The sequence below is a fragment of the Pyxidicoccus caerfyrddinensis genome (assembly GCF_010894405.1).
GTDB classification, from domain to species: domain Bacteria; phylum Myxococcota; class Myxococcia; order Myxococcales; family Myxococcaceae; genus Myxococcus; species Myxococcus caerfyrddinensis.
Genome location: NZ_JAAIYA010000012.1, coordinates 11,444 through 69,114 on the forward strand (window position 1 = coordinate 11,444; position 57,671 = coordinate 69,114).

A 57,671-nucleotide genomic window follows, 5' to 3' on the forward strand; every position below is an offset into this window, starting at 1 on the left:
CGCTCCCCACCGCGGTGCCCGAGGGCTATGTCTACATCCCTCGGGGCTGCTTCCTCCTGGGCAGCGCCGAGCCGGAGGACGTGCGGAGATTCACATACAGCCCGCCGATTCATCGCTCCTGCCTCAACGAGGGCTATCTGATTGGCCGGAGGGAGGTGACGTTCGGCGACTGGCTGACCTACCTGGACGACCTGCCCCCGGACGCGCCCGCGAGGAAGATCCTCGAGCAGCCGCGCTTCGTCGACGGTGGGGCCGTCTCACTCAGGAAGCACCCAGATGACGGGTGGCTCTTCTCCTTCCATCACTCGGACGAGGAGTCCCGCACGGCGAAGGTGGGCGAGGATTTCGTGTACACAGGACGGACGCGGAGGAACACCGCCGACTGGAGGAGGTTTCCCCTGTCCGGCGTCTCGGCCCAGGACCTGGACGGCTACTTCTACTGGCTCGACCGGACGAAGCGTCTGCCTGGAGCGCGTCTGTGCGGCCAGTATGAGTGGGAGTACGCGGCCCGGGGCGCGGATGGCCGGCGATACCCCCATGGCAACCAATTGCGGCCCGACGACGCCAACGTCGATGCGACGTACGGCCGGCAGCCCACGGCCTACGGGCCCGACATGGTCGGCTCCTACCCCGACTCGGTGAGTCCCTTCGGCCTGGAAGACATGGCCGGCAACGCCTACGAGCTCACGCGCGCCGCGACGCCGGAGTTCGGGCGCGTCGTCCTCCGGGGAGGCGGCTGGTACTACGACGTCTTCCTCGCGGCCAGCGGGGACCTGTCAGCCGGTGACCCGACGGCACGCGATGCCAGGAATGGCGTGCGGGTCTGTGCTTCGTTCTCGCCACGGTAGGGGCCTGCATCGCCCGGGGCCTTCTGTGCTCGCCTGACTGCCTCGCGGTCCGTTGTCTTCTTCTCCGCATGGGAGCTGGACGCGAGCAGGCCGTGGCCCTTCCCGGCATTGACAGCAGTTGGCGCCTACGCCGCACGGGCGAATTCCGTGCATGATTCTCCCCGTCCCTGGCTCTCTACGGTTGCGGGCCATCTGTCCGGCCCGGTGCGCCCACCGGAGAGAAAGCGATGAAGAAGTCCCTGCTCGTCTGTCTGTTCCTTCAGCTTCCCGCAGCGGCCTGGGCCACCGCTCCCGCCTCCAAGCCGGCGGCCTCCAGGCCCGCGCGCGTGGTGTCCGACGCCAGTCGCTATGCGAGCCGGTGTGAGTCCCAGTTCGCCCACCGCATCGAAATACCCCAGGGGACGATGCGGCGGTCGGGCGGCGTGAGGAGGCCCCAGGGGACGATGCTGTGGGGCACCGAGCGGGACGGGAACACCGAGAAGGTGGCCCCGGAGCGCAGCAGCGCGCTCGTCTCCGTGAACCTCTCGCCTCTGCGGCAGGCGGTGGACGGCGTGAAGGCCCTGCGGGTCGAGGACGGGCACCTGGTGGCCTTTCCCACCCCAGGAGGGGCGGGGACCCGCGGCGTCGTCGGCACCGTGCTCGAGGGCACCTCCAGCGACGGCAAGTCCGTGGAGGTGGCCATCTGCGGCGCCGAGTCCTCGCGCGAGGACCCTGGCATGGTCTTCTACCGCATCGAGGCCTGGAACACGGTGGCCCAGGAGTGGGAGAACCCCTGCGTCGCGGATCGCAGCGTGCCCGACCCCCGCGCCCTCGCAGTGAGCGGTGTCTGGGACGTCAGCGGTGCCCACCAGGAGGCCCCGGGCAAGCTCACCTTCGCCTGTGAGAACGGTGCCATCAGCAAGTGCATCACCTGGGGCTACAAGCCCTGGGCCCGACTCGACGGGAGGCCGGTGCCGGTGGTCGACCTCCACCAGGCCTGCACCCGCATGGCGCGCGCGGACTATTGCGGCAACGGCCAGAGCCACACGCACCAGAATACCTTCATCAGCCTCTACGACCGGTTCGGCATCCTCGCGCGGCGGGAGTGGGACCCGAAGGAGGCCTCATTCGAGGCGGCGTGGGCGCCCGACGGGGCCACCTGCCTGGCTCGCACCCGTGACGGCCGCGCGTTGGAGACTGTCCTCCAGGAGTGCCCCAACCGGTTCCAGACCGGCGCCGCGGTCGAGCTGGGCTCGGGGGAGCGCTGCACGGTGCTACGCGCGGACGTGAGTCCGGGGACGGCGCTGTTGCGCAACGTGATATTTGCAGACCTGAACCGCTAGCCGTCCGTGGGAAGGGGCACCACGCTCTTCTCCGCCAGAAGCTGGCTGATGTTCAGGTCCAGAGTTGGCTGCCGATGAACGCCAGGAAGCTCTTGAAGCCCAGGGTGGAGAGGCCCAGCCGCTCCTGCAGGCGGCTCCGGGTCTCCTCATAGACGTGCTGCCGTGCACTCTTCAGCCAGCGAGAGACGGTCGATTGATTGACGCGAAAGAGCGAGCCCAGCTCATACGTCGTGAGCTGATTGGCGAAATGGAGGCGAAGCAGGTGACGGTCATGGGGCGACAGCGTGGAGGCGGCTTCGCGCACGGCCTGCCGGAACGCTTCGTGATGGCGTCGCTTCATCACATCCAGCTCCGGGTCGATTCCCTGTCCCGGCAGCACCTGGAGCAGCTCTTCCGAGCTGTCATCCGGCGCGGGCTTCTCGGAGGCCCGCAGCTTGCTGGCGATGCGCCCGGCGGTGACGAGCACCCAGCTGAGCAGCGCGCCCTTCCCCGTGTAGTCCCCAATCCTGGGAGCGCTCTCGGGCGTGGCGACCAGGAGCTTGACGCGCGTTATCTGGCACACGTCGTCAATCATCGCGTCGGGTTGTCTGAGACTCCGCAGCTTCACTGGCAGCCGGGCCAGGTAGTTCCGCTCGAAAGCCTCATGGGCGGAGGCCATGCCCTGAAGGCACGCACACGTGAGGTAGAGCTCCGCCAGGGACAGACTGGCGACGAGCGGCCCGATGGGGCCGACGGGGTTGATGGGGGGCAGCCGCTCCGCGAGATGGATGACGAACCGACTGACGGGGAGCGTCACGGTGGGCCACTGCGCGCGAGCCTCCTCCCAGGCGCGGACCAGCAGCGCGTCGAGTGCCGCGGCTTCCTTCGCCGTGGGGGGCGCGAAGCGCACCTGGGTATGCGAGAGAAACGTCTCGACCAGCTCGGGCACCTGTTCCATGGGTAGGCCCATACTACGAGGCTCCTCCCACGCTTCAATGTCTGCCATTGAATGGCAACTATTCCGTCACTGACGTGAACACTCCCCACCCCATGCGGCCGACCACCTCCAGCTGTCTGACGGACGAGGCCCTGGTGGACCTCATCGAGGGTCGGTTGTCGGACGAGGACCTGGCGCGGGTCCACCGGCACGCTGCCGGGTGCAACGACTGCCGGACCCTCCTGGCCACCTTCACGCCTGGAATCCAACGCTCGGTGGAAGCAGCCGCGGAGGTCACCGAGTCAGCTGACACCTCACCGGAGCCGGGGCTGTCCTGGACGCCCCCCGGCGCGTTCGACGAGTTCCGCCTCGAAGGGCCCATCGGCCGTGGCGGCATGGGCGTCGTCTTCCTGGCGCACGACACCTCGTTGGACCGGCGCGTGGCGGTGAAGTTCATGGCCGCGAGCCATCCGGAGGCCTGGGTCCGGGAGAACTTCGCGTCCGAGGCCCGGGCCCTCGCGCGCGTGCAACACGCCAACATCGTCAATGTCTTCAGCGTCGGTGAGGTGAGCGGCCGCCCGTACATCGTCTCCGAGTACGTCGTCGGCCAGAGCCTCGCGGAACTGCCCCTGCCGGTGCCGTGGCGCCGGGTGCTCACCCTGGGCGTCGGCCTGGCCCGGGGACTCGCGGCGGCGCATCGCCAGGGCGTGCTCCACCGCGACCTCAAGCCCTCCAACGCCCTGGTCACCCGGGAAGGGGAGGTGAAGCTGCTCGACTTCGGCCTGGCCGAGCGCCTCGATGCGGGAGCGGCCCCGACGCCCGGCTCGCGTTTCGTTGCCGGCACGGTGCCCTACATGGCGCCCGAGCTGCTCGCGGGGGCTCCGGCGATGCCACGGAGCGATATCTACGCCCTGGGCCTCATCCTCCACGAACTGTGCACGGGCGAGGTCCCCCGTCGCGCGCCTGCCGGGTCGGAGGCACCTCCTCGGGCCGTGCTCGGGCCGGAGGTCGACCCGGACTTCGCCGCGCTCATCACCCGGTGCCTCGCGGCCAATCCTCTCGAGCGCTTCGTCTCGGCCGAGGCCCTCTGCGAGGCCCTGGAGCGGCTCGAGCGCCTGTGCGCACCGGAGCCGCTGGTCGCCGGCAATCCCTACCGTGGCCTGGAGCCCTTCGAGGCCGAGCACCGCTCGCTCTTCTTCGGGCGCGAGGCCGACATCCGCGCCGTGCTCGAGCGCCTCCGCTCCCGGCCCCTGGTCCTGGTGGCCGGAGACTCCGGGGCCGGCAAGTCGTCGCTGTGCCGCGCGGGCGTGCTGCCCCGTGTGGCCGCGGGCGCGCTGGACGACAGCCGTGAACAGGCCCCCCTCACGCTGTGGCCCGGTCACCGCCCGCTCGAGGCCTTGGCCGCCGCGCTCGCGCCGGTGCTGGGCCAGAAGGAGGGGGAGCTCGTCACCGCGCTGGCGGACAGGCCGGCCTGGCTCGGGCAGAGGCTGCGCGAGGCGCACTCGCGCGGGCGGGGGCTGCTGCTCTTCATCGACCAGCTCGAGGAGCTCCTCACCCTCTCCGAGCCGGGCCAGGCGGCGCACTTCGCCCGCCTCCTCGGGGAGCTGGCCCTGCCGTCGGCGGGAGTCCACGTGCTGCTGGCGGCGCGCGGCGACTTCCTGACGCGCCTGTGCGCGCTGCCCGGCCTGGGCGACGAGGCCGAGCGGGGGCTCTACATCCTCCGCCCCCTGTCGGCGGAAGGCGTGCGCGAGGCCATCGTCGGCCCCGCGCGCAGCCGGGGCGTGGTCTTCGAGTCCGGTGAGCTCCTCCAGACGCTGGTCGACTCCACGGCGCACGGCGTGGGCAGCCTGCCGCTCCTCCAGTTCGCGCTCGCGGAGCTGTGGGAGCGGCGCAACCCGGCGGAGGGCCGCATCACCCGCGAGGCGCTCGACGCGATGGGTGGGGTGGCCGGAGCGCTGTCCCGGCATGCGGATGGGGTGCTGGCGCGACTGAGTCCGGCGGAGCTCGCGGCGGCGCGGCGCCTGCTGCTCCAGTTGGTGACGGCGGAGGGCACGCGTATCGAGCGGGGCGAGGATGAGCTCGCCGAGGCCGCGGATGGTGCCTCCCGCGCCGCCCTTCGCGCGCTCGTCGAGGGCCGTTTGCTGCACACGCGCACCGTGGGAGGCCAGCCGCGCTGGGAGATTGCCCACGAGTCGCTCATCCAGAGCTGGGGCACGCTCCGCGACTGGCTGGATGACGACATCGGCCAGCGCGTGCTGCGCAAGCGGGTCGAGGTGGCCAGTGCCGAGTGGGAGCGCCTGCTGCGTGCCCGTGAGGCCCTGTGGGGACAGCGGCAGCTCGATGAGGCGCGCCTGCTCGACCTCTCGATCCTGGGCCCGCGCGAGCGGGCCTTCCTTCTCGCGTCCCGCCGCGCCGTGACACGCGAGCGCTGGGGGCGCCGGCTCGCGGTGCTCGTCTTCGCGCTCGCCGTCTTCGCCTCTGGCGGTCAGCGCTTGCTGGCGTACCTCGTGGACGCACGATTGATCGCCAAGGAGCTTGGCAGGGCGCGAGAGGCACTCGCCGCGGGTCGCGACCTCGCTCAGCGGGCCAGCGTGCGCCGCGAGGAGGCGCTGTCGCTATTCGATGGCCGGGAGCCACCACTCGCGGGCATGGAGACCCTGCCGGGCTCCAGGCGCCGCAGGAAGGCCGCCGAGCAGAAATGGACCGAGGCGCTCGCCCAGCGTGACGAATCCCATGAGGCCTACAGCCGCGCCAGCCGGACTCTCGAGAGTGCCCTCGAGCACGATCGCCGCCGCGTGGAAACGCGCCGGCTCATCGCGGAGGTCATCTATGAACGCGTTCTCCTCGCCGAGCGCTTTCACCAGCGCCGCGAGCGTGACGAGTGGGTGCGGCGCCTGAAGCAGGAGGTGGATGCCTCCAAGGAGGGCGCGGAGTGGCTGCAACGGCTCCAGGCGCCTGCCGAGCTCGAGCTGGTGACCACCCCTCCTGGTGCTCAGGTCGAACTCACGCGCTACATCGAGGTGGAGGGGACGCTTCGACGTGAGCCCGTTCCAGAGGCCGGCTCCGTGGGCCCGACACCCATCGCCCGCCTCCTCCTTCCCGAGGGCTCCTATGTGCTCCGCGTCACGCATCCAGGCCGTGTTCCGGTGGAGCAGCCCTTGCTCCTCACGCACGGTGCCCGCGAGACGGTCCACCTCGCGCTCCCCACCGCGGTGCCCGAGGGCTATGTCTACATCCCTCGGGGCTGCTTCCTCCTGGGCAGCGCCGAGCCGGAGGACGTGCGGAGATTCACATACAGCCCGCCGATTCATCGCTCCTGCCTCAACGAGGGCTATCTGATTGGCCTGAGGGAGGCGACGTTCGGCGACTGGCTGGCCTACCTGGACGACCGGCCCCCGGACGCGCCCGCGAGGAAGATCCTCGAGCAGCCGCGCTTCGTCGACGGTGCGGCGGTCACGCTTCGGAATCATCCTGGCGCCGGGTGGATCTTCTCCCTCTATCATTCGAGCGAGGCATTCCGCTCGGCAAGCGTGGGCGAGGATTTTGTCTACACGGGGCGGACCCGGAGAAACACCGCCGACTGGAGGCGGTTTCCCCTGTCCGGCGTCTCGGCCCAGGACCTGGAGGGCTACTTCTACTGGCTCGACCGGACGAAGCGTCTGCCTGGAGCGCGCCTGTGCGGCCAGCACGAGTGGGAGTACGCGGCCCGCGGCGCGGATGGCCGCCGATACCCGCATGGCGACCAACTGCGGCCCGACGATGCCAACGTCGATGAGACGTACGAGCGGCAGCCCACGGCCTCCGGGCCCGACATGGTTGGCTCCCACCCCGCCTCGGTGAGTCCCTTCGGCCTGGAGGACATGGCCGGCAACGCCTACGAGTTCACGCGCGCCGCGACGCCGGAGTTCGGGCGCGTCGTCCTCCGGGGAGGCGCCTGGTACTACGACGCCTTCCTCGCGGCCAGCGCGGACCTCTCCCCCGGTGACCCCGCGGCGCGCGACGCCAGGATTGGCGTGCGGGTCTGTGCTTCGTTCTCTCCACGGTAGGTGCCTGGAGAGTCCTGGCGGCGCGCCTCGCACTCCAACTCCTTCGGGGTGACTCGACGCTACGGCTGCACGGTGACGCGCACGGTGAGCGGCACTCCACCGAGTCCCTGGGCATTGGCCTCGCTGAAGGGCGTTGCGGTCAGCACGTGCGTGCCGACGCTCACCGCCGTGGCGAAGCTGTAGGGCGCCTGATTGTCGACGAAGGTGTTGCTGTCGAGCTGGAGGCGCACGCTTCCCACCTGGCCCTCGTACGTCCAGGCCGCGATGGCCAGGTTCGTCGTTCCCAAATCACTCAGGTCCAGGACCGAGCCGTTGTACACCTTGGCGAGCTCCTTGCCTGTGGCCGCGTTCACCACCGTGAAGCCGTCCACCGCGCTCACGACGTTGGGCAGGACCGGGGTGTTGGCGTTGACGGTGAGCGTGTTGCCTCCGAAGGTCCGCACCTGGAAGCCGGCGAAGGGCTCGTTGTAGTAGCGCGACAGGTCCTGCAGCGTGCGCAGCGCGAGGAGCTCTCCCAGGCGGACGCCGTGGTCATGGTCGGTGCGCCAGTGCACTCCCGCGAAGAGCCGCCCCACGCCAACATTGCTGGCCAGCTTGTCCAGCTCGTCGAAGGCGTAGAGCGTGGGCCCGGTGTAGGGCACCAGCGCCGTGCCGTCCTCGCTCGGGACGACCGGGTTGGGGATGGGAATGTCCTTGTAGAACGCCTTGAGCATCGTCACCCCCGCCCCGATGTACGTGGAGTGGCCGGAGGCATAGGCGGGGTGGACCGGGCTCCCCTCGGGGAAGGCCTGGTTCAGCAGGTAGGTGCCGCCAGCGCCTCCGTTGAGCGTGTTGTTCCGGGCCAATACGAGCGGCAGCACCGGTGAATTGAGCAGCTCCGAGGGAACCGGATAGGTGCGCGCCCCCGTCACCGTGTTGTGCACCCGGCCCGCGTACTCCTCCGGACGCAGGCGGCGGTGGATGAGCCACTTCTGGAACCACTGGGCGCGCAGCGCCGGGTTCACGATGCGGCTCACCAGGTCCAGCCCATCGCCATTGCCCAGCGTGGCGAAGGCGTCCTGGTTGCGATAGTTCCGGTAGGGATTCAGCTCGTCGAAGACGAGCGGCGAGGACTTCGGATCCGCGTCCACATCTCCGAGTTGTACGAGCAGCAGCGCGGCGTTGAGGCTGGCCTGGATGGGCTGGTCCAGGTGCACCCACTCGGCGAGGTCTCTGCCGTTGCGGATGTAGCGCCGAACCGGGTCATGGACGGCGGGCTGGCTGGGGAGCGCGCCATTCTGGATGCGCAGCCACTCGTCGAACCGGAAGACGCGGTCATCACCGGGCACCCGCGTCAGGTTCCGCTGAGGAATCACCTGGGCGCCGTAGGGCACGTCCAGCAGCAGGAACTGGGAGACGAAGGGCCCCTTCGCGCTGCCTGGCACCTCTGCCCGGAAGAGCGACTGGCCCGTCACCACGCCGCCTTCTCTCGCCCCGCGGTACTCGCGCAGTTGATTGAGGCGCTGGAGCGCCTGGGTGATGAGCGTGGGAGGATTGGAGGTGTAGTCCTGGAAGGGGACATCCCGGACGAGGGACATCCAATACAGTTCGTCCAGCTCGCCGGAGACCTCGTCGCTGGTGAAGAGTGGCGCGGGCCGCAGGGCAAGCGCGTGCGGGTCCGGGCCCACGGGCAGGTACGAGAAGCCCGCCAGGGGATTGACGAGCTTGCGCTCACCGCCGAGCAGGAGCGCTTCCAGGTCCGCGGCGGGGTTGGCGCCCAGCAAGGCGTTGAGCAGCGCGTCGTAGTCGGCCGTGTTGACGTCGCCCAGGGCGTCGTGCCGCAATCCCTTGCTGTAGCTGGCGAAACGCGAGGGGTAGCGCTCCTCATCGTTGTTGTCCGGGTTCTCGGGCACGCCGCGGGCGTGCTCGGCTTCCGCGGCATCGACGCGAATCGCCCGGGCGATGTCGGCGCGCAGGCCATTCGCAATCTGCGCGTGCGCGCTCGTGGCGAGCAGGACGAGCCAGGAAACCAGGGGGAGGGCACTTCTCATCAGGAGCTCCTCTGCGGGCAGGGGCGACCGGAGCGGGACGGAGGAAGGGCGTTCGTCTGCCTCCGGCGCCTGTGGCGGCGGGGAGATGCCTCCACTGCCCCGAAGGCGCACGTACCTGCCGCACATCGAGCAATGCCAGATGTCTGAAAGGTCCTGTTCGGCGCGCGAAGTGATGGCCAGCGTGCGAGGAAACTGCCCTCGGGGACATGCCTGTGTCTGTTTGGAGACGCTCTTCGCCCTGGAGCGCGCCCAGGGAGTTCCCGGGTGCAAGGGCTCGCTTCGCCGGCCTGGCTGCCTCGCGGTCCGTTGTCTTCTTCTTCGCGGCAGTCCCACCTTCACGGGCAGGTTTCGCTGGAGGAGGACGGACATGAGGGCAGGCATCCGGATGGGGCTGTGCTTCGCGCTGCTCGCGGGAGGGAGCGCGCTCGCCCAGGAGGGCTCCTTGTCGAGCGAGCCGTACGTGGAGTGGAGGGGCCCCTATTTCCTGCTGGGGCTCGGCGCGGAGGGCTACACCGGGGAGCTCGCCGCCAACCTCAATCCGGGCCTCTCCTACGAAGCCATCATCGGCTTCCGCCCCTCGAACATCCTCGGCTTCGAGTTGGGCTACAGCGGTGGCGTCAATGATGTCGATTCGTCGGGCGATGGCATCGGCGGCCCGGACATCGTGCGCAACGGTGCCCAGACGGCGCTCACCGTGGGCCTCACCCCCAATTCGCGGCTCCAGCCCTACGTGCTGGCCGGCATCGGCGTGGAGCGCTACTCCGTCCGCAGCGGTGTCTCCGTCCGGTACTTCGACGACACGGGCGGCTACGTCCCCGTCGGAGCGGGCCTGCGCTACCGGCTCACCCCGGGTCTCACCGCCGAGGTCCGGGCCAGCTACAGCGCCCTCTTCGGCCAGGACTTTGCCCCCATCACCGACGAGGACGTGCTCGACGGGCGCTATCAGGGCCTGCTGCAGTTCGGCGGCAGCTACTGAGTCAGCGACCGGGCGACGGATGCGCGTGCGCCGAGGCCCGGTGTTCCTTATCCGCCTTCTTGAGCAGCTCCAGCAGGGCGCGCAGGTGCGGCTCCTCCACGGGCTCGAGGAGCTGCACCGAGTGTCGCCGCCCGCCGTCCTCGATGGTGACGGTGTAGCGCGTCTGGTCCGCGGCCCCCCGGGCCGCCGTGCCCACGGTGGCGGGCTGCTCGAAGAAGCGCGCGTCGCTCACGCCGCGCTGGATGGCCTCCGCCGTCTCCGGGGGAAGCTCCCCTGTTTCCATTGACCTCGGCCTGGCGAGGCCCGGGAAGAAGGCGACGCCTCCCTCCCGCTTGAGCTCGATTCGCATCGCTCGCTCCGAATGCGCTAGTGCGCCGGCGGCCGCTGCGGGGGCTGCTTGGGCAGCTGCGCGCCGGGGCCCCAGACGGGCTCGCCCGCCCGCTCGCGGGAGACGCGGAGGCCCACCTGGCTCCAGGCGTCGCGGACCGCCTTCTCCTCGTCCTGCCCGGTGCCGTAGAGCCGGCCGGCCGCCATCACCGTGAGCCGCGCGAAGGAGAGGAAGGACGAATTGGAACGGAGCCGCGGGTCTCTCAGCGCCTCGTACCAGATGTGGCCGGCCCGCTCCCACGCGTAGCCTCCCAGCTGGGTGGCCGCGATGCAGAAGGCCCGGTTGGGGATGCCGGAGTTGATGTGCACGCCTCCGTTGTCCTCCCACGTGCTCACGAAGTCCCGCATGTGGCCCGGCTGCGGGTCCTTGCCCAGCACGTCGTCGTCGTACGCCGTGCCGGGATCCTTCATGGAGCGCAGGGACACGCCCTCGACGTTGTCCGTGAAGAGCCCCGCGCCGATGAGCCAGTCGGCCTGCTCCGCCGTCTGGTTCAGCAGGCGCTGCTTCACCAGCGAGCCGAAGACATCGGAGAGCGACTCATTGAGCGCACCCGACTGGAGGAAGTAGGCGAGGGGGCCCTCGTGCTCGGTGACTCCGTGCGCCAGCTCGTGGCCGATGACGTCCACGGCGATGGTGAAGCGGTTGAAGAGGTCTCCATCTCCATCGCCAAACACCATGCGCTCGCCGTCCCAGAAGGCGTTGTCGTAGTTCTCGTCATAGTGGACGTGGGCGATGAGCTGCATCCCGTTGCCGTCGATGGAGTTGCGGCCGAAGACTTCCCCGTAGAGGTCATACGTCGCGCCCAGGCCCGTATAGGCTTCGTCGACCGCCGGGTCTCCGGTGTCGCCCTGTCCCTCGGTCCGCACCACCGTTCCCGGGAGGGCCTGCGTATTCTTCACGTCATAGATGGTCCGCTGCTTCTGGCTCTCGACGACCATCGGTCCGGGAATGAGCCTGCGCGTGGCCTGCGGCATGCCGCTTCGCACCAGCCGCATGGCCCGGAACGTGGTGTCGACGGCGATCGTCCGCAGGGCGTACGCACGCTGCTGGGCCGAACCGTTCTGGGCAATCTCACGGGCCAGGTAGGGGGGAAGGATGCAGTGAAGGGAATGTCGGTGTCCGGGGCTGTGTCGCATCTCAGGGCGCTCCTTCTGGAGTGTTCACAGGAGGAGGAGGGTGATGGCGGCCGTTGTGACGCGGCTAGGGGCCGCGCCTGCTCCGCTGCTCTCCGAGAAGCTGACTAGCGGGCCTCGGGCTCCCTGGCCGACGGCGGGCGCACCACGACCTCGTCGATGATGCCGTACTGCCGGGCCTCCTCGGCGCTCATGTAGTAGTCGCGGTCGGTGTCCTTCTCGATGCGCTCGAGGGCGTGGCCGGTGTGCTTCTGGGTGATTTCGTTGAGGCGCTGCTTGAGGCGCAGCATCTCCCGCACCTGGATTTCCAGGTCCGTGGCCTGACCCTTCGCCCCGCCGTGGGGCTGGTGCATCATGATGCGCGCATTGGGCAGGGCGTAGCGCCGGCCCTTGGCTCCCGCCAGGAGCAGCATCGCGCCGAAGCTGGCGGCCTGCCCCACGCAGATGGTGGACACCGGCGCGCGCACGTACTGCATGGTGTCGTAGATGGCGAGCCCCGCGGTGACGCTGCCTCCCGGCGAGTTGATGTAGAGGCTGATGGGCTTCTCCGGGTCCTCGCTCTCCAGGAAGAGCAATTGGGCGACGATGATGTTGGCCACATCGTCGTTCACCTCCGTGCCCATCATGATGATGCGGTCCTTGAGCAGCCGGCTGTACAAGTCGTACGTCCGCTCACCGCGGTGCGTCTGCTCGACGACGTAGGGGATGTTCATCGCACGGCCTCCATGTACGTGGCATGCACCCGGCGCACGGCCCGGAGCGAAGGTCTCCTGAAGACGGGACGCGCGCCCACCCGCGTGCGCGCACGGCGAGGCAGGCCCTCTCCACCCAGGCGCGAGGCGAGCGAGTCGAGCACCGGGCCGCCAGCGCCGGTGGCCACGGCGCACACCGGAGCGCGCCAGTGTGTGAGGACGAGCCGGACCTTCTCGCCCTGGGGCGTCAGCTCGAAGGTGACCTCCGAGTGAGGCGTCCCCGCATCGCTCCAGGTGAAGGCCAGCACGCGGGGCGGCTCACACCGCGTCACCACGCCCTGCACGGTGCGCTCCGTGGGGCGCTGCTCCGCGCCTTCCGTGCGGAGCGGCTGGAGCTCGACGCGGCCTCCCTCGCGCAGCTCGATGCGGGAGACGGCGAGCCACTCGGCCAGCAACTCCGGCTCGGTCAGGTAGCGCCAGACGAGCTCCAGTGAGCCCGGGAGCAGTCGCTCGAGACGCGTGCGGCGCGCCTCGGGAGGAGGGGCGGAGGGGTTCAAGGGCGTCTCCGTTTCTTCGTTTCGGGGTGCGCTGCCAGTCGCCGCTCGAGCACGTCGAGCCGCTCGTTCCAGAAGCCGCGGATGCGGTCGACCCAGCCCTCGAGCTCATCGAGGCCCGCGGCGTCCAGCGCGTAGATGCGGCGCTGGGCCTCGGCGCGGACCTGGACCAGGCGCGCCTCCTTCAGCACCTTCAGGTGCTGGGAGATGGCGGGGGCGCTGATGTCGAAGCTCGCCCCCAGCTCACCGGCCGAGCGCTCACCCCCGGCGAGCAGTTCCACGATGCGCCGACGCGTGGGGTCGGAGAGGGCAGTGAAGGCGTCCACGCTCCGTATTTAAGTCCGGAGCTAATTAAGCGCAATCTTAAATTGCGGCCGGCGCCTGCTCAGCCCACCGCGAGCGCGTGGGGGACGGTGGGTTCGAGGGCGGCCGCGAGGCGGAGCGCGGCGTCGCCGACCTCGGGCCTCCAGGCGATGCGCCAGGGCCTGCGCAGCGGGCCGGACGCGAGCCGCTTCGCGACCAGGTCCCCCTTGCCGAGGTGCGGGCCGGCAATCCACTCGGAGAGCACGGCGACGCCCATGCCCGCGCGGGCCACGTCGAGGATGGCCTCCGTGAGCGGCAGCCGCTCGAAGCGCAGTCTCGGCCGCTCGCGGCCGAACGCGCGGGTCATGAACCAGTGCACCTCCGCGGGGGGCGTCTGTCCCGTCAGCAGGGTGCTCTCGCGCAGGTCGTCCCGGGTGAGCGTCTTGCGCGACGCCAGCGGGTGCGACGACGACATGACGAAGATGACCTCGTCGGAGAAGGCCTGCCGCACCTCGAGCCCGGTGCGCGGCACGGTGGCGGAGGTGATGAGGGCGACGTCGATGTCTCCCGCCACGAGCGCGTCGACCGGGGACTGCGTGTGCTCCACCGACAAAGCGAGCTGGAGCCCCGGCAGGCTCTGGCGCAGCTTCACGAGCGCGGAAGGCAGCCAGTGGTACGCGGTGTAGCACTCGCAGACGATGCGCAGGCGGACGGGCGGGGCCACCGGTGTGCGCACGCGGTGCTCCAGGTCCCCCCATTCGACGAGCAGGCGCTTCGCTCCGGAGACGAGCTGCTCTCCCGCGGCGGTGAGCACGAGCCCGCGAGGCGTGCGGTCGAAGAGGCGCACTCCCAGCTTGTCCTCCGCCGACAGGAGCGCGCGGCTCACCGCGGGCTGCGTGAGGTGCAGTACGGTGGCCGCCTGCGCGGTGGTGCCGGCGGACGCCAGGGCGAGCACGACGCGCAAATCTCGGATGTCCAGGCGGGGGTTCGGGGGAGGGCCGATGTCATCCATGCATCGAGCCTATGCCAACTATGCGTTGGATGCATCGGCTCGAAGTGCGCACTGTTGCGTCCGTTCCCACGCGGGGAACGAGACCCGATACCCCGGAGTCACACCATGCAGCTCTATTTCTCGCCCCTGTCCTGCTCGCTGGCGACCCGCATCTCCTTCTACGACGCCGGTGCGGAGGCGACGTACATCGAGGTCGACCCGAAGACGAAGCGCACCTCCGAGGGAGGAGACTTCCGCGAGGTCAACCCGCTCGGCCTCGTCCCGACGCTCCGCACCGATGATGGCGACATCCTCACGGAGAACGCCGCCATCCTGCAGCACGTGGCCGAGGTCCTCCCCCGGGCGAAGCTCGCGCCGACGGACAGCAAGGGTCGCTCGCGGCTGCAGCAGTGGCTGTGCTTCATCGGGACCGAGCTGCACAAGGCCCTCTTCATGCCGCTCCTCGACGCGAAGGCTCCCGATGCCGCGAAGGCCTACGCGCTGGAGAAGGGCGCCTCGCGCCTGGCCTACCTGGAGGCGCACCTGACGGGACGCGAGTTCCTCCTGGACGGCTTCAGCGTCGCCGACGCGTACCTGTTCACGGTGCTGAACTGGTGCCAGGTGACGCCCATCGACCTGAAGAAGTACCCCGCCATCAGCGCCTACGCCACGCGCCTGCGCGAGCGGCCGAGCATCGCCAAGGCCTTCGCGGAAGAGGCGAAGCTCTACGCGGAGGAACTGAAGCGTCACAAGGCCAGCGCGTGAGCGTGGGGTAGCCCTCACCGGGCGGCGGAGGGCGACGGGCTCCGGGCCTCCAGCCACCGCTCGATGGCATCGAGCTCCCGGGGGCGTCCTCGCGGGAGGCCCCGGTAGTAGTCCCTGGCGTCGCCCGCGAGGCGGAGCGCCCGCTCCAGCTCTCGCGGCTCGCTCGCGAGCGCCCGGGCGAGCGCGAAGCGGGCATCCGCCAGATTGGCACCCGCCGCCTCCCGCGGCTCCCGCTCGAAGATGGCCACCGCGCGCTCCAGGGGCGCGCGGGCCCTTCGCGGCGCGCCCATTCCCACGAAGTCGACGCCCAGCCCCAGCAGGTCGATGGCCACCTGGACGCTGTCGGGCCCCAGTACCTGTTCGCGGATGGCCCGGGCGCGCTCGTGGTGCTCCGCCGCCTCCGGGTAGCGCCCCAGCTTCGCGAGCGCGCGTCCCATGCCGGAGAGGGACGAGGCGACTTTCGTGTCCTTCGGGCCCAGCTGCTTCTCGCGGATGCGGGCCGCGCGCTCGAAGGACTGGAGGGACTCCTCCGCGCGGCCCAGCTCGAGCAGGAAGCCGCCGAGGTTGTGGAAGGTGCTCGCCGTCGTCAGGTGCTCCTCGCCGAGGACGCGCTGGAAGATGGCCAGGGCGCGCCTGCCGTGCTCCAGCGCGCCCGCGGCGTCTCCCGCCTGCACCTGGTGCACTGCGATGGAGTCGAGGACGACGGCCAGGTTGGGGTGCTCCGGGCCATATGTCCGGGCGTAGATGGACTCCGCCTCCAGCAGGAAGGGAAGGCCCTCCTCGTGGCGCCCGAGCAGCCCGAGCGTCTGGCCCACGCCGAGCAGCGCGGTGGCGAGCTCCGGCTCCTCCGCCGTGAAGGTCTTCCGCGCCATCGTGAGCGCGCGGTGGCTCTCCTCCAGGGCCTCGGCCAGCCGGCCCCGGGCGCGGTGGAGGCTGACGAGGTTGCGCGAGAGCATGGCCTCGATGCGCGCGTCCCCGCCCAGGCGCTCGAGTGCCGCCGCCGCGTGGCGCGGTGTCTCCTCGTCCGGGTCCAGCTCCGCGCCCACGAAGCTGAGCAGCCGCACCAGCGCGGCCCAGGACTCCGCCGCCTGCCGGTCATGCCGGCTGGACTCCGCGGCCTGGATGGCCCGGTGCAATGTCCGGATGGCTTCGCGGTACTGCCGCGCCTGGCCCTGCGCCTCCGCGAGGAGGTCGAGGACCTCGGCCTCCAGCGGACCGTGGCCCACCTCGTGGGCCTCGCGGGCCACCGTGCTCGCGAGCTCCAGCGCGGGCATCACCTGTCCGGCATTGAGCTTCGCGCGCACCGCCGCGCGCCCGGTGCGGATGCCCTCCATCCGCCGCCGCGTCGGCTCATCCACGGGCGGCGGCTCCGGCGCGGCGAGCGTCGCGAGGTCCGCGCACGGGGCCAGGCTCTCCAGCCCATGGGCCGCGCGCGCCGCGTTCTGGATGACCTGCGCGTCCGCGCCCGCCAGCGTGTCCACGACGGCCGACAAGTCCTTGAGGCGCTGGTCCAGGCAGATGACGCGCCTGTCGAGCAGTCGCTCCGGCTGCAGTCCCGTCACCCGCGTGGCGACACAGGCCTCATGGCTCGCGGCCACCCAGTCGCGCGAGTAGCCATCCAGCGTGCGCTCCACCTCGCGCCAGGCGCTCGGCGCGAAGGGGAGGGGGCTCGCCGCGAAGACGGTCCGCACGGTGCTCTTCCGGGGCGCATCCCATACCCCGGCAAGGGACTGCGCACTGCCCTCGCACGGGTCTCCCGACGTGGACCGATGGAGCGCCGCGCCTCCGGCGACGAGGACCAGCCCCGCCGCCGCGGCCACGCCCACCCTGCGCCACGTCGCGCCCGGTGCGCGGCCCAGTTGCCGGAGCAGCGCGTCCATGGAGGCGTGGCGCAGCTCCGGCGACGTCGAGAGCCCCTGGAGGAGGGCCTTGTGCACCCAGGCCGGCACGCCCGCCTCTCGCGTGGGGCGCGCTCCGCTCGTGGCGTCGGGCGGGGACGGACGCCGGCCATACAGCGCTTCATGCAGCGCGACGCAGTAGCTGTACTGGTCGCTGCGGGCATCGGGTGTCGCTCCGCGCGTCTGCTCGGGCGCCATGTAGGCCGGCGTGCCCAGCACCTGGTCCGAGCGTGTGAGCGACCCGGCCCGCAGGCCGCTCGGGCGGGGCTCGGACGTGGGCTCCTGGGAGTCCTCCAGTCCCTGGACGATGCGCGCGAGGCCGAAGTCGGTGATGCGGACGCGCCCGTCCCGGCCCACCAGGACGTTGTCGGGCTTGAAGTCCCGGTGGACGAGCCCCTGCGCGTGCGCCGCGGCCAGCCCGCGCCCCGCCTGGAGGAACAGCTCCAACAGCGCGCGCCAGTCCCGGGGGCCCTCCTGACGGCGCATGTGCTCGCGAAGCGTGGTGCCGTCCACGAGCTCCATGGCGAGGAACACGTGCTCCCCGAAGCGGCCCACGTCGTGAATCGTAATCACGTTGGGGTGGACGACGCGCGCGGTGGCCTGTGCCTCCCGCAGCAGCCGCGCCTGGGCCTCTTCCTGCCGGGCGGGGCGCACCGCATCGATGCGAATCAGCTTCAGCGCGACACGGCGGTCCAGCTCGGGGTCATACGCCGCGTGGACGACGCCCATTCCTCCCGCGCCCAGCCGCTCGAGCACCACATAGCGTCCCAGCAGGGCCCCTCGGTGGAGCCATGGGCGCACTGGAGGTGAAGGGTTTTCCGCCTCTTCGGTGCCGGTGCTCCGCGAGTCCTCGTCGTCCTGGGCACGCGCGGCTTCCGCGAGGAGCGCTCGACAGACGGCGCAGGAATCCAGATGCTGCTCCACCGTCACGGCCTCTCCGGCGCCCAGCTCGCCCCGTGCGAAGGCGAAGAGTTGTCGGGTGTCGAGGCAGTCCATGACGAGGGAACGATAGCCGACGCGGGTGGTCATGACGATGAACGACACGGACCCTCAGGAAGACCTGGCGCTCGCCCGAGCGTGTGCCCGGGGCGACGCGGCGGCGCTCACCTCGTTCGAGTCACGCTTCATTCCTCCGCTCAAGAAGTCCCTGCTGCTGAGGGGCCTGGACGTCACCACCACGGACGAGGCTCTCCAGCTCCTGCGAGTGAAGCTCTTCGTTCCCGAGGGAGCGCGGCCGCCCCGGATTCTGGACTACGCCGGGCAGGGCACACTGCTGGCGTGGCTTCGCGTGGCGGCCCTGCGCACGGCGCTCAACATGTTGCGTGAGCGGAAGGGTGCGGTGGGCCTGGACGACTCCCAGCTGGAGGAGGCCGCCGCGCCCATCGACGAGGCCGACCGGCGCTACATCAAGGACCGCTACCGGAAGGACTTCACCGAGGTGTTCCAGGAGGCGCTGAAGGCGCTGCCGTCGCGAGACAGGACGCTGCTGCGGCTGCACCTGGTGGAGGGGCTGGGAACGGCGCAGATTGCCCGCGCCTACCGCGTCGACCGCTCCACTGTGAAGCGCTGGCTCGCGCAGTCACGTGAGTGGTTGCGCACCGAGGTCCGTGTACGGCTCGCGGCCCGCATTGGCGTGGACACGCCCGCGCTCGGCAGCCTGCTGCGGGAGCTCCAGAGCCAGCTGGACCTGAGCATCCGCACCGCCATGCGAGACCCGACGCCGCTCTGAGGCACGGCGAAAACACACGGATATCAAGGGCTTATGCAGGGGTGCGCGGAATCCACTGATTCTCGTGCGCCACCTGGCGCGCGTGCGTGTCCTGGAAACGAGGCAGCTCTTTTCTCGTTCCTTCCAGTCCACGGCTTGAGTGGATGGGATTGTATTGTCTTTGTTTCGTGTGTCTGTGAAATGTGTCGGCGATTGAGAGTCATTGCGCAACTCGAAATCCCGGCTGTCGACAATACACATCGAACACTCCCCCCGGAGCCCCGCCATGCGACCCATTGGAGACGCCCCCAGGATTCCCATCAAGAAGGCCGAGCCGAAGCCGCCCGCGCCGAAGAAGAAGGAGCCGAAGAAGGACCTCATCGACCGCGTGGCGGAGAAGAACGACGGCAACGGCCTGCGCGCCAACGGCGTGAAGAGCGTGGCCGACCTCGGGATGATTGCGAAGGGCGGCCGCGATGTGCGGACCGAGAAGCTGCAGTTCGGCCCGTGGAACATCTCGAAGAATGCGCACCGGACCGTCACCGCGCGCAACACCCCCTTCACGCGGACGGCGTCGGGCCTGGGCGGTGCGCTCGGCGTCGCGCAGCTCCCGTTCGCCGGCGCGTCGATGGTGAGCGACATCCGCGCGGGCTTCCGGCAGGGCTGGAACCGCGAGCGCGCGGAGAAGGCGCTGGGGTCGACGGCCAGCTTCGCGTCCGTGGGTCTCAACACCGCGAAGGGCTTCGCCGAGCTGCGCGACGCCCGGAAGAACGTGAAGGCCGTGACGAAGGGCTTCCGCGACGCCATCGACGGGCAGGCGGCCCGGCCGGGGCGGCTGCACCCGAACCCGGACACCGCGGCGCACTACCGGGCCGACATCCAGCGGAAGGCGGGCACCACCGCGAAGCAGATGGCCCAGAAGTACCTGCGGGCGGGCGGTGACGTGTCGGTGCGGGACCTGAAGCACGTCGCCGACACGAAGATGAAGAAGGCCGTGGCCAACGGCGCTTCGAAGGCGATGGCGTCCCAGGGCCTGAAGGCCGCGAAGGTTGCCGGCAAGGCTGGAGGCCGCTTCGTCCCCGGGCTCAACGTCGCTATCGCCGCGGCGGACGGTGCGGCGTTCTACTCGACGCTGCGTGATCCGAAGGCGTCGGTGGGCAAGAAGGTCACCGCGGGCATCACCGCGGCTGGCTCGGCGCTGGCGGCGACGAACATCCCCATCGTCTCGCAGGTGGGCGGAGCCGTCTCCACCGTGTCGAGCATCGTGGGGGCCGTCGGTCCGGAGAAGATTGGCCACGCGGTGAAGGACGGCGCGAAGAAGGCGCTCGGCAAGCTCAAGTTCTGGTGAGGTCCCATGTCGATGCAGCCTGGCTCCCCTGAGGGTGGAGCGGAGTCGTCCCTGGGAGAGCTCCAGGGGCTGATGTTGTTGAAGCGCTCCGCGGGCGCGCTGGCGCTGGATGGCGCCGGCGCGGTCCGGCTCCCTTCCGTCCAGGCTCCTTCGCTGGAGGGGCTCTCGGTGGCGGTGCCCGCGCGGGCGCCCGTCACGGAGGAGGACATCCTGGAGCGCTTCGATGCGCTGTGCCACGAGCGAGCACCGCGCCGGGAGCGCGCGCCCGGAGAGGAGGTCGCGGCGGGAGACGAGGTGCTGCTGGACGTGGTGGGCTATGCCAATGGCAGGCTCATTCCGTTCTCGGTCCGCGCGGACTGGTGGGCCGACGTGACGCCCGAGCCGCTCCTCCCCGGCTTCTTCGAGGCGATGGTCGGGGCCGTGGTGGGGCTCTCCCTCGGGGTGGAGCTGGTGCTTCCGGAGACCTACGCGGTCGCCTCGCTGCGTGGGGCCACCGCGCGGTTCATCGTCGACATCCGCGCGGCGCGCGAGGTGACGCCGTTGCAGGCCGGGCCCGAGGAGCTGGTGCGCCTGTTGGACTCGGGCGACACGCTCGATGACGTCCTGCGGAACCTCGCGGAGGAGCTGGTGGAGGAGCGCGAGGTGGCGGCGCGGCGGGAGCTCCAGGAGCGGGTGCTCGATGCGCTGGTGGAGCGGACGGACGTGGAGGTGCCCCAGGGCCTCATCGACGAGGAAATCCGCCACCGGTGGGCCGTGGTGGAGTGCCCGGTGCTCGTCGAGAAGGAATTCAATTCAGACGAGCTGGCGGAGGCGTGGGAGGGGTGGAGGAACGATGCCACCACGCGACTCGATGCCGAGTGGCGGCTGAAGGCGGCGCTGGCGCTCCAGGCCATTGCCGTGCGGGATGGGGTGCGGCCGGCGTATGCCGACGCGGAGGCGCTCCATGACGCCGTGACCGAGGCCGCGAATGCGCGCTCGGACGAGCTGGGGAAGCTGTTCGACTCCAGCCCCGCGGTGCTTCAGCGGTTCGAGAACCTGGTCATGCATGCCGCGGTGCTGGACCACGTGCTGTCGAAGATGGCGCTCACGTTCGAGTGAGCTCGGTGCTCATCGAGAGTCAGGGTCGTTCGTGGGGTTCGAGGTGGGCGGGCGGGCGGGTGCGAATGCTGGCGTGTAACACGTGCCCTTGTACACGTACTCCACCTCCGCGCAGTCCTTCGGGTCCGCCGCCAGCTTCTTCCAACACCCACCATTGATGGGAACGTAAATTCTATGGGGACATCGCCCCGTGGCATCCGGGCGGATCTGTCCTGGAAGAGGCTTGGGTGGAAGGTCCACTGCGATGGTTGCCCATGCAAAGGGTGTCCTGGGTGAAGACACAGGTGCTGTCAGCGCCGAGTCCCCCACGGCCACGGTGCCACCATCCTTCTCATCCACGCTCACCGGAACCTCCGCCTGCGCGGGCTCCTCCTCGGGATGCACTCGCAGCATCCATCCAACACCCAGGGCCAGCGGCCCACCCAGACTCGCCACCGCGAGCCAGGGCCAGCGTCTCCTTCGAGATGGACGGGGCTCCGAGTGACGGGGGGGCCAGGTATCAGACGGCCGAGGCTCGTCTCCGGTGAAGAGAGGCACATCCGCAGCGGCCCCCACTGTCCGGGCGGCTTTCTCCAGCGCTTCGGCCAGCTCGCGCGCGCTACCTCGTGCATCAGGACGCAGAGCGAGCATCCGGGCAATGAGGTCGTCCAACACCGGAGTACAGCGGCTGTTGCTCGCCCGTGCGGATCGGGCACCGGAGTCTTCAAGGCGCCAGCGCTCCGACGCCGCGCGCTTCGGGGGCTCTGACGGTGGATACCGCTGTGCAACCAACCGGTAGGCGGTGACTCCCAGCGCGAAGAGATCATCCGTGGCGGTGGGCGCATAGGGCGCTGCCCAGGTCTTCCTGCCGCTGCGAAGCACGGAGGTCCACGCCTCTGGCGAGCGATAGGCCGGCGTCCCTGGAGGAAACGCCTGAGACGTCAGCGTCGCGGCGCCCAGGTGGTGTCCGGAGCCGAAGTCCGTCAGGAAGACGTGCCCATCCGCATTCCGCACCAGGATGTTGCTGCCCTTCACGTCCCGGTGGATTCCGCCCACTGCATGAGTGGACTCCAGCGCCCGCGCCAGTCGAGCCAGAAGCTGGAGCACCTGACGGGAGGTGGGCCGCTGCTTCCGCGCCCACTCATAGAGCGGCAGGCCCTCGATGAACTCCATCGCGAGCCAGGGGTAGAGCGGGCCCTCCGGGTTCCTCCATTGCCCATGGTCCCTGAGCGCGGGCACGGCCGGATGACGGATGCGGGAGAGGAGCTCCACCTCGCGAGTGAACCGCGCATCCGAGGGGTACAGGGCCAGCTTGAGGGCCACGATGTCCGCCGCCGCCTCCACACCCTCGGCGCGGTAGACGGCGCCGTAGGTGCCTCGGCCTCGTTGCTCCAGCACGCGCCACGGTCCGACCTGTGTCCCAGGGGGCAGGTACGCCGGATTCAGGTCGCCCATCTCCATGACTGGCCTCGCGAGGAGGAGCAGGTCCTCCGCTGGCGGGCGAGACTACTCGCGGAGTAGGTCGGTGTCAGCGCAATCCCCTGGGTGGATGTGGGAGCCGCAATCGCCTGATTCAAGACGCGGGCTCGGACATGGGGCAGGGGCGGATACGGTGAGCTGCCAGGTCCGGATACGGTGTGCGGCTTCGCACGCCAGTCGCGGGCGCGGGAGGAGCAGGAATGCCGCTGTGGCTTCAAGCCGGACTCTGGGGACTGCTCGCGGGGAGCGCGCTGCTGATGGGGGCGGCCGTGGGCTATGCCTTCCGTCTTCCGGTGCGCCTCATCGCCGGAATCATGGCCTTCGGCGCGGGCGTGCTCATCTCCGCGCTCTCCTTCGACTTGATGGACGAGGCCTTCCACCAGGGGGGCTTCGTGCCCACGGCCCTGGGCTTCATCTCCGGCGCCGGGGTCTACAGCCTGGCCAATCTCGCGCTCGCGAACCGCGGGGCCAGACACCGCAAGCGCTCCGGCCAGCAGCCCTCCGAGTCCGACGCGGAAGGGAGTGGAACGGCCATCGCCGTGGGCGCGCTCCTCGACGGCATCCCCGAGTCCATCGTCATCGGCGTCAGCCTCATCGCGGGTGGCGCAGTGAGCACGGTGGCCGTCGCCGCCGTCTTCCTCTCCAACGTTCCCGAGGGGCTCTCCTCCGCGGCGGGAATGAAGCGGGCAGGGCGCACGAAGGGGTACATCTTCGGAGTATGGAGCAGCATCGCGCTCATCTCCGGGCTCTCGTCCCTCGTCGGCTACGTCGTCTTTAGAGACCTCTCGCCGGCCGTCGTGGCCGCAACCACGGCCGTCGCCGCTGGCGCCATCCTCGCGATGCTTGCGGACACGATGATTCCCGAGGCCACCGAGGGCACCCACAACCTGACGGGCCTCATCACCGTCCTCGGCTTCCTCGCCGCGTTCGTGCTCAGCAAGCTCGGAGGTTGAGGCCGGGCTCCTTCACGTCACGCGTCAGGGGGCTCTCAGGCGCGGGGATGTCCCACGAGAGTTTGAGAGAGGTCAGCCCTTCAGGCGGGAGATGAGGCTCATCCCCTGCGGAATGGGTCCTACCGGGAACCGGCTTTCAGCGCCTCCTCGAGGACGGTCCGGGTGTCGTCCGCGATGGTCTTGTCGCCCTTGTGCATCTGGTACAAGAGCCAGCCCTTCCACATCGAGACGTTGCGCGGCCTGGTGTCATTGGTGCCGGCCTTCTTCTTGTTGTCGAGGTGCTCGGGGTTGAGGGCACCGTACATGCCTCCGTTTTGAGCCACGTCCGCGGGGAGGTTCCACGTGAACTGGCACGCCACGCCGGTCACCTTCTTGGCGAGGGCCTTCTTGTGCTCGGGTCGCTCGCACATGGCCGCGAGGCCAAGGAGCACCTCTTTGCAGGCGTCCTCGTAGCCCACGCCGTCCCAGTCCTTGGGATTGAACCAGTTGAAGTTGGTCTTGACCTTGAGCCTGGTGCCACACGCGGTGTTGGCGTCCTTCAGAGCGCTGGAGATCGACTTCTCGAAGGAGAGCTTGGCCTCCTTCTGAAAGGGCTTGAGCTCGTCGGCACGCGCGGACGTGGCCAGCAGGACCATGGCGGCGAATACGTGCTGCAAACGCATGAAGGGCTTCCTTCCGGGTTGTGGACCGCGACGATATTGCGCCCATTCGTCAGGCCAGGCACGACTGATGTTCAGGAGTCACCCCACGTCCTCCTTCGCACGCGCACGCACCTCCGCCGCGAACAGCTCCGCCGCGGGCGGGCGTGGCGCACCCTTGCGCCAGAGGAGCGCGGCGAGCTCGGAGCGTGGCGCCGGAGACAACCGCTTCACCACCAGGCGCTCGGCGTCCGCGAGCCGCGGCTCGGGAAGCACCGTGACGGCCAGTCCCGCGCGGACGATGGCGAGCACCGTGGCCACCGCGTTCGATTCGAGCGCCACCCGGGGCGCGAGCCGCATCGCCGCGAACCACGCATCCACCCGGGCCCGCACCCGCAGCCCGCGTGACAACAAGGCGAACGGCTCCTCCACGAGCAGCTTCACCCCCACGGACTCCGCGCCCGCCAGCGCATGTCCCCGCCCGACCACCAGTGCGAGCCGGCTGTCGAAGACGGGCTCGGCATCCAGGTCCGGCAGGCGCGCGGGCGCATAGCCCAGCCCCACGTCCAGCTTGCCATCCGCGAGCCTCCGCTCCAGCCGCCGCACCACGGCCTCCTCCGCGCTCAGCGCCAGCCCCGGGTGTCTGCGGAGCACCGCGGCCAGCGCGGGCACCACGATGCCGCGCATGCTCGGCGGGTAGCCCACTCGCAGCGCCCCCGTGGTGAGCCCCCTCAGCGCCCCCACCGCGGACAGGCCCGCATTCACGTCCTCCAGCGCGCGGGACGCGTAGGTGCGGAACAGCTCCCCCGCCTGTGTCAGCCGCACCCCGGCGCGCGCCCTCTCGAAGAGCGGTGTGCCCAGCTCCTCCTCCAACTGGCGGATCTGCTGCGACAGTGTGGGCTGCGAGACGTGCACCCGCCGCGCGGCGCGCCCGAAGTGCAGCGTGTCCGCGACGGCGGAGAAGTAGCGGAGGTGTCGGAGCTCCATGTCGCCATCATAGATGCCATCTATCGAGTCGATGAGAACAAACGAATGTACGAATCGAGCCCCACGGGTACATCTTCCTCGCCACGAAGGAGAGGCACCCGATGAAGGCATCAGACCTGTTCGTCAAAGCGCTCGAAGCCGAGGGCGTGCGCTGCATCTACGGACTGCCCGGCGAGGAGAACCTGGACCTGCTCGAGTCCATGCGCGCCGCGGGCATGCGGCTCATCGTCACGCGCCATGAGCAGGCGGCCGGGTTCATGGCCGCCACGCAGGGCCGGCTCACCGGACGAGCGGGCGTGTGCCTCGCGACGCTGGGGCCGGGCGCCACCAACCTCGTCACGGCCGCCGCGTACGCCCAGCTCGGCGCCATGCCCATGGTGATGCTCACCGGCCAGAAGCCCATCAAGGTCAGCAAGCAGGGCCACTTCCAGATTGTCGACGTCGTCGGAATGATGCGGCCCCTCACCAAGTCCACCCGCACGCTCGTCTCGGCGGAGCACGTCCCCTCGGCCGTGCGCGAGGCCTTCCGCCGCGCGGAGGAGGAGCGCCCCGGCGCCACACATCTGGAATTGCCCGAGGACGTGGCCCGTGAGTCCACCGACGCCGCACCCCTGTCGCCCGGCGTGAGCCGCAGGCCCGTGGCCGACGAGGCGTCCATTGCCCAGGCGGTGGAGGCCATCGCCTCGGCCCGCCGCCCGCTGCTGATGATTGGCGCGGGGGCCAACCGCAAGCTCACCTCGGAGATGCTCCGCGTCTTCGTGGACCGCGTGGGCATGCCCTTCTTCAGCACGCAGATGGGCAAGGGCGTGGTGGATGAAACGCACCCGCTGTGGATGGGCACCGCGGCGATGTCCGACGGCGACTTCGTCCACCGCGCCATCGAGGCCTCGGACTGCATCGTCAACGTGGGCCACGACGTCATCGAGAAGCCCCCGTTCGTCATGCGCGACGGCCGGCGCACGGTGGTGCACCTCAACTTCTCCTCCGCCGAGGTCGACCCCGTGTACTTCCCGCAGGTGCAGGTGACGGGAGACATCGCCAACGCGGTGTGGCGCATCGCGGAGGGCGTCGGCCCGCGCTCGCACTGGGACTTCACGCCCTTCGAGCGCGCCCGCGCCGGGCTCGACGCACAGTTGTTGAGTGGCGCGGCCGATGACCGCTTCCCCATCTACCCCGCGCGGCTCGTCGCGGAGGTGCGCCGCGCCATGCCGGATGACGGCGTCGTGTGCCTGGACAACGGCATGTACAAGCTCTGGTTCGCCCGCTACTACCGCAGCCGCCGGCCCAACACGCTGCTGCTCGACAACGCGCTCGCGACCATGGGCGCGGGCCTGCCGTCGGCGATTGCCGCGAAGCTCGTCCACCCGCGACGCAAGGTGCTCGCGGTCTGCGGCGACGGTGGGTTCATGATGAACTCGCAGGAGCTGGAGACGGCGGTGCGCCTGAAGCTGGACCTGACGGTGGTCGTGGTGCGCGACGACGGCTATGGGATGATTCGCTGGAAGCAGGGGGAGATGGGGCTGCCCGACTTCGGCATGGCGCTGGGCAACCCGGACTTCGTCCGCTACGCGGAGGCGTATGGCGCACGCGGACACCGCCCGGGGAGCGCCACCGAGTTCGGCGCCACGCTCGCCCGCTGCCTGGAGTCGGGCGGCGTGCACGTCATCGACCTGCCCATCGACTACTCGGACAACGCACGGGCGCTCGGCGCCGGTGTCGAGAGCGCGGTGGAGCCGTGAACACGCGAGAGAAAGTGGGGAACACCATGCTGGCTGAACGCTACCCGTACTACCTGGCCAACCGACCGCGGCAGCCCAACGCGGAGCTGCCCGTCACCGACAAGTACTCGGGCGAAGTCGTCACGCGCGTGGCCGTCGCCGACGCGGCCGCCGTGGAGGAAGCCATCGCCGCCGCGGTGCGCGCCGCGGGGCCCATGCGCAAGCTGGCCCCGTACGCACGGCAGGAGGTGTTGGAGCACTGCGTGCGCCGCTTCCAGGAGCGCTTCGAGGAGTTCGCGCTCGCGCTCTGCATCGAGGCGGGCAAGCCGCTGCGCGACGCGCGGGGCGAGGTCACCCGCCTCATCGAGACCTTCAAGGCAGCGGCAGAGGAGGCTGTGCGCGGCGGGGGCGATGTCCTGAACCTGGAGGTGTCGAAGCGCACGGCGGGCTACCGGGGCTTCACGCAGCGCGTGCCCGTGGGGCCCGTCTCCTTCATCACCCCGTTCAACTTCCCGCTCAACCTGGTGGCGCACAAGGTGGCGCCGGCCATCGCCGCGGGCTGCCCCTTCGTGCTCAAGCCGTCGGACCGCACGCCCGTGAGCGCGCTGCTCATGGCGGAGGTGCTCGCGGAGACGGGCCTGCCCGAGGGCGCCTTCTCGGTGCTCCCGACGCGCCTGGAGGACGTGGGCCCGTTCATCGAGGACGACCGGCTGAAGCTGCTCTCGTTCACCGGCTCGGAGAAGGTGGGCTGGGACTTGAAGGCCCGCGCCGGCCGCAAGAAGGTGGTGCTGGAGCTGGGCGGCAACGCGGCCTGCGTGGTGGACCGCGACCAGGGCGAGCAGCTGGACTTCGTCGCGGACCGCATCGCGCATGGCGCCTTCTTCCAGGCGGGCCAGAGCTGCATCTCCGTGCAGCGTGTGCTCGTGCACGAGGAGCTGTACGGCGCGCTTCGGGATCGACTCGTTACGCGGGCCCGGGCACTGCGCGCGGGCAACCCCCGGGACGAGGCCACCACGCTCGGGCCGATGATTGACGAGCCCGCCGCGCGGCGGCTGGAAGGCTGGATTCAGCAGGCGGTGAAGCGGGGCGCCACGGTGCTGGCCGGAGGCGGGCGGCGCGGCGCGCTGCTCGAGGCCACCGTGCTGGAGGGAGTCCCCGTGGACGAGCCGCTGTGCGCGGAGGAGGCCTTCGGGCCCGTCGTGCTCCTCCAGTCGTTCCGCGACTTCGAGGAGGCGCTCCGCCTCGTGAATGACGGCCGCTACGGCCTGCAGGCGGGCCTCTTCACGAAGGACCTCTCGCGGGCGATGCGGGCCTGGGACGAGCTGGAGGTGGGCGGCGTCGTCGTCGGGGACGTGCCGAGCTTCCGCGTCGACACCATGCCCTATGGCGGCGTGAAGGGATCGGGGCTGGGCCGCGAGGGCGTGAAGTACGCCATGGAGGACATGACGGAGTTGCGGCTGCTCGTGCTCAGGCAGGGGTAAGGCCTTCCGCACCATCATGGCGGCCTGGCGGCAGGGCCCGGGCGCCGGAGTCAGACGGCGGCGCGTGCTCCGTCCCTCGGGGCACGCCGGGCTGCCGCCCCTCCGCCTATAAGGGTCCCCATGCCGCACTCACAGCCCGTCGAGCTCACTCCACGTCGGAGCCGCGCACTCCTCGAACAGCGGCTCCGCACCGAGCGTCTGACCCCAGCGGAGCTTCGCGCCTTACTTGCCGCGAGCGACCCCGAGGAGGTCCACGCCGCGCTGCTGCACTTGAAGCGGCGTCTGGAACGGTTGGAGGGCGGTGACACACCGTCACTCCTGATGGACGCACTGCCCACGGCCATCGGCGCGTGTGCGCCCGAGTCGCAGGTCCTCCTCGCGGAACTGGCCCGTCTGCTGCCTGCCGATGTTCCCGTGGCGCGACTGGCGTCCCTGTCGGAGGGCAGGGGACCCCGGCCCATCGAAGCCGAGGTGGCGTGGCTCGTCACGGAGGTCCTCCGTGAGCCCGGGAAGCTGGCCGCTCATCCGGGAGGAACGCTCCTGCTCCGTGTGGTGCAGCAGCTCAATCCCGCCGATGCGTCCGACGCGGAGGTGCTGGTCGAGGCGCTGTGCGCGCACCCGGACCCGGAGGTCCAGCTCGCGGGCCTTCGTCACCTGGTCGGGGCGCTCGACCAGGGGCTCGTGACGCTGTCCCATGCGCTCGCGCTGGTGTCGCGTGCGCTCGAAGCCACGGACGCGCGAGTGGCGCTCCAGGCGGCGGAGTTGCTCGCGGAGCCCTGGGCGGCGAGGGCGGACCTGGGGCCCTCCGTCCACGCGCTCCAGACGCTGCTCGGACGCTCGGAGCGGCTCGCCATCGCCTCTCTTCGCGCCCTGGCCCGTCGGGGCGAGTCCTCCGCGCTGCGGCTCGTGCTGGAGGACGAGCGGCAGTGGCGCCCGGTGCGGCGCGAGGCCATGGCGCTGCTGGCTCCCTTCGCGGGCCATGAGGAGCTGCGGCTCTCGCTCCTCGTCTCACGGCAAGACCCGCTGTTCTTCGGCCCCACGTGCGCGGGCCTGCTCCAGACGCTCTACCGGCGGGGCGTGCGGTGTGAGCCGGACGACGTGCCCCTGGTGAGTGAGCTGTTCCTCTCCAGCCCGGCAGTCGCGCCTGACGTCATCGCGGAGGTGCTGAGCCTCCGGCAGCGCGAGTACGTCGACCCGCTATGGGGGCTTCCCGCCACGGACGCGGACTTCCCCCGCCACCTCGCGCTCCTGCGGGAACTGGACGGTCCAGAGGCCCTGAACGTGCTTCGCGCCCTGCTCGTCCGGCCCGAAGCGCGTCCGCTCTGGCCCGAGGTCATCGAGGCGCTCGGACACCAGGGACATGAGCTTTCCGAAGAGGCCATCCTCGGCTCTCTCGATGCAGAGCCCTGGGCCTGCCTGGAGGCGCTCCGTCATCTGGGCGGTGAGCGCACTGTGGAGTTCCTCCGCTCCCATCCGGGGCTGACTACCGCGGAGTGGCGCGCCGAGGCCCTCGACCTGGTGGCCGCGCTCGACGATGCACCTCCGGCGGCCATCCCCTGGCCCGCCGAGGGAGAGCCTGGCCGTGAGGTGCTCGCGAGCCTCCAGCCCGTCTACAGCGACGCGGCCTTTGCCGAGGTCTCACGCATCGCCCTCCAGATGCAGCATCCGCTGAGGCTCCAGGCCATCGGACAGCTCGGCCGCGAGGCCCGGCGGCGCGCACTCGTGCCGCTCGGTGAGCTGTTGCTCGACGCGGATGAGAGCGTCCGGTCCGCCGCGCACCAGGCCATCACCGACGTGGGGCGGGGACTCCGTGCCAGCGGCCGCGTGCGTCCGCGCGCGCTGCTCGCCTGCGCATCGGAAGGGGACGCAGGGGCGCTCGTTCTCGCGGAATGTCTGCTCGACCAGCTCCAGCAGCGGGACTTGAGTGATGCGCAGCTCGAGCGGGTGCTGGGACAGCTCGTCGGCCGCAAGCATCCTGCGCTCGCTCGGCGGCTGCGGCGCTTCCTTCGCCACGGGAGCGTGCACGTGCAGAAGCTCGCGCTGGAGTGCCTCGCGCGCTCCGGGGATTCACGGGCCGTGGCGTGGCTGGTTCCGTTCGCTCGCTCCGAGGACATCTATCGCCTGCGGCAGGCGCTCAGCGGCCTCGGGGAGCTCGAGGTGGAGTGGGCGGTGCCGCTGCTCGCGGCGGGGCTCGACCACCCCAACATGAACATCAAGAAGACCGCCGCCGAGGCGCTCGCGAAGGCGGGCCCCGGCTGGCCGGCGCCTGTCGGTGTGATGCTGGGCTGGCTGCGACGCCACGACAACCCTGGCCTGCGTGAATCCCTGGTCCGCGCGCTCCGTGCCGCCTGCGGGCGCGGCTTTGTGGCCACGGTGCTCGAGGCGCTTCAGGAGGCCGCCTCACCTCGCGAGCAGGGGCTGCTGTGCGAGGTGCTCTCCGGTGTGCTCCCGCCCCGCGCCCTCGTGGCGCTCCTGCGGCGTGGGACGGGCTCCGCGAAGGTGCTGCTCGATGCAGTGCAGGGCGGAGTCCTCGAGCTGCCGGGGGATGCGCTCGCGGAGCTGGCGGTGCTGCTGCGTCGTCATGGGCTGTCGCACTGGCTTCCCGCCACGTCCGATGACCCCGAGCTGGCCTGGTTGCTGCGTGAGCGAAGGCTGGACGCGGACCTGGCGTGGATGGACGACGTGCTGTCATCCGGAGATGCGGCCATGCTCGAAGCCGCGGAAGAGGACTTCACGAAGCTGCTCTCGGCGGCGGCCAGCGTGAGCCTCACCGACTCGCGGGCGGCCGTCCTGAAGCGGCACCTCGAGGTGATTCGTGCGCTGCTGGCCGGCCCGAAGTCCGCTCCGCGACGACTGGCTCTCTCCCTGCTGACGGTGCTCGCCGCGCGACTGTCCGAGCCCGAGCGGGTGGGCGCGCTCGCCGACGTCCGCCGCGCCTGGGCGGACGCACGCATCGAGCCGCATGAAGCCCTCGCCGTCATGCATCGGCTCGGGGCCGTGCTGTCCGTGGAGGAGGCCCGGATGGCTTCAGCGCTGCCCGATGAGCGCGTGGCACTCTGGGGCGCGGAGCGACTCGTCCTCGCGGGCGAGCTGTCCGGCCCGCGATTGCTGGAGGCCCTCGTCCAGGCCCGCTCACCCGCGGTGCGGCGTTTCTTCGTGCCGCATGCGCTGCGCGAGGTGCCGCCGCTCCAGGTGCTCGACGCCGTGGCGCGGGGGCCGCACCCGGACCTGCTGGAGACCGTCCGCAAGGAGTGGGGCGCGCGCGTCCCGGAAGAGGCGTTGCTTGCTGCGCTCGTTCAGGCGGCGGAATCAGCCACGCCCGCGAATCTCGGGACGCTCATCCGGTGGATGGGGGACGTGGGAACGGAGGCGGCCCGTGCGGCGATGCGGCGACTGGCTCGTCATCATGAGCATGGGCTCGCCATGGCCGCGCTCTCCGCCCTGGGGATGCCCACGTCGGACGAGGACGAGGCGCTGCTCGTCGACCTGCTGTCCCATGCCCACGTCGAGGTCCGACGGCAGGCCGCGCGACAGCTCTGGCGGGTTCGTGGACTGCCCCGGCTCCAGTCGCTGCTCGAAGACCTCGGTGACGAGCGGCCGCTCCGGTGGGTGCCTCCGGGGGCACTCGAGCGTGGGGACCTGGAAGCCCTCCGCGAGCTGCTCGGCTCCGTGGAGGAGGGACTGGAGGGAGAGCTCTGGCTGGAGTCCCTGGTCGAGCTGCTCGATGGGCTCCGGCCGGCGACGCGCCTCTTGCCGGCGTACGTCACGCTCCTGCTCGACGTGTGGCGGCTGGGACGTGGGCGCTCGGGGACGATGGCGGCGGACACGCTTCGCTCGCTCCCGGCCACCCGGGTGCTGCCCTTCATCCTCCCGATGCTCCGCGAGGGCCACACCGCGGTGCTCGAAGTGCTTGCCAGCGACGTGGTGTGGAGCCCCGAGCTGCTGGCCCTGTTCACCCGGGCGCGGGGCCTGGAGCGCACGCACTTCCTGGAGTTGCTCCAGCGAGGGGCGTCCGCTCACGCCATCGAAGGCCGCGCGCTGGAGGATGCGCTCTTCCGCATCGTCCACGAGGACAAGGACCATCGCGAGGTGGCGCTGCGGGTGCTCGGAGGGCTTGCATCGTGGGGACGCCGCGACGAGGCCTTCCGCATGGGGACGTGGCTCATCGACCTCGCGAACCGGAAGGAGGATGGCTCCGCGTTGGCTGCCCTGCTGCAAGGGCTCGAACGACAGGGGCCGGAGGTGCGAAGCGCGCTGCTCGTGCTGGTCACCACCCCGGCGCTGCGAGCGGACGTCGTCAACGCCCTGGCCCCCATTCTCCTGGATGACCCGTCACTCGACAGGAACCTCACGCCCGACCTGCTGCGCGACGTGGAGCGGAGGCTGGAGACGCTCGCCTGGGAAGTCCCGGAGCCCGACCCGAGGGCGCTGGAGTGGATGGCGCTCCGGCGGGCGCCTCACGTCGTCGAGCGGCTGACCGGGCTGCTCTCCCACCGGAAGTCCGCGGTGCGCCTGCGCGCGCACCGGCTGCTGCGGGCGCTGGTCTCCCGGGCGCAGTACCTGGAGGTGACGCGCGAGCTGCTGAAGGACCCGGAAGCGGGCCATGTCGTCCGGGCCATCCGGACGCTCGCGTTCGGCGGGCACCGTCCCGCGGTGGCGGAGCTGGCGGGCCTGCTGCACGACCGCCGCAATCCCGTTGCACGCGCGGCGCTGGAGGGGCTGCTCGTCATGGGCGACGCCGCGCTGCCCCTCCTCCGAGGGGAGCTCGCGCATGCCCGCCCGGACCGGCGCGCGATGCTCGCCCGGGTCATCACGAGCCTGGAGGAGGCCTCGGAGCCTCGCCTGCGTGGGGCCGGCACCGCGTGACGGAGCCCGGCTCGAAGGCCTGAGCGTGAGGGCACCCGCCGCCGATGCAGCGAGAGCAGGTCTCAGTGGTTCTTGAAAAACGACAGCTCGGATGGATCGAGGAAGATGCGCGCATGGGGTGGGTTGGAAGGACATGGTTGCGTCGACGACACATGGCGCGGAGAGGCGCGGCTCCGCGCGGCGGTGTCCGGCGGCGCGTGCGGCTCCTGTCCCGCCGTGCCCGCTCGCTCGCGAGGCCACGCACGGTGCTGCACGTGGGCAGGGCGCCGGAGAGCCGGGTCATCGTGACCCAGGATGGGACGGGTCGGCGTTACCTCCAGTTCGAGTGGGACGGCCCGTATCAGAGCGTGGTGGGGCAGGGGTTCCCGCTGCGGCTGGAGCTGCCCTACACGCAGGCGGTGGTCGCGGGGCTGGCCTTCGTGGAGGCACCGCGTCGCATCCTGGTCGTGGGCGTGGGCGGCGGCGCGATTCCCATGTTCCTCCGCGCCGTGTTGCCCAGGGCCCACATCGACGCGGTGGAGAGTGACGCGGGGATGCTGGAGGTGGCGCGGCGCTACTTCGGCTTCCACGAGGACGCGGCGCTCCAGGCGCATGTGGCCGACGGCCGGCGCTTCATCGAGACGCCCGGTCCTCCGTACGACGTCATCATCCTGGATGCGTACGGCCCGCGCGGCATCCCCGGGCCCCTGGCGACGCGGGAGTTCCTCCTGGCGACCCGGGCGCGGCTGGCTCCGGGCGGCGCGGTGGTGAGCAATGTCGTCCGCACCCCGAATCCGTTCTTCCACGCCATGGTCCGTACCTGGCACGCGAGCTTCGCGCAGCTCTACGCCTTCGACGTGGAGGAGACGGCCAACTGCATCCTCGTGGCGCTGGCGCACCCGGAGAAGCCCGCCCGAGGCGCGCTGAAGGCCCGCGCGGAGCGACTGACGCGCTCACGAGGCATTCCCTTCAGCCTTCGTGCACGCGTGGCCCACCGGCTCGACGAGGCGCCCGGGACTGCCGGGAGTGAACAGGCCATTCTCGAAGACCCGCCGGCCACGGTTGCGCCTTGAGGGGCGCCGTGCGTGATTGTCCGCCGTGAGGACTCCCACCGACCACTTCCTCCCGCCGGAGTCCCAGGCCGCGGCGGCACCGCGACGGGGACGGGTGATTGTCATCGCTCCCACGCGGGCTGCCTGTGAAACCATCGAGCTGGCGCTGGGGCTGCGCCTGGAGACGTGGCTGGAACGGCACCACGGCGCGCACGTGCGCGAGCTAGCGCGCGCCGGGAAGGGCTTTGGCATCGTCGCCGGCACGGGCACCGGAAAGACGCTCGCCATCCGGCCCATCGCGGAGGAGCTCGTTGGCGACGGAGGCCGGACACCGCTGAAGGTCGGAGTGGTGAACCGCGAGCGCGAGGCGACGCCGGAGACGCCGGGCTGGAACGTGGTCATCGTGACGACGGGCATTGCGCGGCGCTGGTTCCAGCACGGCGACATCCAGCCGCAGGACACGCTCATCATCGACGAAATCCACCAGACGTCGGCGGAGCTGGAGCTGTGCCTCGCGTTGGGCAAGCACGTGGGGTGCCGCTTCATCTGGCTGTCGGCCACGGTGGACCCCGCGTTCTACGTGGCCTACCTGGACAGCGCGGAGGCCATCGAAGTGTCCGCCTACGACGCGGCGAAGGCGGCCCGCGTCCAGGTGGAGCGACGGGAGCTGCTCGGCTTCCTGGACGGGGCCTTCTTCCGGGAGGTGGAGGCGGGACGGCGCGGCGTGGGTGTCTTCCTCCCCACGCGCGCGGCTGTGGAGCAGGTGGCCTCGCACGTGCGCAGGAACTGGCCTCGCATCCACGCGGCGTACTACCACGGCGGGCAGCCCATCCGGGTCATCCGGCCCTTCCTGGAGGGGACGGAGCCCCGGCCGTATCTGCTCGCCATGACGGCGGCGGGGCAGAGCGCGCTCAACGTGCCGGGGCTCGATACCGTCGTCATCGACGACATGCGCTTCGCCAACCTCGTCGCGCAGGGACGCAACGTGCTCACGCGCGTCCACCTGGGGAGCAACGAGCTCCTCCAGATGGCCGGCCGAGTCCATGGCCGCGTGGAGGGTGGGCGCGTCTTCATCCTGAGCGACCGCGACATCGACTTCTTCGCGCTCCGTCCCACGACGCCCGAGTTCCAGCTCGCCGGAGACTCGGAGCGCGTCGCGCTCTCCGCCGCCGCCATGGGTGTCCGCGCGGACGCGCTGGACCTCCCCGTGCCGCTGGACCGCGCCGCCTATGCGCTGGCGCTCCAGCGGTTGCAGGCGCGCAACATCGTCGATGAGCAGGGCCGGCTGACTTCATACGGACGGGCCGTGGAGGCGCTCCCGGTGGAGCGCGCCTGGGCGGAGCTCATCGTCAACGCGGAGGACGCGCTGCTGCCCGTCCTCGCGGTGTGCAGCGCCATCGAGTCGCTGCACCGGATGACGCGCGAGGTGCGGGAACTGGATGGGGTGCTCATTCCGGGAAGCGACCACCTCACCGCGTACAACCTGTATGCCGAGGCGTACCGGGAGGCGGGCTCCGTCGGTGAAGTGTACGGGCTGCCGCGCCATGTGTTCGACGCGGAGAAGCTGGCGCGGTGGGCCGAGCGGCGCGGCGTGCTGGTCAAGGCCGTGGAGGATGCGGCGCTCGCCATGGCCAGCGTCTACCGGAGCGTGGGCGTGGCACTGCCCGCGCGGATGCCGATGGCGGAGGAGGACGTCCTCCTGCGCTTCACCGACCTGCTTGCGTGCTTCATGCCGTTCGACGTCGTCATCGACGAGCTGACGGCGGACGGCGAGCCCGTGCGCATCTCGAAGACGAGCGTGTGCGGGAGCTTTGGCGCGGTGGCCGGCCCCATCCGCTACTTCGCCGACCGCTCCGGCACCACCCAGGCTTCCATCGAGGGAACGCAGGTCCCGTTGGAGTTGCTGCGCAGGTACGCGCGGCGGGGTGAGCCGGAGATCGCCTACGACGCGCGGCACCACTCGCTCGTGCAGGAGCGGAGCCTGGAGCACTCTGGCTTCGAGCTGGACCGCGAGGTCGAGGTGCTGGACGCGTGGGGTCCGGAGCTGGCCGGACGGGCGCGGCATGCGCTCGCGGAGGCCCTGGCGAGGGGCGAGGCGCACCACCCGGACGTGCAGCGCAACCAGCCCCGCATCGAAGCGGTGCGCGAGGTGTGGCGCCGCTCGGGAGGACAGACGCCGGGGCTCGAAGCCCCGGAGCTGACGGCGCGCTACGAGGCGCTGCTCGACGGTGTGGACTCGATGGCGGCGTTTCTCGCGCGTCCGCTGACGCTCGACGTGGAGTCGCTCGTGCCACCCGACGTGCGCGCGCGGTTCATGGCGCTCCCGGCGGGAGCCTTCGTGCGGGAGCAGGCGGTGCCGCTCGTCTACGACGTTGAATTGGACGAGGAGGGGACTCCGCACGGCGTGGTGTGGCTGGACCTGCCGGAGAAGCTGGCGCGCACCCTGGTGGAGGAGGAGCTTCCGCCCTTCGACAGGCCGGTGCGCTTCCGGGTGCGCCGTGGCCGCCGTGGACTCGTTCGCGGCGACACGCTGTACGACTTGCAGGACCAGCTCGACCTGCCGTGGACGTCCGACGAGCTGGAACAGGCGGGCGAGGGCGGCCACGGGCGCACGGCGGGGCGTGCGCCACGACGACACGGACGGCGATGACGTAGGGGCCCCATCGCCGCCGCCGCGGACCTTCTCGCCGCCTCCGGCTCTTCCGTGCCGTCCCAGACGGCGCGGCAGTTGATGACCAGGTCCGGCTGAGCGCGCGCTTCAGTGACCCGGGGGCACGGCCTCGTGCTCCCGGCACAGCAGCACGCTGTCCTCGCGCGAGAGCGGCTCCTGGGTCATCCCGCAGCGGAAGCGCCCCGGGCCCTCCCGCCGGAAGTGCTTGCAGGTGGAGCACGCCCCGAAGCTCCGCTGGGCATTCGCCGCCTGCACGCCGCGCAGCAGCCCGGTGAGGGCCTCTTCGAGCGCCTCGCCCCCACCCGGCAGTCCCGCGAGCGCCTGTTTGAAGAGCGCCGGGGGAATGGCCTCTTTCAGCACCGTGCGCCCGGCGTCCGTCAGGTGCAGGTGGACGACGCGGCGGTCCTCCGTGTCCGCCTCCTTCCGCAACAGCCCCTTCTCCTCCAGCAGCAGGAGCGTCTGGGACACCGTGCCCTTGGTGAGCCCCAGGTACTCCGTCAGAGCCGCGGGCGTGTTGCTGTAGCGGTTGCACGACTGCAGGTAGCGCAGCGCCTGGAGGTGCACCGGCTGCAGCCCATGGCGCAGCCCCGCTGCCCGCTCCTCCGTGCGCAGCAGGTTCCCGAGGCGCTCGAGCAGCGAGTAGAGGCGGTCGACGGCCATGGAGAGAAGGTATCGGGACGATACCGACTTGACAAGCCAGGAGGTCCGGCGCATTTAGTATCGAGTCGATACTAATTCGACCTGCCGCACCACCCGCTGTCCCCGGAGCCACGCCATGACCACGCCCACCATCGCCCCTGTCACCGCCGCCAACACGCCCGCTGCGTCCGAGCCCACGCTCGCCGCCGTGAAGGCGAAGTTCGGCACCGTCCCGAAGATGTTCTCCACCTTCGCGCACTCTCCGGCGGCGCTGGAGGCGGTGGCGGGCTACTTCAACGCCATGGGGGGCGCGAAGCTGTCGCCGCGCACGCAGGAGGCCATCGCCATCGCGGTGGCGGAGCTGAACCACTGCACCTACTGCCTCTCCGCGCACACGGCGCTGGCGAAGGGGCATGGGGTGAAGGCGGATGAGCTGAGTGGCTTCCGCACCGGCCGCTCGACGGACCCGCGCGAGCAGGCCATCCTTGACCTGGCCGTCGCCATCGCCCGCACGCGGGCCGCGGACGTGGGCCCGCAGCTTGCCCAGGCGCGCAAGGCGGGGCTGAGTGACGCGGAGCTGGTGGAGGTGGTGGCCGCCGTCGCCCAGAACGTGCTCACCAACTACCTCAACGTCGTGGCCGGCACCGAGGTGGACTTCCCTCGCGTCGCCTGAGCCGCGAAGGCCGGACCCGGAGCGCCGCATCGACACGTGGCGCTCCGGTACTTCGACCCCGGCCCACCCGCCGTCCTCCCGCATGGCTACCTACCCAGGCAAGGCGCTACCCCGGATGGCTTAGCTCCCTCCCTTCGTGAAGAGGCTTGCGAAGGCGGCGAGCAGCGCGAAGGTGAGCGCGAGCCCTGCTCCGAGGATGAGCACCAGCGCGAGCATCACGCCCACCACCCACAGCGTGGAAGCGCGGCGTGCCTGCTCGGGAGCACCCAGGTGCTGCTCCAGCAGGCGCACGTTGCGCAGGTTCGCCTTGAAGCCCGCGTCGAAGAGGTCTCCGAAGAGGGGCACGGACCCCACCAGCGCCTCGATGCCCACGTTGCCGAGCATCCGTCCCAGCACCGCGGGCGGCGCCCCCAGCCGCGCCGCCTGCATCACCACGTAGGCGGACATCAGTGCCCCCGCTGCGTCTCCCACTCCTGGAATCAGTCCGATCACCGCGTCCCATCCCACCCGCGCGCCGAAGGGCAGGGGAATGGAGTCGTCCAGTGTGTGCGACAGCCAGCGCAGTTGTTCGAGCGACTGTGCGTCTCGCGTGGAGGGTGTCGATGCGGGGACGGTCCGGGAGGTCGAAGCGGGCAGGGGCATCAGGTGGCCGAGTCTAGGGCTCCTACGAGGCCGATGGGCAGGCCGGGGCGCCGCTGGTGCCTACCAGCCGCATACCTCGACGTTGAAGTCCTGGTAGTAGGACGCTGACTGCCATTGCCCGTAAACGTAGGCGCTGCTGTCATGGCAGTAGCATTCCCACCGCCCGACCACGTTGGTGAGTCCGGGGTCGCTGTACGTAGGGGGCTTGGCGGGTTCAGGTTCACGTCCAGGTCATCTCCGAATGATGATGGCGGCGTTTCCGGCGAGCTGCGTGAGGGGCTCGACACCTGGAGGTCTGGACGTCAAGAGGGGCTTGAGAGTGATGTCCATCAGCCCTCACCCTCAACACCCCTCCCATTCGTCCTATGCGTCGGATGGTGGCCGTTCCGGCGTTGTTCACCAGGATGCCCGGGAGGCCGAACTCGCGCGTGGCGACTTCAATCGTTCGCGCCACGTCCTCCGCGCGAACCACGTCTCCAGCGAAGGGCACGGCCCGGGTGCGTCCCTCCGCCGTCCGGTTGAGCTCCGCGGCGGCCGCCTCCAGCTTCTCCGGCGTCCGCCCGAACAGCAGGACGTTGGCGCCGTCCCGCATGAGGCGCGCGGCGATTCCCAGTCCGATACCCTGTCCTGCTCCCGCCACGATGGCACTGCTCGACATCAGCTTCATGGTGTGGCTCCTGGGTGAGATTCCGGCGATGGCCCTGACTCTATGCCGGCCACGCGCCGCCGCTCGGGCCTTCGGCAGTGGGTGTCTGGCCAGGGGCGGAAGAGGGCCATACCGCTGCAGTACAAGCAAGCATACCTCGAAGGCAGCGAACTGCCCGGCTGTCGCACGGTCAGCGACGCGTGAGCACATCCGCTAGAACGCGGAGCCCGTACGCCCTCCAAGCGTCAAGGGATGGTGAGCCGTCGGCAACCGGTGTTCCGGCAAGAACTTGCCGACCGGAGTTGCCAGCCAAGGCCTCTGGGCAAGACCTTGCCGCCTCGCAGGGTGCCTCTCCCTGGAAGGCTCATGCGGTACGTCGCTTGCTATCGGGTGGCCACGGCACACCGCCGCCAACGCCCCATGAACAGGGCAAGGAAAGAAAACCCCATGCAATCCATTCCCTATGATCCGGCCCTTGTGTTGGGCAATCTCGTGGACGACAAGGTTCTCAAGAGCGTCCTCGCCATCTCCGAGGCGGCCGCGCCCGCCGATAGCGCTCAGGAGGCCATGAACGCGCTGATCGTGTCGAAGCGAAGCATCGACATGACCATCCAGGAGCTGACGGGCATGGGTATCGATCCCAAGGACGTCATCGCCTCCACCGGGGAGCTGGGCAAGGAGATCGCCAAAGCCGCCGCGGACTATGCGACCGCCGCGATCAAGGCACAGAAGGACATCATCAAGGCCAAGAAGGATCGCGCCGCGGTTGCGGTCAGCGTCGAGGTCGAAAGCCCCATCGACTACAACCGCACCCAGATCAAACGGATGCCTCTGTCGGCGGACTCGATCAAGATGGACGCCCAGTACTTCTCCAACGACGAGAACAATCAGGGCGCCACCAGTACGGCCACCACGATCAAGGACTACGTTTCGGCCTCTACCAGCTTCCTGGGCACGTCGCGCAGCATGGAAGCCGCCAACGCCGCCCAAGGCCAAGTCTCCAGACAATACCAGAACCACGACATCGCTGGCACGCTCGTGATCACCGTGGGATGCACCCACAAGGACGCGGTGCTGCTCGCTCCGTTCATCGTCGATCCCGACAAGGCGATCCGCACCTGGAACGCCGTGTTCTCCAGCGATGCCATCTCCACGGATCATCCGGAGAAGCTCGTCGCGGATGTCATCACGAAGCCCGGCTCCAGCAATGCCCTGAAGCTCATCTCTGGAGCCACCTACGGCTCGAGCTTCGTGGGCATGGTCCACGTCCTGCGGTCGGAGTCGACGGCAAGCAGTCAGGAGATGTTCTCCGCCGTGGACAGCCTGCAGGCGACCATGACGACAGGAGGCTGGTTCGCCAACGCCCAGGGTGGCTTCGGGGTGTCGGATTCGTTCTCGAACGACGTGAAGCGGATGCTGAGCCTCCAGCAGATCAGCAGTCACTGCAGCATCATCACGATGGGCTCGATCCCCTCAATCAAGTCCAACATGGTGAAGGTGGGTGTCAAGCAGTTCGCCGACTTCGACCCCGCCGCGATGATGGACAAGCTCGCCACCCTGCAGAATGCCACCGCCACGGACCAGGACTCCGTCTCCGCGTCCGCGGCCGCGGCGCGGACCGGCAATCAGATGCTCCAGATGCAGGCCACGCAAGTGAAGAGCGTCATGAGCGGCCTCGGCGACATCGATGACGGCCAGAACAAGATGCTGGACATCAACTCACTGATGAGCGCTTTCGAGGACTACGTCGAGAAGGCGCTGGCGGGTGAGATTGGCGTGCCCATCAACTACTACCTTAAGACGATGCCCAAGGCGGAGTTGGCCCACCTGTGGGTGTCGAAGTACTACCCGCAGTACCTGGCGATCAGCGAGGACGACAAGCCAGTGGATCCGCCTGCCAAGTAGGCGAGCAAGGGTTTCCATCACGCCTAAAACATCAACCACAAGGAACGACTCACATGCCCATCACTTCTTTTCAACTCACTCCCGCCAACAGGGTTCAAGCCACATATGGTGTCGCCAAGGAATTGGCCCGCCAGAGTACCGCCCAGTACGGCGCCGTGCGGGGTGCTGGCGCTGGCATCGCCGGCGGCTCGTGCTGTGCCGCCGTGGCCAGCCAACCGGCAGCGAAACTTCCGGCCGCTCACGAATTGCTCGGGTTCGACTCGAAGGGAGGGCCGCTCGTCGGGAACGCACTGAACTATGCGATCGCCTTCGGCAACTCGCGGCTCGCCCAGGGAAAACTCGACCCGGATGCCGAGGGCAATCATGCCGAGCGAGTGGCACTCAACGCCTCTGGGGCGCTGTTCATGGTGGCGGCCAACACGGCCGTGCTCTTCGTCGAGCTGACACCTTGTCCTAGCTGCCAAACCTGGCTGAACAGTGCCAACAACCCGTATCATGCCGCACTGACGCGCGCGCTCAACCCTGTCAACCTTCATGTCTGGTGGCGTTGGGCGTACCCCAGCGCCCCCGGCCTGGCGGCGATGAACGCCTTCCATGACGTTCCCACGGCCTCTCGCGGAACGATTCAGGACCGCCTGGCGTGGCAACTCACCGACATCAACAACAACTGGTGACAAGCTCTGCACGAGCCCTTCTTCCGTGAGCCCCGCGGCCGCTTTGGCGGCCGCGAGGCGCTCGCCGACGACCTGGCTCTTGCGGCACGCAGCCTCCGCCGAGGAGCGCGGGCTTCCCGTGCTCCTTCCATCCCATCCCAGATGTCCATGGAACCGGGCTCCGCCTACGCGCCGCTCACGTCCCCTTCGCCACCAGCCCCAGTTCCTTCAGCCGTCGCCCCAGGGACCGCTTCGACACGTCCAGCTCGCGCACCATCGCGTCCAGGTCGCCTCTGGTGCCTCGGTGGGTCGATCCGACTGGAGGGCGAGCTGGTTGATGCCTCGGCGCATGTCCTCCACGTTCAGGTGACCGTAGACTTCGGTGGTGATGGCCGGGTCGGAGTGCCGGAGGCGCCGCTGCACGGTGGCCAGGGGGACCCCCGCCTTGAGCAGCAGGGTGGCGGTGGTGTTCCGCAGGTCATGGAAGCGGAGCGGGCGGGGAAGCGCCTGGGGCCAGAGCTTCATGCCCCAGCGGGGCAGGGCTCCTAAGGGCCACCCCTGTCAAGGTGATGGAGGAGGCTCCCTGGCGCACGGGGCGGCAGGAGAGGTAGCGGTCGTTGCAGGCAACGGCGCCTGGAGGGGCCGGCGAGAGCATCTTTCAGGGAGGTTTGGCCGGAGGAGGAGTCATGGCCCTGGACGCCGTTTTCGAGCGCTTCGTGCACCACAGCCCCTTGCCCGTCATGGCGCGGTTGCTCATGCAGCGGGCCTTGAGTCCCAAATGGCTCGACGGCGTGTTCGAGGAGCATCGCCAGCGGCAGTACACCCGGGAGCTGCTCTTTTCCACCGAGGTGGACCGATGGCGTTGGTGGCCTTGGGCCTGCGGCCGTCGCTGCATGCGGCAGCCCAGGCCAGCGACGCGCTGAAGGTGTCGATGCAGGCGCTCTACGACAAGGTGCACCACACCGAGCCGCCGGTCGTGCGTGAGCTGGTGCTGGGCTGCGCAGTGCGACTGACGCCGGTGCTGGAGCAACTGAAGCTCCAGCAGCCATCCTGGGCGGCGGGTTATCGCGTGCGGGTGCTGGATGGAAACCACTTGGCGGCCAACCAGAAGCGACTCAATCCGCTGCGGGGCTTTCGAGGCGCGGCGCTGCCCGGTCAATCGCTGGTGGTGTACGCGCCGGAGTGGGACTTGGTGGTGGACCTGGTGCCGGTGGAGGATGCGCACGCGCAGGAGCGGGCGTTGATGGGGCCGGTGCTGGAGCGCGTGCAGGCGGGGGAGTTGTGGTTGGCGGACCGAAACTTCTCGACGCGGCGGATCCTCTTCGCCGTGGAGGACAAGCACGCCGCGTTTGTCATCCGCGAGCATGGCGTTTCGCCCTCGCCAACGGAGGTGGGGCCCCTGAAGAAGGTGGGACGCGTCGAAACGGGCGTCGTCTTCGAGCAGGCGGTGGAGATGGAGGACGAGCAGGGGCGGCGCCTGCGGCTGCCTTGCTGGAGGGGCGTCTGGGTTGGCGTGTGCCCAAAGCAGGCTGCACCGCCTCTTCCTCATCCTGGCGCACAGCTCGGCGGCACCCGTCAGCGGCCCTCCTCGACCCCTCTGCATCAGCCCTCACCCTCAACACCCCTCCCATTCGTCCTATGCGTCCTGAGGGTGGCGGGTCTGGCGGCGGCTTTCGTGGTACCGAATGGTGGGGCCGGGGGCCCGGGCATGCTCTCCCTGGAGGCGCTCACCCTTCGCCCCGGTTCCCTCGAGGTGAGTGGCACCTTCACCGGCAATTCGGTCTACGAATATCCCCCGGCCATTCCCTATCCGTACCCGCTCATGCAGGGCAGCCACTTCGTCGCCCACTACCCTGAGTTCTTCACCACGCAGCGGCCGCCCATCCTCGGCACCTCCTCCGTGCCGGAGGAGACGGCCTGCCCCGGGGAACTGCAGGGGCCGACGCTCTTCCTCCAGGGCAACAGCCCGATGACGCTGGAGTGCGGCCTGGACACGTGGACGGATCCGGGCGCCGAGGCCTGGGATGTGGCGTGCACCCCGCTGGTGGTGCACCGGTACAACTCGGGGAGCGATGCCTACGGACCGGGGCCCAACACGTCGGCGGAGGGGACGTACTCGGTGCCGTACAGCGCCTCGAACGCGGCGGGGACGACGGTGAGCGCCATCCGCTCGGTGCAGGTGGAGGATCGGAGGCCGCCCACGCTGCAGCTCCAGGGCCCGGCGCACCTGGTGCACACGTGCGGCAACAGCGCCCCGCCTGTGACGCGCACCGTGGACGTGGTCAACTGCCCCTGGTGACAGCGGGGTGATGGCTTCTGGCACGACGCAGCGGCCGCCCTCCCTCGGTCACCCTCCCGGAAGCACCCCCGTCGCAAGGAAACCTCCATGTCAGCTGCCCTCGGAATCAGTTGGGAAGTGCTTGCGCGGCTGAGCCTGAGCTGCGCCCTGCTGTGGCTGGCGTGCGGAGAGGTGCCTCAGGGAGGGGACAGCGCTCTGCGTCTCGAGAGAAGTGAGCCCCAGGCGCTCCAGGCCACGGGCACTTGGAGCCCCACGGGCGCTCTGACCACGGGCCGCGACAACCACACGGCGACGCTGTTGCGCTCCGGCAAGGTGCTGGTCGCCGGAGGCGCTGGCCCCCTCGCCAGCGTGGAGGTGTACGATCCGGCCACGGGCACCTGGAGCCCCACGGGCGCGCTGGCCACGGCCCGCAGCAGCCACACGGCGACGCTGTTGCCCTCTGGCAAGGTGCTGGTCACCGGAGGCCGTGGCCCAGACCCTACCGGCCATGGCGGCTTTCTCGCCAGCGCGGAGGTGTACGACCCGGCCACGGGCACCTGGAGCCCCACGGACCCTCTGGCCACGGCCCGCTTCAGACACACGGCGACGCTGTTGCCCTCTGGCAAGGTGCTGGTCACCGGGGGCGCCAGCGCAGCCGGCATCTACGCCATCGCGGAGGTGTACGACCCGGCCACGGGCACCTGGAGCCTCACGAGCCCTCTGGCCACGGCCCGCCAAAGCCACACGGCGACGCTGTTGCCCTCCGGCAAGGTGTTGGTCACCGGAGGTTGGGGTGGGGACTTGGGTGTGGGGGCCAGCGCGGAGGTGTACGACCCGGCCACGGGCACCTGGAGCCCCACGGGCGCTCTGACCACGGGCCGCCAAAGCCACACGGCGACGCTGTTGCCCTCCGGCAAGGTGCTGGTCTCCGGAGGCTGGGCAAGCGCTAGCGTCGCCCCCCTCGCCAGCGCGGAGGTGTACGATCCGGCCACGGGCACCTGGAGCCCCACGGGCGCGCTAGCCACTGCCCGCCAAAGCCACACGGCGACGCTGTTGCCCTCCGGCAAGGTGCTGGTTACCGGAGGCGCTGGCCCCAGCGGTAGCTCCTTCGCCAGCGCGGAGGTGTACGACCCGGCCACGGGCACCTGGAGCTCCGCTGGCGCCATGGCCACGGCCCGCCAAAGCCACACGGCGACGCTGTTACCTGAGGGCCAGGTGCTGGTCGCCGGAGGAGGCACTGGCCCCAGCGAGGTGTACGGCCCAACCCTGGGAGCGTGGAGCCTCACGGGTACTCTGGTCATGGCCCGCAACGGGCACACGGCGACGCTGTTGCTCTCCGGCAAGGTGCTGGTCACCGGAGGCGGTGGCGGTGACTGGCTCGTCAGCGCGGAGGTGTACGACCCGGCCACGGGCACCTGGAGCCTCACGGGCGATATGGCCTCGGCCCGGACGAGCCACACGGCGACGCTGTTGCCCTCCGGCAAGGTGCTGGTCACCGGAGGCGCTGGCGGTAACTCCCTCGCCAGAGAGGAGGTGTACGACCCGGCCACGGGCACCTGGAGCACCACGGGCCCTCTGGTCGGGGACCTCGTCGGGCACACGGCGACGCTGTTGCCCTCCGGCAAGGTGCTGGTCACTGGCGGCAGGGTCCTCAGCAATAACCCCTGGAGCGCCAGAGAGGAGGTGTACGACCCGGCCACGGGCACCTGGAGCTTCACGGGCGCGCTGGCCACGGCCCGCAGCAGCCACACGGCGACGCTGTTGCCCTCCGGCAAGGTGCTGGTCACCGGTGGCACTACCTACAGCGGCACCCTCGCCAGCGCGGAGGTGTACGATCCGGCCACGGGCACCTGGAGCCCCACGGGCGGTCTGGCCACGGCCCGCCAAAGCCACACGGCGACGCTGTTGCCCTCCGGCATGGTGCTGGTCACCGGAGGCGCTGGCCCCCTCGCCAGCGCGGAGGTGTACGACCCGGCCACGGGCACCTGGAGCCCCACGGGCGCGCTGGCCACGGCCCGCCAAAGCCACACGGCGACGCTGTTGCCCTCCGGCAGGGTGCTGGTCACCGGAGGCGCTGGCCCCCTCGCCAGCGCGGAGGTGTACGACCCGGCCACGGGCACCTGGAGCCCCACGGGCGCGCTGGCCACAGCCCGCGGGAAACACACTGCGACGCTGTTGCCTGAGGGCAGGGTGCTGGTCACCGGAGGCATTGGCCCCAGCGGCATCCTCGCGAGCGCGGAAGTGTACCAGGCAGCCCCGGTGGTGCTCACCCCGGCCAGAGGCTCCACCCTCGCTAACAACCGGCCGGCCTACACCGGCCTGGCGGCAGCGGGCAGCACCGTGACGGTGAGGGTGGATGGGACAGCCGTGGGGAGCACGACGGCCGATGCCTCGGGAGGGTGGAGCTTCATCCAGCCCGTGGCGTTGGGCGATGGCCCGCACAGGGTCATGGCCACGGCTGCCGGGAACACCACCTCCGCCGAGTCCCACGCCAACACGTTCGCAGTGGATGCCACGCCGCCAACGGCCCCGGTGGTGCTCACTCCAGCCAACGGCTCCATTCTCACCCAACCGCGGCCCACCTACAGCGGCTCGGCGGAGCCGGGCAGCACCGCCACGGTGTGGTTGGATGGCAGGCAGGTGGGGACAGCCCTGGCGGATGAGGCAGGAGCCTGGCAGCTCACCCCCGCCACGGCGCTGGCAGACGGCCCCTACACGGTCAGGGCCACGGCAACGGATGCCCCAGGCAACACGAGCCCCGAGTCCGACACCCATCCGTTCGCGGTGGATACCACGCCGCCAGCGGCCCCAGGGTTGCTCACTCCGGCCAACGATTCCACCCTCACCCACAACCGGCCGATCTACAGCGGCACGGCGGAGGCGGAGAGCACGGTCACGGTGTGGCTGGATGAGACAGAGTCAGGCCGTGTCAGGACGAACGCCGCGGGGGAGTGGAGCCTCACCCCCGCCACGGCGGTGTCCGAGGGGGCCCATCGGGCCGTCGCCATCGCTACCGATTCGGCGGGCCATGCCAGCGCTCCCTCCGCGACTCAGTACTTCCGGGTCGACACCGAGCCGCCCGCAGCGCCTGAGGTGCACTCTCCTGAGGCCATCGTCAACACCCAGAGGCCCACCCTCGCCGGCACGGCGGAGGCGGAGAGCACGGTCACGGTGTGGTTGGATGGCAGGCAGGTGGGGACAGCCCTGGCGGATGAGGCAGGAGCCTGGCAGCTCACCCCCGCCACGGCGCTGGCAGACGGACGCCACCTGGCGGTGGCCCTCTCCACGGACAAGGCCGGCAACACCAGCCAGCCCTCCGCCGAGCACTCTTTCACCATCCCCCGGGGCAACTACGGCTGGAGCTGCGCCACCGCTCCTGCCTTCCCTGTCACCTGGGCTTTGCTGGCCCTGGCCTGGTGCCTGCGCCGGCGCCCGCCTGGGCCTCCTCGCGGAGGCACCCGCCAGGCCTTCGTGATATGGCGTGGAGGGTTACTGTCTTCACGCCATGAGTGCTCGCGCATCCCGTTCTTGCAGCACCTGTGGCCACACCGTGCCCGCGGGAGCGCTGACGTGCCCTCACGATGGAGCGCTCGTGCCCGATGCGCTGGTGGGCCAGCACCTCGGCGAGTACGTGGTGCGCCGGCATATCGGCAGCGGCGGCATGGGCCTCGTCTACGAAGGGGAGCACCTCACGATCGGCCGCAAGGCCGCCATCAAGCTCCTCCGCGAAGAGCTCTCCCAGGCGTCCCAGGCCCGCGGTCTGCTGGCCGAGGCTCGCGCGGCCAGCGCCATCCGCCACCACGGCATCATCGACATCTTCGGCTTCGGCGAGCAGCCGGGCGTCGGCCAGTACCTCGTCATGGAGTATCTCGAGGGCAGCCCCCTGAGCGAACTGCTCCAGGCCCGCGCTCCCCTGCCTCTGGCCGAGGCCGCCGCGCTGCTGTGCGAGGTGCTCGACGCGCTCTCCGCCGCGCACGCCGTGGGCGTCATCCACCGCGATCTCAAGCCGAGCAACATCTTCGTCGCCCGGCAGTCCAACGGGACCGATTCCATCAAGGTGCTCGATTTCGGGCTCGCCAAGCGCAGCACCACTCCCCAGGGCACCGCCGCGCAGACGCACTCGGACGTCGTCGTCGGCACGCCCCAGTACATGGCGCCGGAGCAGGCCCTCTGCCAGGAGGTGGGGCCGCAGACGGACCTGTATGCGGTGGGCGTCATCGCCTTCGAGCTGCTCACGGGGCAGCGGCCCTTCATCGGCCGCTCCCCCATGGAGATCGTCGCCCACCACCTGAGGACGCCGCCGCCCGCGCCCTCGTTGTTCGTGGAGCTGCCCCCCGAAGCCGACGCGCTCGTCCTCCAACTGCTCGCCAAGGAGCCCGGGCAGCGTCCAGGCTCGGCCAGCGAAGTGGCTCGCAGGCTCACGGCCCTGCTCCAGCCACGGGAAGGCCTGGCCTGGGGTGCTCGGAGCTCCCACGCACTCACCGTCCTCGAGCCTCCACCGGGCGCGACGCCCGCTCAGCCTCCCACGGCGACCCTGCACCCTTCTCCGGCCACGCCGGGCCCCAAGGCAGCGCCCCTCGCGGCGCGTCCCAGGCGCGGCTCGCTCTGGAGGTGGGGCGTGGTGGCAGGCGGCGTCCTGAGCCTGGGGTTGGGGGTGGGCACGGTCATGGATCGCGGGACCGAGGCGTCGGCCGCTCTCAGCCCCGCGCCCCCCTCCGTGGCAAGCCCGCCCCTTCCCGAGCCTGTGGTCAGCGCACCGCCTCCCGAGCCTGAGCCGATCCAGGCGCCCGCCCCCTCGCCGGTGGCGTCAGCCAGGCGTGGAGGGACCACGGCCTCCTCCGGCAGGAAGAAGGCGCCTGCCGCTGCCCCGCCCGCTGCCCCGCTCATGGCTTCCGTCCAGCCATCCTCTGTTCCGCCGGAGCCCGCTCCACCGGAGCCCGCAGCCACCGGCACCCTCCATCTGGTGATGAGAGGGTCCTGGGCGGATGTCTGGGTGGATGGGCAGAAGCTGGGGCGTGCGCCCCCCGGTCACAGCTACACGCTGGCCTCGGGCGAGCATGAGCTCGAGCTGCGCAACCCGGCCTTCGCCGGCTACCGGCGAACACTCGTCATTCCCGCGGGCGGCACGCTGCGGCACAACGCGGCTCTGACCACCGGGGCTCTGCCTCCCACCCCATGAAGCTCCAAGCTGGGCTGTTCCTACGGGTGGCTGTCCTGCTCGTCTCCGGGTCCGCCTGGGCGCAGACGACAGGGATTGAACGCTACGAGGACGGTGACTTCAAGGCAGCGGCCCGGCTCTTCGAGCAGGAGCTGGCCACCCCCGCCGCCTCTCCCGAGAGCCAGGCGCTGGCGCGCATCTACCTGGCCGCCTCGCTGTACGCCCTGGGGCAGGTCGAGGAGGCTCGCAAGCCGCTGGAGGCGCTGGCACGCGAGAGCCCCGAGCAGCGGGTGGATCCCGCGCGCTTCCCGCCGGAGTTGGTGTCGCTCGCCGAGCTCATCCGCCAGCAGGTCGAGCCCGAGCGGCAGCGCGCGGCGCGAGAGGTAGCGCTTCAAGCGGCGCGCGAGGAAGAGCGGCGCCGTGCCGCTCCCAGGCTGAGACCCGAGGTGTTCGGCCTCTTTGACGCCGTGGATCGTCGGGGGACCCTGGGAGCAGGCCTTGCTTTCCAGCGAAAGTCCCTGGAAGGCAGCGTCCGCGTGCTGCTGGGCGATCCCCCTGTCTTCCAGCTCCAGGGCGGCGTGCTGCCACGCTACGGCGTCTTGAGGCCCTTCCTGGGCTTGCGAGCCAGCCTGCTGCCTGGGATCGACACCTATGGCGCAGGGCCCGTGTTGGGGGGGCGCCTCGCGCTGCCAGCGGGCCTCATGGGCGTGGTAGATGTGGGAGCCGATTACTTCTTCCTCAGCCGGGACGATCGCCATCGCTTCGCCGTCACCGTCCAGGCCGGGCTCGGCTTCGAGCTGCACCTGCCGTGACAGGCCCTGTCCGCGATTGGAAGGAAGTTCATGCCGAAGGACCCATCAGCCCAGGGCGACGCTCAAGAGACCGCGACCCTGGAGGGGCTCCTGGTTCGTGCTTACCAGCCGGCGGTCAGGCTGCGCATCGCGTTGAGCTCGAACCACGCTGGAGCCAACGTCACTCGCCTGCTCTCACCGGGTACGCCGCTCATCGTGGGGCGCGCTCCGGCGGTGGGGCTGCGCATCGATGACCCGACCCTGTCGCGAGAGCACGCCCGGTTTCTCCTCTCCGGCTCCCGGGTGCTGGTGGAGGACCTCGGCTCGAAGAACGGCCTCTTCTTCGCGGGCAGCCGCGTCGCCCGCGCCGAGCTGACGATCGGCGACGAGCTCGTCCTGGGCGGCGTTGCCCTTCAGGTGCAGGCCCTCGATGCCCAGGGGGGCTCCCTGGGCCTCATCCGGGAGGAGCTGATCCGCTACCACGTGGAGGAGGAGCTCACGCGCGCCCGGCAGTTTCGCCGCCCTTTTGCCCTGCTCCTGGTGCGCGTGCTCTCCCAGGGCGGTGCCGCCACGCCGGAGTGGGAAGATGGCGCCTGGATCGAAGCGGTGCGCGGTCACCTCCGCCCGGTCGATCACCTGGCGCTCTACGGCTCCAGCGCGCTCGAGGTGTTGCTCGCGGAGACTGGCGCCGAGGAGGCCCAGCGCATCGCCCGGGCCATGACCGCCCCGCGCGCTGGCGGGGGCAGCCCGTTGCTCGTGGGCCTGGCCCTCTACCCGGGCTCCGGCGGCACCGCGGACGAGCTGTTCGAGGCCGCTCGCGAGGCCGCCCACCGGGCCTCGCCTGAACACCCCGTGGAGAGCGGCCCGGCTCATCTGCCCGCACGGGAGCAGGGCCCGGAGGGCGCGATCATCGCGGGCCAGGCGATGCTCCCGCTGCTCGAGACGGTGGCCAGCGTCGGCCCCTCGCGCATCCCGGTCATCCTTCACGGAGAGACGGGTGCGGGCAAGGAGGTGCTCGCACAGCTGATCCACGAGAGCGGCCCGCGCAAGGGCCGGCGCATCGTCCGCGTCAACTGCGGGGCCATCCCCAAGGACCTGGTCGAGAGCACCCTCTTCGGGCACGAGCGGGGAGCCTTCACGGGAGCCCTGCAACAGCAGAAGGGCGTTTTCGAGGAGGCCGATGGCGGCACGGTCTTCCTGGACGAGATCGGCGAGCTCCCACCCGCGGCGCAAGCCTCGCTGCTGCGCGTGCTCGAGGTGGGGGCCTTCAACCGTGTGGGCTCGAGCCGTGAGATTCAGGTCGACGTGCGCATCGTGGCGGCGACGCACCGCGATCTGGAGGCCATGGTTGAGGCGGGCACGTTCCGGTCCGATCTCTATTACCGGCTCAGCGGCGTGGTCATCGAGATCCCCCCGCTGCGTGAGCGCCAGGACGAGCTCGAGCCACTGGCACGGCGGTTCCTGCAGGCGGCCAACAAGGCCAATGGCCGCCGGGTCGAGGGCCTCTCCCCGGAGACGCTCGCGCTGCTCGAGGCCTACTCGTGGCCCGGCAACGTGCGGGAGCTGCGAAATGTGATCGAACGCGCGGTGGTCGTCACTCAGGGGGCCCTCATCGGGCCAGAGGATCTGCCCGCGCGAGTGCGTACCGGAGGGCGCGGCCCCGAAGCGGTGGCGAGCAAGGCCTCCGCTCCGGGGGCCCCCGAGCCGGAGCAGGCCCGCGAGAAGGTGGACCGGTTCGAGGCCCGGATGCTCGAGGAGGCCCTCGCCGCCACCGGCTGGAATCGGGCGGAAGCCGCGAGGAAGCTGGGTATGCCGGTGCGGACCTTGTCGTATCGGCTGAAGGTGCTCGGCGTGAAGAAGCCCCAGTAGCCACCCGTTGTCGGGCTCTTGCCGCCGAACGTCTTTTCAGTTGGCGATGAACCACACCGGCCCGTTCACGAGCGTGCCGGGGTAGGCATTCTTCTCGTCGCGCGCAACGGTGCCAACACCATCATCGAGGCGCCAGTAGGCCCGGGGGCTGGGACAGGCCGGGTTCGAGGCAAACAGGGGGCTCGACATGTTCGCGGCGATGTCGGCCTGGGTCCGGGCGATGCTCCAGACTCGATCGCAAGCTCACTTTGTTTTCAAATGATAGGCTGCGCTTTTGCTGGCCAGTACAGAGTTAAATACGATCTGACTATTGGAATAGCCAACCAAGTCTTGCAAATTGATGGCTTTGCCGGCGTTATCCACCCAATCGGTGTTGAGGAAAGCTTGGGCCGGGGGGGCGCCGCTAGTAACGTAGGTAGAGACTGTTTTGAGTGCTAGTGCAATCTGGTGTAAGCCACCTTGTGCATTCAAGGCTTTGGCATTCACCACGAAGGTATCACCTGTACCGCACCGGATTGTTGAGACACCATGCTGGTGGCCAAGGCCCTGCCGAGCCGCACCATGGGAGCGTCGTGCCCATCCGGCGCGCACTGGCGGCGACACTCGACACGGGGCTGGCTGCCACTGCGCAGCGGGCAAGGTCCACGGCCAGAGGTCGCGCTTGGCGCGGTAGGCGCCCAGGCCCTGGCTCGGAGTAGCCCGGGGCTTGTATGTTGGCCAGTCCTGCGCGCCGGATGGACACCTCGGTTCTACTAGAGGTGGCGCGGTGCTCGGGCCCTGCCCGACACTTCGCCTTGTTCTGGGCGGTGCTTCGCAGGGACCAAAAAAGAACCAAATCCAATGGACGGTCCTGGACTCACCTGGACGGAAGGCCACCCCCATTTTCAGAGGGAAAACCAGGCGGGAGGCCTGTGTCCCGAGTAGGGGCCCAATTCGCCTGTGCGGCTTCGATTCCCGCCGCCTCCACCTGGCGAGGGCGGGCGCCGAGACGCTCAAGCCAGCTCTCAGCGCTGCGCCAACCCCTGTTCACCGTTCTCCGGCACCTTCTCCGCAGCTCAAGACGGAGTGAGACGGTCTGAATTCATTCGCCGGTTCTGCGTCCAGACCTCTGTCAGGTCCGTGGGGCGGGAGGGGCGAAGGGCACAGGGCGCGACCCGGAGTTCTTCACCTCAGAAGGCAGGTCTCCCATGAAGCTGTGTCGGTGGGCGTTGGGTACGCTCTTGGCAACCCTCGTGGGTTGTTCTTCTGAATGCCCCCCTCTGGAAGAGCCCAGCGCTCCGGAAACGGAGGAGCTCATCCCGGGCCGGCCTGACTTCGAGTTCGCCAGCGTGACGGGCCCCTCCGAGCTGTCACCCAGAGCGAGTGGTCCGCTGCGGGCCCTGCTCTGCAATCGGGGCGACACCGATGGCAGCACCGAGGTCTCCTTCTATTTCTCCTACAGCGACACCTTCGAGCCGTTCGACAAATGGGTGGCCACGACCGAGCCCATCTTCGTGCGGGCGGGTAGCTGCCAGGACGTGAGCAAGTGGGTGCCGAGGCCGGAGGTCCCGGATGCGAGCTATCACCTGGTCGCGGTCGCGGATGTGGACATGTGGGTCAGCGAGGGCAGAGAGGGCAACAACTCTCGCGTGGGGGTGGGCAAATCCCAAGTGGACTTCCACGCGCCGCCCCGGCCGGTGCTGAAGTGGGTGTCCAGCGAGTACTCCACGGGGAGCCTGGTCCTGGAGGTCACCTCCGAGGTCAACGACTTCGTCTACGTCTACAGCGGCGAGAGCTGCGAGGGCCTGCCGGTGGCGGAGTCACGCGTCGGCTCGGGGTCGTACTGCTACATGCCGATTGATCTGTCCGGCATCCCGTCGAGCAGCTACTCGGTCAGGGTGGTCGACTTCGTCGACAACGCGTCGCCGTGCAGCAGCATCCTCGCCCCGGGTGGCTACGTCACCGCGCCACCCCCGGCCGGGGACGAGTGACCGGGCTGCATGACGTCGGGGCGGCTCACGTGTGTCCGTTTGTCAGCCGCCCGGAAATCGCCGGGCGCCCGGCTACCCGGCCCGGAGGAGCGCCGCGAAGAGCTCGCGCGGGTCCAGGCTGGGAGGCAGGCCGGAGACTCCGCCGTCATTCACTTCGACGACGGCCCAACCGCCGTCATCCAGCATGGCGACGTCCAGGGTGAAGAAGCGCGCGTCGATGCGCCGGCCGAGCGGCTCGAAGGCGGTGAAGTCGGGCACCTCCACGTCGAAGTCATGGTACGGCTCCGCGGCGAGCAGGCGGCCCCGCCCGAAGAACAGCCGGAACTCCAGGTGCGCGGGCCCGGCGGGCGTCCGGCCGAAAGCCTTGAGCGGGAGGTATCTGCGCACCACGAAGCCGCGCTCGAAGCGGTCCCCGCGCTCCTCCATCAGGTTGGCGCAGGTGCGCTCGAAGTCCTCTTGCGTGGCGCCTGCCGGGACGAAGCAGGCCTCCGCCCAGCGCTCCTTCGCCGACTTCACGTGGTCCTTCAGAATCCACGGAGCCGGCCCGAGCGCCTGCGCGGCGTGCCACGCCTCCGTCGCGTTCGTCCCCTCGGTCCACACGGAGCGCGCGGTGTAGGGCGCGAGGCGCGGGTACCAGTTCGGCAGGTAGTGCGCCGCGGCGTACTGCTCTGGCGTCGTCATCAGCTGGTGGCCCAGGTCGGAGACGGCCTCGTCGAGCGCGGTGTACTCCTCCTCGGTGAGCATCCAGCCCCGGTAGAGCAGCTGGAGCTCGCCCCGCTCCGGCACGGTGGCCAGTGCGCGAGAGGCATTGCCGGACAGCAGGGCCCAGAGGTCGACCTGGTAGGTGTCGATGCCGAGCGCCTCGGCGGCCTCCGCCTCCACGTCGAACGTGTCGTGCTGGTGGGGATTGCGCCCGAAGAGGATGGCATGGGCGCGACGCGGGTTTCGGGAGGAGGACATCCACGAGCCTTTCGTCAGGGGTGGCGGCAGCGGGCTCATCCGACGGCGCCGCGTGCGGGTCCTGACGCGACCTTCCCAGGCACACGGTGTGCGCCAGCGGGCGGTCTCTCGTGATTTCGCGTCCTCTTCCGGAACAGACGGAGGCGAACGGTGGAAGCTGACGAAGCGGCCCTTCCGGGCCAGGGACGTCCCGCGTCCCGGAGCCGCCGTGGGGCGACTCCGGGACGGGGACGGAGTGCTACTGCACCTCGAGCCGGCCGATGGCGAACCCGCTGCCATCCACGATGTCGGTGCCGAGCCTGTCACGCAGCATCGCGCGGAACTTCGGCCCGAGCGCCGCGCCGTCGAACACCACGCCCGAGCTGGCACCGGGACGGATGGCCAGCTGCACGGTGTAGAGGACCGAGCCCGTCGGGATGGCCGTATCCGTCGTCACCGCGCCGTCGCCCGCGGCCTTCTGGCTCTGGCCGGTGGTGAGCATGCCCGCCAGCGGGCCGCTCGCCGGCAGCTTGCCGTAGGCGGCCGTGGGATTCTGTCCCGCGGGCAGCGCCGCGCCCGGAAGCATCAGCGAGCCACCCGCCTGCACGAGGCCCGTATCCATCGGCAGGTTCATGCCCACCGAGTAGCCGGTGAGGTCCTCCATGGCCACCAGGTCCAGCACCACGGTGGTGTTCGTGGAGGCCGGGTTGCGCACCAGGGCAATCCTTCCGGCCGAGGCCGGGTCCACGTAGACGAGCTTCGTCCCGGCGACCACCGCGTTGAAGGCCGCGCTGGTGGTGCCCGTGAGGCCCGTGGCTGCCGCGGTGAGCGTGTAGCCGTTGCCGCTCGCGTTCACGACGAGGTCCTCGAAGAAGGCCACCCCGTTGGCGGCGGCCACGGTGAGCGTGCCGGCCAGCGTGGCGCCCGATGGGTTGTTGCCCAGGGCCACGGTGATGCTGTCGGTGGCTCCGGTGACGGTGTTGCCGAAGCCGTCCTGCACCGCCACCTGCACCGCCGGGCTGATGGGCAGGCCGACAGAGGACAGGGAAGGCTGGACGATGAAGGCCAGCCGGTTTGCCGCGCCCGCCACGACGTTGAAGGCGGTGCTGGTGCCGGCCGTCAGCCCCGTGGCGCTGGCGGTGAGGGTGTAGCCCGTGCCCGCGCGAGCCAGCGACACGCCCGGGAAGGTGGCCACGCCGTTGACCGCGCTGACGACGGTGGTGCCCGACAGGGTGCCGCCACCCGGGTTGTTGCCCAGGAGCAGGGTGATGCTCGCGGTGGAGCCGGCCACCGTGTTGCCACCGGCGTCCTGCACCGCCACCTGCACGGCCGGGGTGAAGGCCGTGCCCGCGGAGGTGTTGCCCGGCTGGACGATGAAGGCGAGCTTGCTGGCCGCGCCCGCTGTCACGTTGAACGCGGTGGACGTCGCGCCCGTCAGGGCCGGCCCGGAGGCCACCAGCGTGTAGCCCGTGCCCACCTTGTCGACGGTGAGGGTGCTGAAGGTGGCCACGCCGCTGGCCGTCGTCACGGTGGTGGTGCCGCCCAGCGTCGCGCCGCTGGGGTTGTTGCCCAGGGCGATGCCCACCGAGACGGCCGGTGTCGTCACCGTGTTGCCCAGGGCATCCTGCACCGTCACCCGCACCGCGGTGAGGGTGGCGCCCGCCGCGACGTTCACCGGCTGGGTGGTGAAGGCGAGCTTGCTGGCCGCGCCCGCCGCCACGTTGAAGAGGGCGGACGTGTTGCCGGTGAGGCCCGACGAGGCCGCGGCGAAGCGGTAGTTGTTGGCGGCCTTGTCCAGCGTGAGGCCGGGGAAGGTGGCCACGCCATCCACCGCGTTGACGGTGAGGGTACCGCCCAGCGTGGAGCCGCCCGGGTTGGCGGACAGCGACACGGTGATGCTCGCGGTGGAGCCCGTCACGGTGTTGTTGAAGGCGTCGCGCACGCCCACCTTCACCTCGGGGGTGATGGCCACGCCGGCCGTCACCACGTTGGGCGGGTTCGTATAGAAGGACACCGAGGTGGCCGCTCCCGGCGTCACGTTGAAGGCCGCGCTGGTGCCGGTGGTGAGGCCCGTGGCGGCCGCCGTGAGGGTGTAGCCGACGCCCGTCTTGGTGATGGACAGGGTGGAGAAGGTGGCCACGCCGTTCACCGCGCTCACCGTCTTGGTGCCGTTGAGGATGCCCACGCCTGGGTTGTTGCCGATGGCCACGGTGATGCTGTTCGTGGCCGTCGTCACCGTGTTGCCCGCCGCATCCACGACACGCACCGTCACCGCCGGGGTGATGGCGCTGCCGGCCGCCACGTCCGAGGGCTGCACACCGAAGGCGAGCCTCGTGGGCACGCCCACCGTGACATTGAACGCCACGGAGGTGGTGGACAGGCCCGGCATGGAGGCGGACAGCGTGTAGCCAGTCCCCGCCCGGTCCACCGCCACGCCCGTGAAGGTGGCCACGCCGTTGACGGCGCTCACCGACACCGTGCCCGTGAGCGAGGCACCGGTGGGGTTGTTGGCCAGCGCGAGCTGGAGCGTCGCCGTGCTGGACGTCACCGTGTTGCCGAAGGAATCACGTACCGACACCGCCACCGGCGGGTTGAAGGCGGCGCCCGCTATCGTCTGGGAGGGCTGCTTTTCAAAGGCGAGTGCCTGGGGCTGGCCCGGCGTCACATCGAAAGGCTGCGAGGTGGTGGA

At 70.1% G+C, this 57,671-nt stretch carries 43 protein-coding genes and 2 pseudogenes (1 of these 45 cut by a window edge); 25 read left to right on the forward strand and 20 right to left on the reverse strand.

What is annotated here, in order from left to right:
- Together G4D86_RS27725 and G4D86_RS27730 are read left to right on the forward strand one after the other, a co-directional pair.
- Positions 1-848: formylglycine-generating enzyme family protein (locus G4D86_RS27725; protein ID WP_163997070.1), on the forward strand; the 848-nt coding region annotated here is incomplete at its 5' end.
- A gap of 227 nt (positions 849-1,075) precedes the next feature.
- Positions 1,076-2,170, forward strand: coding sequence for an ADYC domain-containing protein (locus G4D86_RS27730; RefSeq protein ID WP_163997071.1), 1,095 nt, complete (start codon positions 1,076-1,078; stop codon positions 2,168-2,170).
- Positions 2,171-2,222: 52 nt separating this feature from the next.
- Here the strand turns inward: G4D86_RS27730 and G4D86_RS27735 are convergent, their stop codons facing one another.
- On the reverse strand, positions 2,223-3,119 hold the full coding sequence (locus G4D86_RS27735) for a sigma-70 family RNA polymerase sigma factor (RefSeq protein WP_240360508.1): 897 nt from the start codon (positions 3,117-3,119) through the stop codon (positions 2,223-2,225).
- A gap of 80 nt (positions 3,120-3,199) precedes the next feature.
- Here G4D86_RS27735 and G4D86_RS27740 point away from each other — a divergent pair, with 80 nt between their 5' ends.
- Positions 3,200-7,132, forward strand: coding sequence for a bifunctional serine/threonine-protein kinase/formylglycine-generating enzyme family protein (locus G4D86_RS27740; protein ID WP_163997072.1), 3,933 nt, complete (start codon positions 3,200-3,202; stop codon positions 7,130-7,132).
- 59 nt (positions 7,133-7,191) lie between these two features.
- Here the strand turns inward: G4D86_RS27740 and G4D86_RS27745 are convergent, their stop codons facing one another.
- Positions 7,192-9,162: a vanadium-dependent haloperoxidase gene (locus tag G4D86_RS27745; RefSeq protein WP_163997073.1), complete on the reverse strand. Its 1,971-nt coding sequence runs from the start codon at positions 9,160-9,162 to the stop codon at positions 7,192-7,194.
- Positions 9,163-9,529: 367 nt separating this feature from the next.
- On the opposite strand from G4D86_RS27745, the gene G4D86_RS27750 reads away from it, so the two are divergent.
- Entirely contained in the window at positions 9,530-10,138 is a 609-nt protein-coding gene (locus tag G4D86_RS27750) for an outer membrane protein (protein WP_163997074.1), read from the forward strand.
- A 1-nt stretch (position 10,139) separates the two neighbouring features.
- On the opposite strand, the gene G4D86_RS27755 is transcribed toward G4D86_RS27750, so the two are convergent.
- From G4D86_RS27755 to G4D86_RS27780, 6 genes are all read right to left on the reverse strand, one after another.
- Positions 10,140-10,487 carry a protealysin inhibitor emfourin gene (locus G4D86_RS27755; RefSeq protein WP_163997075.1) on the reverse strand — a complete coding sequence of 116 codons (348 nt, stop codon included), beginning with the start codon at positions 10,485-10,487 and terminating at the stop codon, positions 10,140-10,142.
- 17 nt (positions 10,488-10,504) lie between these two features.
- The gene (locus tag G4D86_RS27760; RefSeq protein WP_163997076.1) at positions 10,505-11,662 is read right to left on the reverse strand and encodes a M4 family metallopeptidase; all 1,158 of its coding nucleotides are present in this window, start codon (positions 11,660-11,662) and stop codon (positions 10,505-10,507) included.
- A 104-nt stretch (positions 11,663-11,766) separates the two neighbouring features.
- On the reverse strand, positions 11,767-12,372 hold the full coding sequence (gene clpP, locus G4D86_RS27765) for an ATP-dependent Clp endopeptidase proteolytic subunit ClpP (protein ID WP_163997077.1): 606 nt from the start codon (positions 12,370-12,372) through the stop codon (positions 11,767-11,769).
- A complete protein-coding gene (locus G4D86_RS27770; RefSeq protein ID WP_163997078.1) occupies positions 12,369-12,908 on the reverse strand; it encodes an SRPBCC domain-containing protein in 540 nt (179 codons plus the stop codon). Before G4D86_RS27770 ends, clpP begins: the two co-directional genes overlap by 4 nt.
- Positions 12,905-13,231 carry a metalloregulator ArsR/SmtB family transcription factor gene (locus G4D86_RS27775; RefSeq protein WP_163997079.1) on the reverse strand — a complete coding sequence of 109 codons (327 nt, stop codon included), beginning with the start codon at positions 13,229-13,231 and terminating at the stop codon, positions 12,905-12,907. Before G4D86_RS27775 ends, G4D86_RS27770 begins: the two co-directional genes overlap by 4 nt.
- 59 nt (positions 13,232-13,290) lie before the next feature.
- Entirely contained in the window at positions 13,291-14,220 is a 930-nt protein-coding gene (locus tag G4D86_RS27780; protein WP_163997080.1) for a LysR family transcriptional regulator, read from the reverse strand.
- A gap of 105 nt (positions 14,221-14,325) precedes the next feature.
- Between G4D86_RS27780 and G4D86_RS27785 the strand changes: the two genes are divergently transcribed.
- The gene (locus tag G4D86_RS27785) at positions 14,326-14,964 is read left to right on the forward strand and encodes a glutathione binding-like protein (protein ID WP_163997081.1); all 639 of its coding nucleotides are present in this window, start codon (positions 14,326-14,328) and stop codon (positions 14,962-14,964) included.
- Between the two features lie 14 nt (positions 14,965-14,978).
- Here G4D86_RS27785 and G4D86_RS27790 read toward each other — a convergent pair whose 3' ends face one another.
- The gene (locus tag G4D86_RS27790; protein ID WP_163997082.1) at positions 14,979-17,906 is read right to left on the reverse strand and encodes a serine/threonine-protein kinase; all 2,928 of its coding nucleotides are present in this window, start codon (positions 17,904-17,906) and stop codon (positions 14,979-14,981) included.
- Between G4D86_RS27790 and G4D86_RS27795 the strand changes: the two genes are divergently transcribed.
- The 3 genes from G4D86_RS27795 (at position 17,890) to G4D86_RS27805 (ending at position 21,016) form a co-directional block, all read left to right on the forward strand.
- Positions 17,890-18,591, forward strand: coding sequence for a sigma-70 family RNA polymerase sigma factor (locus G4D86_RS27795; RefSeq protein ID WP_163997083.1), 702 nt, complete (start codon positions 17,890-17,892; stop codon positions 18,589-18,591). The genes G4D86_RS27790 and G4D86_RS27795 overlap by 17 nt on opposite strands.
- Before the next feature lie 265 nt (positions 18,592-18,856).
- Positions 18,857-19,918, forward strand: coding sequence for a hypothetical protein (locus tag G4D86_RS27800; RefSeq protein ID WP_163997084.1), 1,062 nt, complete (start codon positions 18,857-18,859; stop codon positions 19,916-19,918).
- A 6-nt stretch (positions 19,919-19,924) separates the two neighbouring features.
- Positions 19,925-21,016, forward strand: coding sequence for a trigger factor (locus tag G4D86_RS27805; protein ID WP_163997085.1), 1,092 nt, complete (start codon positions 19,925-19,927; stop codon positions 21,014-21,016).
- A 9-nt stretch (positions 21,017-21,025) separates the two neighbouring features.
- Here the strand turns inward: G4D86_RS27805 and G4D86_RS27810 are convergent, their stop codons facing one another.
- Positions 21,026-22,456, reverse strand: a complete 1,431-nt coding sequence (locus tag G4D86_RS27810; RefSeq protein ID WP_205519769.1) for a protein kinase domain-containing protein — start codon at positions 22,454-22,456, stop codon at positions 21,026-21,028.
- A 218-nt stretch (positions 22,457-22,674) separates the two neighbouring features.
- Between G4D86_RS27810 and G4D86_RS27815 the strand changes: the two genes are divergently transcribed.
- Positions 22,675-23,427, forward strand: a complete 753-nt coding sequence (locus G4D86_RS27815; RefSeq protein ID WP_163997086.1) for a ZIP family metal transporter — start codon at positions 22,675-22,677, stop codon at positions 23,425-23,427.
- Positions 23,428-23,546: 119 nt separating this feature from the next.
- Here G4D86_RS27815 and G4D86_RS27820 read toward each other — a convergent pair whose 3' ends face one another.
- Both G4D86_RS27820 and G4D86_RS27825 read right to left on the reverse strand, forming a co-directional pair.
- A complete protein-coding gene (locus G4D86_RS27820; protein ID WP_240360509.1) occupies positions 23,547-24,062 on the reverse strand; it encodes a hypothetical protein in 516 nt (171 codons plus the stop codon).
- A gap of 105 nt (positions 24,063-24,167) precedes the next feature.
- A complete protein-coding gene (locus G4D86_RS27825; RefSeq protein ID WP_163997088.1) occupies positions 24,168-25,052 on the reverse strand; it encodes a LysR substrate-binding domain-containing protein in 885 nt (294 codons plus the stop codon).
- Positions 25,053-25,153: 101 nt separating this feature from the next.
- Between G4D86_RS27825 and G4D86_RS27830 the strand changes: the two genes are divergently transcribed.
- The 5 genes from G4D86_RS27830 to G4D86_RS27850 all read left to right on the forward strand — a co-directional run bounded on the left by G4D86_RS27830 (position 25,154) and on the right by G4D86_RS27850 (position 36,798).
- Positions 25,154-26,791 carry an acetolactate synthase large subunit gene (locus tag G4D86_RS27830; protein ID WP_163997089.1) on the forward strand — a complete coding sequence of 546 codons (1,638 nt, stop codon included), beginning with the start codon at positions 25,154-25,156 and terminating at the stop codon, positions 26,789-26,791.
- A 26-nt stretch (positions 26,792-26,817) separates the two neighbouring features.
- Positions 26,818-28,251 carry an aldehyde dehydrogenase family protein gene (locus tag G4D86_RS27835; RefSeq protein ID WP_163997090.1) on the forward strand — a complete coding sequence of 478 codons (1,434 nt, stop codon included), beginning with the start codon at positions 26,818-26,820 and terminating at the stop codon, positions 28,249-28,251.
- 120 nt (positions 28,252-28,371) lie between these two features.
- Positions 28,372-33,117, forward strand: a complete 4,746-nt coding sequence (locus G4D86_RS27840; RefSeq protein ID WP_205519770.1) for a HEAT repeat domain-containing protein — start codon at positions 28,372-28,374, stop codon at positions 33,115-33,117.
- Between the two features lie 137 nt (positions 33,118-33,254).
- On the forward strand, positions 33,255-34,169 hold the full coding sequence (locus G4D86_RS27845; protein WP_240360510.1) for a spermidine synthase: 915 nt from the start codon (positions 33,255-33,257) through the stop codon (positions 34,167-34,169).
- Between the two features lie 25 nt (positions 34,170-34,194).
- On the forward strand, positions 34,195-36,798 hold the full coding sequence (locus G4D86_RS27850) for a DEAD/DEAH box helicase (RefSeq protein WP_163997092.1): 2,604 nt from the start codon (positions 34,195-34,197) through the stop codon (positions 36,796-36,798).
- Between the two features lie 108 nt (positions 36,799-36,906).
- Here G4D86_RS27850 and G4D86_RS27855 read toward each other — a convergent pair whose 3' ends face one another.
- Positions 36,907-37,479, reverse strand: coding sequence for a MarR family winged helix-turn-helix transcriptional regulator (locus tag G4D86_RS27855; RefSeq protein WP_163997093.1), 573 nt, complete (start codon positions 37,477-37,479; stop codon positions 36,907-36,909).
- Positions 37,480-37,594: 115 nt separating this feature from the next.
- Between G4D86_RS27855 and G4D86_RS27860 the strand changes: the two genes are divergently transcribed.
- The gene (locus G4D86_RS27860; RefSeq protein ID WP_163997094.1) at positions 37,595-38,131 is read left to right on the forward strand and encodes a carboxymuconolactone decarboxylase family protein; all 537 of its coding nucleotides are present in this window, start codon (positions 37,595-37,597) and stop codon (positions 38,129-38,131) included.
- Positions 38,132-38,251: 120 nt separating this feature from the next.
- Here G4D86_RS27860 and G4D86_RS27865 read toward each other — a convergent pair whose 3' ends face one another.
- Entirely contained in the window at positions 38,252-38,773 is a 522-nt protein-coding gene (locus tag G4D86_RS27865) for a DUF4112 domain-containing protein (protein WP_163997095.1), read from the reverse strand.
- 220 nt (positions 38,774-38,993) lie between these two features.
- Positions 38,994-39,440 (reverse strand): SDR family NAD(P)-dependent oxidoreductase, encoded by a 447-nt coding sequence (locus tag G4D86_RS27870; protein WP_240360511.1) that lies wholly within the window; start codon positions 39,438-39,440, stop codon positions 38,994-38,996.
- Between the two features lie 426 nt (positions 39,441-39,866).
- Here G4D86_RS27870 and G4D86_RS27875 point away from each other — a divergent pair, with 426 nt between their 5' ends.
- The gene (locus G4D86_RS27875; protein ID WP_163997096.1) at positions 39,867-41,324 is read left to right on the forward strand and encodes a hypothetical protein; all 1,458 of its coding nucleotides are present in this window, start codon (positions 39,867-39,869) and stop codon (positions 41,322-41,324) included.
- A gap of 53 nt (positions 41,325-41,377) precedes the next feature.
- The gene (locus G4D86_RS27880) at positions 41,378-41,998 is read left to right on the forward strand and encodes a hypothetical protein (RefSeq protein WP_163997097.1); all 621 of its coding nucleotides are present in this window, start codon (positions 41,378-41,380) and stop codon (positions 41,996-41,998) included.
- 207 nt (positions 41,999-42,205) lie between these two features.
- Here the strand turns inward: G4D86_RS27880 and G4D86_RS27885 are convergent, their stop codons facing one another.
- A complete protein-coding gene (locus tag G4D86_RS27885) occupies positions 42,206-42,502 on the reverse strand; it encodes a tyrosine-type recombinase/integrase (RefSeq protein ID WP_163997098.1) in 297 nt (98 codons plus the stop codon).
- 161 nt (positions 42,503-42,663) lie between these two features.
- On the opposite strand from G4D86_RS27885, the gene G4D86_RS53105 reads away from it, so the two are divergent.
- From G4D86_RS53105 to G4D86_RS27930, 7 genes and pseudogenes are all read left to right on the forward strand, one after another.
- Entirely contained in the window at positions 42,664-42,900 is a 237-nt protein-coding gene (locus G4D86_RS53105) for a hypothetical protein (protein ID WP_163997099.1), read from the forward strand.
- Positions 42,834-44,276, forward strand: a complete 1,443-nt coding sequence (locus G4D86_RS53110; protein WP_240360512.1) for an immunoglobulin-like domain-containing protein — start codon at positions 42,834-42,836, stop codon at positions 44,274-44,276. The genes G4D86_RS53105 and G4D86_RS53110 overlap by 67 nt, the downstream gene beginning before the upstream one ends.
- A gap of 234 nt (positions 44,277-44,510) precedes the next feature.
- Positions 44,511-46,502: pseudogene (locus tag G4D86_RS53115) on the forward strand (Kelch repeat-containing protein); the annotation flags it as partial.
- A gap of 108 nt (positions 46,503-46,610) precedes the next feature.
- Positions 46,611-47,582 (forward strand): annotated as a pseudogene (locus G4D86_RS54310) (Ig-like domain-containing protein); the annotation flags it as partial.
- Between the two features lie 265 nt (positions 47,583-47,847).
- Positions 47,848-49,434: a serine/threonine-protein kinase gene (locus G4D86_RS27920; protein ID WP_163997101.1), complete on the forward strand. Its 1,587-nt coding sequence runs from the start codon at positions 47,848-47,850 to the stop codon at positions 49,432-49,434.
- Positions 49,431-50,225 (forward strand): outer membrane protein assembly factor BamD, encoded by a 795-nt coding sequence (locus tag G4D86_RS27925; RefSeq protein WP_163997102.1) that lies wholly within the window; start codon positions 49,431-49,433, stop codon positions 50,223-50,225. Before G4D86_RS27920 ends, G4D86_RS27925 begins: the two co-directional genes overlap by 4 nt.
- Before the next feature lie 132 nt (positions 50,226-50,357).
- Positions 50,358-52,073, forward strand: a complete 1,716-nt coding sequence (locus tag G4D86_RS27930) for a sigma 54-interacting transcriptional regulator (protein WP_240360514.1) — start codon at positions 50,358-50,360, stop codon at positions 52,071-52,073.
- A 36-nt stretch (positions 52,074-52,109) separates the two neighbouring features.
- On the opposite strand, the gene G4D86_RS27935 is transcribed toward G4D86_RS27930, so the two are convergent.
- Both G4D86_RS27935 and G4D86_RS27940 read right to left on the reverse strand, forming a co-directional pair.
- The gene (locus G4D86_RS27935) at positions 52,110-52,262 is read right to left on the reverse strand and encodes a hypothetical protein (protein WP_163997103.1); all 153 of its coding nucleotides are present in this window, start codon (positions 52,260-52,262) and stop codon (positions 52,110-52,112) included.
- Positions 52,263-52,316: 54 nt separating this feature from the next.
- Complete coding sequence (locus G4D86_RS27940) at positions 52,317-52,562, reverse strand: hypothetical protein (protein WP_163997104.1); 246 nt, start codon at positions 52,560-52,562, stop codon at positions 52,317-52,319.
- Positions 52,563-53,401: 839 nt separating this feature from the next.
- Between G4D86_RS27940 and G4D86_RS27945 the strand changes: the two genes are divergently transcribed.
- Complete coding sequence (locus G4D86_RS27945; protein WP_163997105.1) at positions 53,402-54,043, forward strand: hypothetical protein; 642 nt, start codon at positions 53,402-53,404, stop codon at positions 54,041-54,043.
- Positions 54,044-54,115: 72 nt separating this feature from the next.
- Here G4D86_RS27945 and G4D86_RS27950 read toward each other — a convergent pair whose 3' ends face one another.
- Both G4D86_RS27950 and G4D86_RS27955 read right to left on the reverse strand, forming a co-directional pair.
- Positions 54,116-55,003 carry an ATP-grasp domain-containing protein gene (locus G4D86_RS27950; protein ID WP_205519772.1) on the reverse strand — a complete coding sequence of 296 codons (888 nt, stop codon included), beginning with the start codon at positions 55,001-55,003 and terminating at the stop codon, positions 54,116-54,118.
- A gap of 238 nt (positions 55,004-55,241) precedes the next feature.
- On the reverse strand, positions 55,242-57,671 hold the 3' portion of the coding sequence (locus G4D86_RS27955) for a beta strand repeat-containing protein (RefSeq protein WP_163997107.1). Its footprint extends 2,250 nt past the window's final position; 2,430 of the gene's 4,680 nt are visible here — the last part of the coding sequence; its start codon lies off the right edge, out of view; the stop codon is at positions 55,242-55,244.

Excerpts from the sequence above, each read along its gene's own strand:
- G4D86_RS27730 (WP_163997071.1), top strand. The coding sequence starts at position 1,076 with ATGAAGAAGTCCCTGCTCGTCTGTCTGTTCCTTCAGCTTCCCGCAGCG.
- G4D86_RS27735 (WP_240360508.1), bottom strand. The coding sequence starts at position 3,119 with ATGGGCCTACCCATGGAACAGGTGCCCGAGCTGGTCGAGACGTTTCTC.
- G4D86_RS27740 (WP_163997072.1), top strand. The coding sequence starts at position 3,200 with ATGCGGCCGACCACCTCCAGCTGTCTGACGGACGAGGCCCTGGTGGAC.
- G4D86_RS27745 (WP_163997073.1), bottom strand. The coding sequence starts at position 9,162 with ATGAGAAGTGCCCTCCCCCTGGTTTCCTGGCTCGTCCTGCTCGCCACG.
- G4D86_RS27750 (WP_163997074.1), top strand. The coding sequence starts at position 9,530 with ATGAGGGCAGGCATCCGGATGGGGCTGTGCTTCGCGCTGCTCGCGGGA.
- G4D86_RS27755 (WP_163997075.1), bottom strand. The coding sequence starts at position 10,487 with ATGCGAATCGAGCTCAAGCGGGAGGGAGGCGTCGCCTTCTTCCCGGGC.
- G4D86_RS27760 (WP_163997076.1), bottom strand. The coding sequence starts at position 11,662 with ATGCGACACAGCCCCGGACACCGACATTCCCTTCACTGCATCCTTCCC.
- clpP (WP_163997077.1), bottom strand. The coding sequence starts at position 12,372 with ATGAACATCCCCTACGTCGTCGAGCAGACGCACCGCGGTGAGCGGACG.
- G4D86_RS27780 (WP_163997080.1), bottom strand. The coding sequence starts at position 14,220 with ATGGATGACATCGGCCCTCCCCCGAACCCCCGCCTGGACATCCGAGAT.
- G4D86_RS27785 (WP_163997081.1), top strand. The coding sequence starts at position 14,326 with ATGCAGCTCTATTTCTCGCCCCTGTCCTGCTCGCTGGCGACCCGCATC.
- G4D86_RS27795 (WP_163997083.1), top strand. The coding sequence starts at position 17,890 with ATGACGATGAACGACACGGACCCTCAGGAAGACCTGGCGCTCGCCCGA.
- G4D86_RS27800 (WP_163997084.1), top strand. The coding sequence starts at position 18,857 with ATGCGACCCATTGGAGACGCCCCCAGGATTCCCATCAAGAAGGCCGAG.
- G4D86_RS27805 (WP_163997085.1), top strand. The coding sequence starts at position 19,925 with ATGTCGATGCAGCCTGGCTCCCCTGAGGGTGGAGCGGAGTCGTCCCTG.
- G4D86_RS27810 (WP_205519769.1), bottom strand. The coding sequence starts at position 22,456 with ATGGAGATGGGCGACCTGAATCCGGCGTACCTGCCCCCTGGGACACAG.
- G4D86_RS27815 (WP_163997086.1), top strand. The coding sequence starts at position 22,675 with ATGCCGCTGTGGCTTCAAGCCGGACTCTGGGGACTGCTCGCGGGGAGC.
- G4D86_RS27820 (WP_240360509.1), bottom strand. The coding sequence starts at position 24,062 with ATGGTCCTGCTGGCCACGTCCGCGCGTGCCGACGAGCTCAAGCCCTTT.
- G4D86_RS27825 (WP_163997088.1), bottom strand. The coding sequence starts at position 25,052 with ATGGAGCTCCGACACCTCCGCTACTTCTCCGCCGTCGCGGACACGCTG.
- G4D86_RS27830 (WP_163997089.1), top strand. The coding sequence starts at position 25,154 with ATGAAGGCATCAGACCTGTTCGTCAAAGCGCTCGAAGCCGAGGGCGTG.
- G4D86_RS27835 (WP_163997090.1), top strand. The coding sequence starts at position 26,818 with ATGCTGGCTGAACGCTACCCGTACTACCTGGCCAACCGACCGCGGCAG.
- G4D86_RS27840 (WP_205519770.1), top strand. The coding sequence starts at position 28,372 with ATGCCGCACTCACAGCCCGTCGAGCTCACTCCACGTCGGAGCCGCGCA.
- G4D86_RS27855 (WP_163997093.1), bottom strand. The coding sequence starts at position 37,479 with ATGGCCGTCGACCGCCTCTACTCGCTGCTCGAGCGCCTCGGGAACCTG.
- G4D86_RS27860 (WP_163997094.1), top strand. The coding sequence starts at position 37,595 with ATGACCACGCCCACCATCGCCCCTGTCACCGCCGCCAACACGCCCGCT.
- G4D86_RS27865 (WP_163997095.1), bottom strand. The coding sequence starts at position 38,773 with ATGCCCCTGCCCGCTTCGACCTCCCGGACCGTCCCCGCATCGACACCC.
- G4D86_RS27870 (WP_240360511.1), bottom strand. The coding sequence starts at position 39,440 with ATGAAGCTGATGTCGAGCAGTGCCATCGTGGCGGGAGCAGGACAGGGT.
- G4D86_RS27875 (WP_163997096.1), top strand. The coding sequence starts at position 39,867 with ATGCAATCCATTCCCTATGATCCGGCCCTTGTGTTGGGCAATCTCGTG.
- G4D86_RS27880 (WP_163997097.1), top strand. The coding sequence starts at position 41,378 with ATGCCCATCACTTCTTTTCAACTCACTCCCGCCAACAGGGTTCAAGCC.
- G4D86_RS27885 (WP_163997098.1), bottom strand. The coding sequence starts at position 42,502 with ATGAAGCTCTGGCCCCAGGCGCTTCCCCGCCCGCTCCGCTTCCATGAC.
- G4D86_RS53105 (WP_163997099.1), top strand. The coding sequence starts at position 42,664 with ATGGCCCTGGACGCCGTTTTCGAGCGCTTCGTGCACCACAGCCCCTTG.
- G4D86_RS53110 (WP_240360512.1), top strand. The coding sequence starts at position 42,834 with ATGGCGTTGGTGGCCTTGGGCCTGCGGCCGTCGCTGCATGCGGCAGCC.
- G4D86_RS27925 (WP_163997102.1), top strand. The coding sequence starts at position 49,431 with ATGAAGCTCCAAGCTGGGCTGTTCCTACGGGTGGCTGTCCTGCTCGTC.
- G4D86_RS27935 (WP_163997103.1), bottom strand. The coding sequence starts at position 52,262 with ATGTCGAGCCCCCTGTTTGCCTCGAACCCGGCCTGTCCCAGCCCCCGG.
- G4D86_RS27950 (WP_205519772.1), bottom strand. The coding sequence starts at position 55,003 with ATGTCCTCCTCCCGAAACCCGCGTCGCGCCCATGCCATCCTCTTCGGG.